52 protein-coding genes and 1 pseudogene (1 of these 53 only partly in view) are annotated in these 55169 nt (G+C 70.3%); 29 read left to right on the top strand and 24 right to left on the bottom strand.

What is annotated here, in order from left to right; all coding sequences use genetic code 11:
• The first annotated feature begins 197 nt into the window (after nucleotides 1-197).
• Nucleotides 198-1466: a GGDEF domain-containing protein gene (locus MMB17_RS20415; RefSeq protein ID WP_241100080.1), complete on the top strand. Its 1269-nt coding sequence runs from the start codon at nucleotides 198-200 to the stop codon at nucleotides 1464-1466.
• 523 nt (nucleotides 1467-1989) lie between these two features.
• Here MMB17_RS20415 and MMB17_RS20410 read toward each other — a convergent pair.
• Both MMB17_RS20410 and MMB17_RS20405 read right to left on the bottom strand, forming a co-directional pair.
• Nucleotides 1990-2700, bottom strand: a complete 711-nt coding sequence (locus MMB17_RS20410; RefSeq protein ID WP_241100079.1) for a YoaK family protein — start codon at nucleotides 2698-2700, stop codon at nucleotides 1990-1992.
• A 129-nt stretch (nucleotides 2701-2829) separates the two neighbouring features.
• A complete protein-coding gene (locus tag MMB17_RS20405) occupies nucleotides 2830-4149 on the bottom strand; it encodes an NtaA/DmoA family FMN-dependent monooxygenase (protein ID WP_241100078.1) in 1320 nt (439 codons plus the stop codon).
• A gap of 238 nt (nucleotides 4150-4387) precedes the next feature.
• Here MMB17_RS20405 and MMB17_RS20400 point away from each other — a divergent pair, with 238 nt between their 5' ends.
• Nucleotides 4388-4933: an MOSC domain-containing protein gene (locus tag MMB17_RS20400; RefSeq protein ID WP_238310851.1), complete on the top strand. Its 546-nt coding sequence runs from the start codon at nucleotides 4388-4390 to the stop codon at nucleotides 4931-4933.
• Between the two features lie 5 nt (nucleotides 4934-4938).
• Here MMB17_RS20400 and MMB17_RS20395 read toward each other — a convergent pair whose 3' ends face one another.
• The gene (locus MMB17_RS20395; protein ID WP_238310852.1) at nucleotides 4939-5232 is read right to left on the bottom strand and encodes a hypothetical protein; all 294 of its coding nucleotides are present in this window, start codon (nucleotides 5230-5232) and stop codon (nucleotides 4939-4941) included.
• 204 nt (nucleotides 5233-5436) lie between these two features.
• Between MMB17_RS20395 and nrdR the strand changes: the two genes are divergently transcribed.
• Genes nrdR through MMB17_RS20380 form a run of 3 tightly spaced genes read left to right on the top strand, consistent with a single transcriptional unit; the run spans nucleotide 5437 to nucleotide 7707 of the window.
• Nucleotides 5437-5961, top strand: a complete 525-nt coding sequence (gene nrdR / locus MMB17_RS20390) for a transcriptional regulator NrdR (protein WP_238310853.1) — start codon at nucleotides 5437-5439, stop codon at nucleotides 5959-5961.
• 35 nt (nucleotides 5962-5996) lie between these two features.
• Complete coding sequence (gene ribD, locus MMB17_RS20385) at nucleotides 5997-7073, top strand: bifunctional diaminohydroxyphosphoribosylaminopyrimidine deaminase/5-amino-6-(5-phosphoribosylamino)uracil reductase RibD (RefSeq protein WP_241102252.1); 1077 nt, start codon at nucleotides 5997-5999, stop codon at nucleotides 7071-7073.
• Nucleotides 7074-7077: 4 nt separating this feature from the next.
• Nucleotides 7078-7707 carry a riboflavin synthase gene (locus tag MMB17_RS20380; RefSeq protein ID WP_241100077.1) on the top strand — a complete coding sequence of 210 codons (630 nt, stop codon included), beginning with the start codon at nucleotides 7078-7080 and terminating at the stop codon, nucleotides 7705-7707.
• Nucleotides 7708-7727: 20 nt separating this feature from the next.
• On the opposite strand, the gene MMB17_RS20375 is transcribed toward MMB17_RS20380, so the two are convergent.
• Nucleotides 7728-8330, bottom strand: coding sequence for a glutathione S-transferase family protein (locus MMB17_RS20375; protein ID WP_241100076.1), 603 nt, complete (start codon nucleotides 8328-8330; stop codon nucleotides 7728-7730).
• Nucleotides 8331-8402: 72 nt separating this feature from the next.
• Here MMB17_RS20375 and MMB17_RS20370 point away from each other — a divergent pair, with 72 nt between their 5' ends.
• The 4 genes from MMB17_RS20370 (at nucleotide 8403) to thiL (ending at nucleotide 11215) form a co-directional block, all read left to right on the top strand.
• Nucleotides 8403-9164 carry a helix-turn-helix transcriptional regulator gene (locus MMB17_RS20370; RefSeq protein ID WP_241100075.1) on the top strand — a complete coding sequence of 254 codons (762 nt, stop codon included), beginning with the start codon at nucleotides 8403-8405 and terminating at the stop codon, nucleotides 9162-9164.
• Nucleotides 9165-9247: 83 nt separating this feature from the next.
• Nucleotides 9248-9745, top strand: coding sequence for a 6,7-dimethyl-8-ribityllumazine synthase (gene ribH / locus MMB17_RS20365; protein WP_238310857.1), 498 nt, complete (start codon nucleotides 9248-9250; stop codon nucleotides 9743-9745).
• A complete protein-coding gene (gene nusB / locus MMB17_RS20360) occupies nucleotides 9742-10221 on the top strand; it encodes a transcription antitermination factor NusB (RefSeq protein WP_238310858.1) in 480 nt (159 codons plus the stop codon). The genes ribH and nusB overlap by 4 nt, the downstream gene beginning before the upstream one ends.
• 4 nt (nucleotides 10222-10225) lie before the next feature.
• Nucleotides 10226-11215: a thiamine-phosphate kinase gene (gene thiL, locus MMB17_RS20355; protein WP_241100074.1), complete on the top strand. Its 990-nt coding sequence runs from the start codon at nucleotides 10226-10228 to the stop codon at nucleotides 11213-11215.
• On the opposite strand, the gene MMB17_RS20350 is transcribed toward thiL, so the two are convergent.
• The 3 genes from MMB17_RS20350 to MMB17_RS20340 are packed head-to-tail and all read right to left on the bottom strand — an operon-like array spanning nucleotide 11202 to nucleotide 13968.
• Entirely contained in the window at nucleotides 11202-11933 is a 732-nt protein-coding gene (locus tag MMB17_RS20350; protein WP_241100073.1) for an ABC transporter permease subunit, read from the bottom strand. The two genes, thiL and MMB17_RS20350, sit on opposite strands and share 14 nt — an antisense overlap.
• Nucleotides 11930-13066 carry an ABC transporter permease subunit gene (locus MMB17_RS20345; RefSeq protein ID WP_241100072.1) on the bottom strand — a complete coding sequence of 379 codons (1137 nt, stop codon included), beginning with the start codon at nucleotides 13064-13066 and terminating at the stop codon, nucleotides 11930-11932. Before MMB17_RS20345 ends, MMB17_RS20350 begins: the two co-directional genes overlap by 4 nt.
• Nucleotides 13063-13968, bottom strand: coding sequence for a glycine betaine ABC transporter substrate-binding protein (locus MMB17_RS20340; RefSeq protein ID WP_420847291.1), 906 nt, complete (start codon nucleotides 13966-13968; stop codon nucleotides 13063-13065). Before MMB17_RS20340 ends, MMB17_RS20345 begins: the two co-directional genes overlap by 4 nt.
• A 270-nt stretch (nucleotides 13969-14238) precedes the next feature.
• On the opposite strand from MMB17_RS20340, the gene MMB17_RS20335 reads away from it, so the two are divergent.
• Nucleotides 14239-14628, top strand: coding sequence for a response regulator (locus MMB17_RS20335; protein WP_238310863.1), 390 nt, complete (start codon nucleotides 14239-14241; stop codon nucleotides 14626-14628).
• 73 nt (nucleotides 14629-14701) lie between these two features.
• On the opposite strand, the gene MMB17_RS20330 is transcribed toward MMB17_RS20335, so the two are convergent.
• Complete coding sequence (locus tag MMB17_RS20330) at nucleotides 14702-15436, bottom strand: class I SAM-dependent methyltransferase (protein ID WP_238310924.1); 735 nt, start codon at nucleotides 15434-15436, stop codon at nucleotides 14702-14704.
• A 271-nt stretch (nucleotides 15437-15707) separates the two neighbouring features.
• Here MMB17_RS20330 and gloB point away from each other — a divergent pair, with 271 nt between their 5' ends.
• The 8 genes from gloB (at nucleotide 15708) to lpdA (ending at nucleotide 27086) form a co-directional block, all read left to right on the top strand.
• The gene (gene gloB / locus MMB17_RS20325; protein ID WP_241102250.1) at nucleotides 15708-16424 is read left to right on the top strand and encodes a hydroxyacylglutathione hydrolase; all 717 of its coding nucleotides are present in this window, start codon (nucleotides 15708-15710) and stop codon (nucleotides 16422-16424) included.
• Between the two features lie 350 nt (nucleotides 16425-16774).
• Nucleotides 16775-17338 carry a TetR family transcriptional regulator gene (locus MMB17_RS20320; RefSeq protein ID WP_241100071.1) on the top strand — a complete coding sequence of 188 codons (564 nt, stop codon included), beginning with the start codon at nucleotides 16775-16777 and terminating at the stop codon, nucleotides 17336-17338.
• Nucleotides 17339-17655: 317 nt separating this feature from the next.
• The gene (gene mdh / locus MMB17_RS20315) at nucleotides 17656-18618 is read left to right on the top strand and encodes a malate dehydrogenase (RefSeq protein ID WP_241100070.1); all 963 of its coding nucleotides are present in this window, start codon (nucleotides 17656-17658) and stop codon (nucleotides 18616-18618) included.
• 82 nt (nucleotides 18619-18700) lie between these two features.
• Nucleotides 18701-19897 (top strand): ADP-forming succinate--CoA ligase subunit beta, encoded by a 1197-nt coding sequence (gene sucC / locus MMB17_RS20310; protein ID WP_241100069.1) that lies wholly within the window; start codon nucleotides 18701-18703, stop codon nucleotides 19895-19897.
• Nucleotides 19898-19905: 8 nt separating this feature from the next.
• Nucleotides 19906-20790: a succinate--CoA ligase subunit alpha gene (sucD, locus tag MMB17_RS20305; protein ID WP_238310867.1), complete on the top strand. Its 885-nt coding sequence runs from the start codon at nucleotides 19906-19908 to the stop codon at nucleotides 20788-20790.
• Between the two features lie 222 nt (nucleotides 20791-21012).
• Entirely contained in the window at nucleotides 21013-23997 is a 2985-nt protein-coding gene (locus tag MMB17_RS20300; RefSeq protein WP_238310868.1) for a 2-oxoglutarate dehydrogenase E1 component, read from the top strand.
• Between the two features lie 251 nt (nucleotides 23998-24248).
• Nucleotides 24249-25568, top strand: a complete 1320-nt coding sequence (odhB, locus tag MMB17_RS20295) for a 2-oxoglutarate dehydrogenase complex dihydrolipoyllysine-residue succinyltransferase (RefSeq protein WP_241100068.1) — start codon at nucleotides 24249-24251, stop codon at nucleotides 25566-25568.
• A gap of 114 nt (nucleotides 25569-25682) precedes the next feature.
• Nucleotides 25683-27086, top strand: a complete 1404-nt coding sequence (gene lpdA / locus MMB17_RS20290) for a dihydrolipoyl dehydrogenase (RefSeq protein ID WP_238310870.1) — start codon at nucleotides 25683-25685, stop codon at nucleotides 27084-27086.
• Nucleotides 27087-27105: 19 nt separating this feature from the next.
• Here the strand turns inward: lpdA and MMB17_RS25450 are convergent.
• Nucleotides 27106-28006: pseudogene (locus tag MMB17_RS25450) on the bottom strand (3'-5' exonuclease).
• Between the two features lie 590 nt (nucleotides 28007-28596).
• Here MMB17_RS25450 and MMB17_RS20275 point away from each other — a divergent pair.
• A complete protein-coding gene (locus MMB17_RS20275) occupies nucleotides 28597-29118 on the top strand; it encodes a PAS domain-containing protein (RefSeq protein ID WP_238310872.1) in 522 nt (173 codons plus the stop codon).
• A 41-nt stretch (nucleotides 29119-29159) separates the two neighbouring features.
• On the opposite strand, the gene ligA is transcribed toward MMB17_RS20275, so the two are convergent.
• Complete coding sequence (gene ligA / locus MMB17_RS20270; RefSeq protein ID WP_241100066.1) at nucleotides 29160-31598, bottom strand: NAD-dependent DNA ligase LigA; 2439 nt, start codon at nucleotides 31596-31598, stop codon at nucleotides 29160-29162.
• A gap of 220 nt (nucleotides 31599-31818) precedes the next feature.
• Here ligA and MMB17_RS20265 point away from each other — a divergent pair, with 220 nt between their 5' ends.
• The 5 genes from MMB17_RS20265 to MMB17_RS20245 all read left to right on the top strand — a co-directional run bounded on the left by MMB17_RS20265 (nucleotide 31819) and on the right by MMB17_RS20245 (nucleotide 36422).
• Nucleotides 31819-32715, top strand: a complete 897-nt coding sequence (locus MMB17_RS20265) for a protein-methionine-sulfoxide reductase heme-binding subunit MsrQ (RefSeq protein WP_241100065.1) — start codon at nucleotides 31819-31821, stop codon at nucleotides 32713-32715.
• A 31-nt stretch (nucleotides 32716-32746) separates the two neighbouring features.
• Nucleotides 32747-33079 (top strand): hypothetical protein, encoded by a 333-nt coding sequence (locus MMB17_RS20260; RefSeq protein ID WP_420847290.1) that lies wholly within the window; start codon nucleotides 32747-32749, stop codon nucleotides 33077-33079.
• A 153-nt stretch (nucleotides 33080-33232) separates the two neighbouring features.
• A complete protein-coding gene (locus MMB17_RS20255) occupies nucleotides 33233-34246 on the top strand; it encodes an adenosine kinase (RefSeq protein ID WP_238310876.1) in 1014 nt (337 codons plus the stop codon).
• Nucleotides 34247-34302: 56 nt separating this feature from the next.
• A complete protein-coding gene (gene ychF / locus MMB17_RS20250) occupies nucleotides 34303-35400 on the top strand; it encodes a redox-regulated ATPase YchF (protein ID WP_241100064.1) in 1098 nt (365 codons plus the stop codon).
• A gap of 23 nt (nucleotides 35401-35423) precedes the next feature.
• Complete coding sequence (locus MMB17_RS20245; RefSeq protein WP_241100063.1) at nucleotides 35424-36422, top strand: MaoC family dehydratase; 999 nt, start codon at nucleotides 35424-35426, stop codon at nucleotides 36420-36422.
• Nucleotides 36423-36438: 16 nt separating this feature from the next.
• On the opposite strand, the gene MMB17_RS20240 is transcribed toward MMB17_RS20245, so the two are convergent.
• The 11 genes from MMB17_RS20240 to MMB17_RS20190 all read right to left on the bottom strand — a co-directional run bounded on the left by MMB17_RS20240 (nucleotide 36439) and on the right by MMB17_RS20190 (nucleotide 48070).
• The gene (locus MMB17_RS20240) at nucleotides 36439-36921 is read right to left on the bottom strand and encodes a hypothetical protein (protein ID WP_241100062.1); all 483 of its coding nucleotides are present in this window, start codon (nucleotides 36919-36921) and stop codon (nucleotides 36439-36441) included.
• A gap of 95 nt (nucleotides 36922-37016) precedes the next feature.
• On the bottom strand, nucleotides 37017-38087 hold the full coding sequence (locus tag MMB17_RS20235; RefSeq protein ID WP_241100061.1) for an ABC transporter permease: 1071 nt from the start codon (nucleotides 38085-38087) through the stop codon (nucleotides 37017-37019).
• Nucleotides 38084-39007 carry an ABC transporter permease gene (locus tag MMB17_RS20230; protein ID WP_241100060.1) on the bottom strand — a complete coding sequence of 308 codons (924 nt, stop codon included), beginning with the start codon at nucleotides 39005-39007 and terminating at the stop codon, nucleotides 38084-38086. Before MMB17_RS20230 ends, MMB17_RS20235 begins: the two co-directional genes overlap by 4 nt.
• The gene (locus MMB17_RS20225) at nucleotides 39004-40596 is read right to left on the bottom strand and encodes a peptide ABC transporter substrate-binding protein (RefSeq protein WP_241100059.1); all 1593 of its coding nucleotides are present in this window, start codon (nucleotides 40594-40596) and stop codon (nucleotides 39004-39006) included. The genes MMB17_RS20230 and MMB17_RS20225 overlap by 4 nt, the downstream gene beginning before the upstream one ends.
• Nucleotides 40596-41033, bottom strand: coding sequence for a GlcG/HbpS family heme-binding protein (locus tag MMB17_RS20220; protein WP_238310883.1), 438 nt, complete (start codon nucleotides 41031-41033; stop codon nucleotides 40596-40598). The genes MMB17_RS20225 and MMB17_RS20220 overlap by 1 nt, the downstream gene beginning before the upstream one ends.
• The gene (locus tag MMB17_RS20215; RefSeq protein WP_241100058.1) at nucleotides 41030-41521 is read right to left on the bottom strand and encodes an OsmC family protein; all 492 of its coding nucleotides are present in this window, start codon (nucleotides 41519-41521) and stop codon (nucleotides 41030-41032) included. Before MMB17_RS20215 ends, MMB17_RS20220 begins: the two co-directional genes overlap by 4 nt.
• An 85-nt stretch (nucleotides 41522-41606) precedes the next feature.
• Nucleotides 41607-43427 carry an ATP-binding protein gene (locus MMB17_RS20210; protein ID WP_241100057.1) on the bottom strand — a complete coding sequence of 607 codons (1821 nt, stop codon included), beginning with the start codon at nucleotides 43425-43427 and terminating at the stop codon, nucleotides 41607-41609.
• A 114-nt stretch (nucleotides 43428-43541) separates the two neighbouring features.
• Nucleotides 43542-44537, bottom strand: a complete 996-nt coding sequence (locus tag MMB17_RS20205) for an alpha/beta fold hydrolase (RefSeq protein ID WP_241100056.1) — start codon at nucleotides 44535-44537, stop codon at nucleotides 43542-43544.
• Nucleotides 44538-44634: 97 nt separating this feature from the next.
• Nucleotides 44635-45564: a DMT family transporter gene (locus MMB17_RS20200; protein WP_420847289.1), complete on the bottom strand. Its 930-nt coding sequence runs from the start codon at nucleotides 45562-45564 to the stop codon at nucleotides 44635-44637.
• 120 nt (nucleotides 45565-45684) lie between these two features.
• Nucleotides 45685-46386: a DUF1013 domain-containing protein gene (locus tag MMB17_RS20195; protein ID WP_238310888.1), complete on the bottom strand. Its 702-nt coding sequence runs from the start codon at nucleotides 46384-46386 to the stop codon at nucleotides 45685-45687.
• A gap of 202 nt (nucleotides 46387-46588) precedes the next feature.
• Nucleotides 46589-48070: an HWE histidine kinase domain-containing protein gene (locus MMB17_RS20190; protein ID WP_241100054.1), complete on the bottom strand. Its 1482-nt coding sequence runs from the start codon at nucleotides 48068-48070 to the stop codon at nucleotides 46589-46591.
• A 240-nt stretch (nucleotides 48071-48310) separates the two neighbouring features.
• Between MMB17_RS20190 and hflX the strand changes: the two genes are divergently transcribed.
• Nucleotides 48311-49711, top strand: coding sequence for a GTPase HflX (gene hflX, locus MMB17_RS20185; RefSeq protein WP_241100053.1), 1401 nt, complete (start codon nucleotides 48311-48313; stop codon nucleotides 49709-49711).
• A gap of 24 nt (nucleotides 49712-49735) precedes the next feature.
• On the opposite strand, the gene croR is transcribed toward hflX, so the two are convergent.
• Entirely contained in the window at nucleotides 49736-50209 is a 474-nt protein-coding gene (gene croR / locus MMB17_RS20180) for a 3-hydroxybutyryl-CoA dehydratase (protein ID WP_238310891.1), read from the bottom strand.
• 245 nt (nucleotides 50210-50454) lie between these two features.
• On the opposite strand from croR, the gene MMB17_RS20175 reads away from it, so the two are divergent.
• Nucleotides 50455-51063, top strand: a complete 609-nt coding sequence (locus MMB17_RS20175) for a cation efflux transmembrane domain-containing protein (protein ID WP_241100052.1) — start codon at nucleotides 50455-50457, stop codon at nucleotides 51061-51063.
• 19 nt (nucleotides 51064-51082) lie between these two features.
• Entirely contained in the window at nucleotides 51083-51934 is an 852-nt protein-coding gene (locus MMB17_RS20170; protein ID WP_241100051.1) for a metallophosphoesterase, read from the top strand.
• A 24-nt stretch (nucleotides 51935-51958) separates the two neighbouring features.
• Here the strand turns inward: MMB17_RS20170 and MMB17_RS20165 are convergent, their stop codons facing one another.
• Entirely contained in the window at nucleotides 51959-53068 is a 1110-nt protein-coding gene (locus MMB17_RS20165; RefSeq protein ID WP_241100050.1) for an acyltransferase family protein, read from the bottom strand.
• A gap of 270 nt (nucleotides 53069-53338) precedes the next feature.
• On the opposite strand from MMB17_RS20165, the gene MMB17_RS20160 reads away from it, so the two are divergent.
• The gene (locus MMB17_RS20160; RefSeq protein WP_238310895.1) at nucleotides 53339-53560 is read left to right on the top strand and encodes a hypothetical protein; all 222 of its coding nucleotides are present in this window, start codon (nucleotides 53339-53341) and stop codon (nucleotides 53558-53560) included.
• A 74-nt stretch (nucleotides 53561-53634) separates the two neighbouring features.
• Here MMB17_RS20160 and MMB17_RS20155 read toward each other — a convergent pair whose 3' ends face one another.
• Nucleotides 53635-54012 (bottom strand): 4a-hydroxytetrahydrobiopterin dehydratase, encoded by a 378-nt coding sequence (locus tag MMB17_RS20155; protein WP_238310896.1) that lies wholly within the window; start codon nucleotides 54010-54012, stop codon nucleotides 53635-53637.
• A gap of 198 nt (nucleotides 54013-54210) precedes the next feature.
• Here MMB17_RS20155 and MMB17_RS20150 point away from each other — a divergent pair, with 198 nt between their 5' ends.
• Nucleotides 54211-55169: the 5' portion of an ABC transporter substrate-binding protein gene (locus tag MMB17_RS20150; RefSeq protein WP_241100049.1), read on the top strand. The gene runs 28 nt beyond the window's last position; only the first 959 of its 987 coding nucleotides appear in the window; it begins with the start codon at nucleotides 54211-54213; the stop codon falls past the right edge of the window.

Below are 55169 nucleotides of genomic sequence, written 5' to 3'. Positions count from 1 at the left end.
CGCCGGGCTGTCGAGGCCTCAAAAACCGATTGATGTTAGGCACGTCGTCAGCGTGCTGGCAGCAGCGCTCAGGGGCCTGCCCTAATCGGCAAACTTCACGTTTGCGCGGTAACGATGCCCGGCTGCTGGACGTAGCTCGCCGGCCCGGTATTTGAGCCGGGCGCCTCAATCTGTGAGGCGGATGGAAAAGTGCCTTGGTGAACGCTGGGATCAAGAGCGCGACGTTCCTGCTCGCCTTCAACTTCTCAATCGGCCTGTCCTTTGCCGTTGCCTTTCTCGCCCTAACCCGGCGGTCCGAGCTTCGCCTTGGTCGCTGGTGCGCCGCGGGGTTTCTATCGGCGGCCTCGACCGTCACCATCGAGGCGCTGGCATCCGAAATCCCCTCCGTCCGCCTCACCTCGGCGGCCTCCTTCGGCTCGCTGATGCTCGCGCTTGCCCTCATCACCGCCGGTTTGGCTCAGCACTACCGGCCGCAATTCCCTTTGGTCTGGCTCTCCGCTCCGCCTATCGTCGCAACCGTCTTCAACGCCGTTGTCGTGTTCGAGCTTCCTCGAGGGAGTTGGGGCTGGGCCCTTGGATACCAGGGGCCGTTTGCGCTCATGCTCGTCATCGCCACCATCCTGGTGGCAATGACATCCCCGCGGCGGCCAATCGACTTGGCTCTTGCCACCGTACTTGGCCTTAGCGCCATCCAGTTCATGACGAAGGCTGTCCTGGCAGGCCTGGCGGGCGGCGGCCCCGGCGTGCGCGACTACATCATCAGCGCCTACGCCTTCTACTCGCAAACGGCAGGGGGCATCCTCTCGCTGCTACTTGGGCTGGTGCTGATCGGGCTGGTCGTGACCGAGGTCATGGCCGAGACCAAGTGCCGGCTACAGCGTGACAGCCTCTCCGGCATCCTGAACCGCGCTGCCTTCATTGAGCAAGCGCTAAGCGTCCTGCGAAAAGCGAGCGCTGTGCCGGCAGCGCTGATCCTGGCCGATCTCGACCACTTCAAGTCTATCAACGACCGCTTCGGACACGCAGCCGGGGACGAGGTGATCCGCACCTTTGGGTCCAACCTGCGCGCCTATTTCCAGGACGACGCGCTCTATGGTCGGCTTGGTGGGGAGGAGTTTTGTATCCTCGTGCCAGGGTGCAGCCCCGCAGCCGCACGTATTCATCTCGAGGCACTGCAGTGGTTGAGCCGAGAGAGCCGATACAACCTACTGCCGCCCGACGTGCCGGTGACGGCGAGCTTCGGCATTGCCCTTACTGATCGGGACGAGCCACTCGAAGAGGCCCTACAGCGAGCGGATATGGCACTCTATGAGGCAAAGACCGCGGGACGCGATGGCTACCGGTTTGCGGTGATGCGAGGATGCCAGGGCGCCAATGACGGAAATCCGTTCAGAGTTCGATCTGCGCACGGTGAGGCTACCCAGCCAGGAGTGAGCCCAGATACTCGCGAAAACCGGCTGGCGTGAACCGCACATCGCCGACGACGGGGCCGGCGGCCTCGGCGTAGAGGCGCACCAGCTTACGCACCTCGTCAGAGTTGGCAGTCTCGGTGCCGAGATCGCGCTGGAGGCTAAGTCGCCAGATGGTGGCAGTGTCGAGCTGCTCCCCGCGTCGGGCCGCGATCCACGCCAGCACCTGGTCCACTCGATAGATGCGGGGCCGACCCGGTGCGGGCCGGAACCAGGTTGTCGGAAATGATGCACGAGAGCGTGCTCGACGCCTATGGGAAGGTGATCCACACCTGAGCAGGCCGGAGGGGGCGCGAACCAAAACAGTTGTTGCGCGTTGGAATTGCACAACCTGAACGAGAAAAGGGCCGCCTGGAAGGCGGCCCGAAGTTCAGGGAGGAAACGCCCAAGAAGGGCAGGCGTGTGAGGCCATCACCGCGCCGTACCGCGACAACGGAGGCCGAACGGGCATTGTTCCGAGCCGGGACGGAACGAACGGGCTCGCCGTATGGCGGGCCCGTTTCACGTTTCGAGGGCCGGCTCAGAAGGGTTGCAGGCGCCGGGCCGTGCTGATGCCGGGGATCGCCAGGACCGCCAGGAGGCCGGCCGCACCGACGAGCAGGAAGCCGCCGAGCGCCCGGTAACCGAGCACGCCCGCGATCCCGCCGAGCAGGAAGGCCGCCACCGTGCCCGCATGCAGGCGCAGCCGGCCCTGGTCCGGGCGCGGCCTTCCGTCGAGCAGGCTGGTGAGACGGTGGCCGAGCCCGATGCCGAGATCGGTGACCATGCCGGTGACGTGGGTGGTGCGCACCCGGGCATCGGTGATCTGGGTCACGGTGGCGTTCTGCAGGCCGAGCAGGAAGCTCAGCCCCAGCGACAGGACCAGCCCGCGCGCAAGCGGCGCGAGCCAGGGGTCGAGGAGGCCGAGGCCGGCGAGCAGCACCGCTTCGGCTAGGACCCCGTAAGCGTAGATCCCGGGCAGGCGCCGACGGCGGCCCGCCTCGATCAGCAGGGTCGCGACGAGGGCGCCCCCCGCGAAGGCGGCGACCAGGGCCAGCGCCTGCAGGGCAAGAGCGCCCTCGGCGAGGCCGAGATGGTCGGCCAGCGCCGAGACATTGCCGGTCATATTCGAGGAGAACAGTCCGAAGGCGCAGAATCCCGCCGCGTTCAGCGCCCCGGCGATCGCCGCGAAGCTCCATCCCAGGCGCTCGTCGATCTGGCGGGTACGGGCCTCTCCTTCGCGGACGAGCATGGCGGACGACTTCCGGCGGCGATTGCGGTGCCGGCTCTTCTACCCCGCCACGCGTTGAAGTGCCGTTTCTCCGCTCGAAGCCGCCGCATGGCGGCCATGCCCCCGCCTGCGGGCCTTGGCAGGAAACACTCAGAATTCCTTCAGCGTGTCCCGCAACGTGGCCTTGGTATAGGCCTTGCGCGTCAGGCCGCGGCGCTGGAGCGCCGGCACCAGGCCGTCGCAGATGCTGTCGATATAGACCCGGGTCAGGCGGTGGAACGGCGTGGCGATGAGGAAGCCGTCGCCGCCCACGCTCGCCATGGCGTCCCCCATCATGTCGGCGACGTCGTCCGGGGTACCGACGAGGTCGAGGGCGCCGGTATGGCCGCTGTCGCGCACCAGCTCGCGCAGGGTCTTGGGGCTTGGCGGCTCGCCGGGCCGGGTCTGGCAGAACTTGTCCAATGCCCCCTGCTCGGCATTGGTGGTCAGGGGCGGCAGCGGCTTGTCGAGATCGAACTGCCCGAAATCGATATCGGTGAAGGAGGAGAACAGGGCGAGCGCCCGCTCCGTATAGCCCGGCGAAGCGAGCGCCCGCTCGTACATCTCCCGCGCCTGTTCCCGGGTCTCGCCGACGATGGGCGTGATCAACGAGAGCACCTTGATGTCGTCGGGGTTTCGGCCGGCCTTGTCGGCCCGGGCGCGCACGTCGTCGCGATAGGCCTTCATGCCGGCGATGCCGGTCACGCTGGCGATGATCGAATCCGCGTGCTGGGCGGCGAAGTCGCGGCCGCGGGGGGAGCCGCCGGCCTGGATGAAGGCCGGACGGCCCTGGGGCGGCGGCACGGTGGTGAGCGGCCCGCGGGAGGAATACCAGCGGCCCTCGAAATTCACCTCGTGCACCTTGCTCGCATCGGCATAGGTGTCGCTCGCATGGTCGCGCAGCACCGCGTCCGGCTCCCAGGAGCCGATCAGCTTCTCCACGAGCTCCACGTATTCGTCGGCCATGTCGTAGCGCAGCTGGCGCGGCGGCAGTTCCTTCAGACCCATGTTCTGGGCGGCGGCGCTCTCGGCGGTGGTGACGATGTTCCAGCCGAAGCGCCCGCGGGTCATATGATCGAGGGTCACGATCAGCCGGGCCAGCATGAACGGCTTGTAGACAAGGGTAGACAAGGTCGTGACGATGCCGAGATTCCGGGTCGCCGCGCCGATCACCGCAGCGAGCGGCACGGGATCCTGCTTGGGCACCATGATGCCGTGCTTGAGGTAGGTCTCCCGGCTGTTGCCGAAGGCGTGCGGAATCGAGAGCGTGTCCTCGATCAGCATGTAGTCGAAGCAGGCCCGCTCCATGGCGCGGGCGAGGTCGACATGCAGCTCGCCGGTCCAGGGTTCGGGATTCGAGCCCAGGGGGTCGTTCCAGGCATTCTGACCGAAATAGGTGAACCAGCCGAGGTGGAACCGCCCGTCCGTCATCCCGCGCTCCGTGTAAAAGCCCAGCTTTTCGGGTAGCCCTGATCCCGCGGCGGAGACAGAAGAAATTCCGGGCAGTCACGACGAAGAGCGGTCATGATCGCAAAGATCGACCACTTGCGATGACCTGACGGCATCGATCCGCCCGCACGGCAGAACTTCGCTGAATCTTGTTTGATCTTGCACGCCGCGAGCCGCCGCCTAACCTCGCCACGGTACAACGGGAGCGGGAGAGAACGGGATGGACAGGGCTTACGTCGCGGGCACCTTCGCGAGCGACACCCACAGCTTCAGCAAGGTCGCGCAGCCGAGCCTCACCCTGGTCGCGGGCCTCGGCATCGTCGGCGACGCGCATTATGGCGAGGCCGTGCAGCATGTCTGGGACGCGCAGCGCGACCCGACGCGGCCCAATCGCCGTCAGGTCCATCTCATTCATGCGGAGCTCCTCGACGAGGTCCGGGCCAATGGGTTCCCGGTGGCGCCGGGCGAACTGGGCGAGAACCTCTCCACGCGGGGCGTCGACCTGCTCGGCCTGCCCGAGGGCACCCACCTCCGGCTCGGCGCGGAGGTGATCGTCGAGATCACCGGCCTGCGCAGTTGCTGCGTGCAGATCGACGATTTCCGGAAGGGCCTGCTCGCCCATATCCTCGAGCGGCCGAAGGGCGGCAAGCTCCGCCGCAAGGGTGGCGTGATGGGCATCGTGCTGCGCGGCGGGACGGTGCGTCCCGACGACGCCATCACCGTCACCCTACCGCCGGAGCCACATCGGCCGCTGGAGGTCGTCTGACCCTCTCAGCGGTCGCAGCGATAGGGCCGCCCGTCCTCGGGGACATGCGTCACCCGGCCCCCCGAGGCGCGACACTGCGCGCCGAAGGCCGCCAGCGCCTGGCCCTCGGCCAGCGCCAAGCTGAGGGGCACCAGCGTCACGACCAGCAGGAACCAGGCGATCAGACCGATCAGCCAGAAGTTGGGGGCTTGCGGCTCATGCCGTTCCGCGCGCTCCCACCGGGGCGGCAAAGGCGCCATGAAACCGAGGATCGGGCCAAGGAAGGGGCCGAATTGGCCGAAGGCGTCGGCGGCTCGCATGATCGACCCTGAGTTGCCGCGGCGAGGGCGATGCACACCATTGATAGGCCGGTTCGGCCCGCTTGAAACGCCGTGCCGTCGAAAAGCCGGCGCGACCATGGGAAGCAGCCCCCACGGGGGCTTTCCCGTCCTGGCAATCGGCCCCCGGCTAGGGCAGATAGCGGCTCCGAGCATCTGCTCGTTCCGCGAATTTGGTGAGGCCCCATGCGCTGCCCCTATTGCGGCGGTCTCGACACCCAGGTGAAGGATTCGCGGCCGAGCGAGGACTCTTCCGCGATCCGCCGCCGCCGGGTCTGCCCGGATTGCGGCGGGCGCTTCACGACCTTCGAGCGGGTGCAGCTGCGGGAGCTGACCGTGCTGAAGCGCTCGGGCAAGCGCGTGCCCTTCGACCGGGACAAGCTGCAGCGCTCCATCGACGTCGCCCTGCGCAAGCGCTCGGTCGATCCCGAGCGGGTCGAGCGGCTCGTCAGCGGCATCGTGCGCCAGCTCGAGAGCGCGGGGGAGGGCGAGGTGGCGAGCGAGGCGATCGGCGAGGCCGTGATGGAAGGGCTGAAAGGCCTCGACGACGTGGCCTATGTCCGCTTCGCCTCCGTCTACAAGAACTTCCGCGAGCCGCAGGACTTCAAGGACCTCCTTGGCACGCTGGGCGGCGTGCCGCCCGAGGCTTTGGGGGAGGGGCCGGAGCAGGCCCCGGCCAAGGCGAAGGGCCGGCGGAGGCAGAAGGCGTGAGCGCGTCCTCGCAGCCGGCGGCCGATCTCCGCCACATGCGCCTCGCCCTGGCGCTGGGGCGGCGCCATCTCGGGCGCACCTGGCCGAATCCGAGCGTCGGCGCCGTGGTGGTCGCCGGCGACACCGTCGTGGGGCAGGCCGTCACCGCCCCGGGCGGGCGTCCGCACGGCGAGCCGGTGGCGCTGGCCATGGCCGGGGCGGCGGCCCGGGGCGCCACGCTCTACGTGACGCTCGAGCCCTGCTCGCATCATGGCCGGACGCCGCCTTGCGTCGAGGCGATCGCCGCCGCCGGGATCGCCCGGGTCGTGACCGGGATCGAGGATCCCGACCCCCGGGTCGCCGGGCGCGGCCATGCCTATCTGCGGGCGCAGGGCATCGCCGTCGAGACCGGGATCCTGGCGGAGGAGGCCGCGCGCGACCATATCGGCCACGTCACCCGCGTGACGCAGGGACGGCCGAGCCTGCATCTCAAGCTCGCCCGCACGCAGGACGGCTTCGCCGCCCCCGGCAATGGCGAGCGCCTGCGCATCACCGGACCGGTCGCCGACGGGGCGGTGCATCTGTGGCGGGCGCATGCGGACGCGATCATGATCGGGATCGGCACGGCGCGGGCGGACGATCCGGCACTCACCGTGCGCCTGCCGGGCCTCTCCGCCCGCTCTCCCATGCGCATCGTCCTCGATTCCACCCTGCGCCTGAACCCGTCGAGCCACCTCGTGCGCGGCGCTCACGACGTGCCGACCCTGGTGCTCACCACCCGCAAGGCGCCGGCTCATGCCAAGCGCATGCTCGCCTCCTTCGGGGTCGAGGTCGTCACGGTCGACGCCGACGGCTCGGGGCGGATCGACCTGGCCGCCGCCTTCCGGACCCTGGGCGAGCGCGGCCTCACCCGCCTCTGCAGCGAGGGCGGCCCGGCCCTCGCCGACGCGCTCTGCGCGGCCGGGCTCGTCGACCATTGCACCCTGATCACCGGACCGCGGGCGCTGGGCGGCGAGGGCGGGCTGCCGGCGCTCGGGCCGCATCTCGACCGGGCCCTGCGCGAGGGCGCATTCCGCGTGGTCGAAACGCGCGCTCTCGGCTCCGACCGCGCCGTCACCTACGAGAGGATCTAGAGCCATGTTCACGGGCCTCGTCAGCGATGTCGGCCGGGTGGTCGCCGTGGAAGGCGACGCGCAGCTGCGGCGCATCACCATCGAATCCGCCTACGATCCCGCCACCATCGCGCTCGGCGCTTCGATCGCCTGTTCCGGCCCCTGCCTGACGGCAGTCCATATCGAGACCCACGGCACGGGCTGTCGCTTCGCCGTGGACGCCGCCGCCGAGACCCTGGCCCGCACGACGGTGGGCGGCTGGAAGGAGGGGACACGGCTCAACCTGGAGCGATCGCTCAAGATCGGCGACGAGCTCGGCGGCCATCTCGTCACCGGCCATGTCGACGGCCTGGCCGAGATCGTCACCCGGGAGACCGTGACCGGCGACGACGCGCCCTGGGGCGCGAGCACGCGCTTCGTCCTCCGCGCCCCGGTGAACCTCGCCCGCTTCATCGCGGAGAAGGGTTCCGTCTGCCTCGACGGAACCTCCCTGACCGTGAATTCCGCCGAGGGCGACACCTTCTCGGTGCTGCTGATCCCGCACACCCTCGGCGTGACCACCTGGGGCGAGCGCGCGGCCGGCGACCGGGTGAACCTTGAGGTCGACCTGATCGCCCGCTACGCCGCCCGGCTCAGCGAAGCGCGGGCGGCGTAGCGTCCGGAGCGCGGTCGGCCTCAGGCCGCCAGGCGCGCAGCGTCGAAGTCCCGGGCGAAGACCGCCCCCGGCCGGGCCATGCAGCGGTCGACCCAGGCGTCGATCGCCGGCACCCCCGGCTTGCCGAACCAGGCATAGGGGGAGTGCAACAGCAGGTCCGCCGCGGTGAACCGATCGCCGAACAGGAAGGGCTTGTCGCAGAGGCCCTCGACGAGACGCGCCTTCAGGGCGGCGCCGTCCCGGAAATTCCGCTCGATGACGTCGTGCTTCAGACCGGCGGCCTCCAGGACCATCACCGGCTCGACCACGCCCGCATACCAGGCGAACCAGCCTAGATAGGCGCCCCGCCGCGGATCGCCGGGCGGGATGCTCAGGCCCGCCTCGGGGAACAGGTCGGCGAGATGGAGCATGATCGCGCTCGATTCCCGTACCGGCACCCCGTCATGGACGAGGAAGGGCACCTTGCCCTCCGGATGCAGATTGCGGGGATCGCGTTCGCCCGAGCCGTCCATGCGCGGGATCGTCACCGTCTCGATCCGCACCGCCTCGAGGGCGCCGAGCTCCTTGAGCAGGGCGAGGACGCGCGTCGAGCGGCTCTGGGGGGAATGATAGAGGGTCAGCATGGGTCGCTCCTGTCCAGGGGTGGACGGCCGTGGTATAGGCGCCCTCACCTGTCAGTTTCCGTCAGTTGAGCGATGGCGCGCACCGACCGGCTCTTCCGCCTGCTCCAGGCGTTGCGCGTGCTGCCCGCGCCGGTCACCGCCGCGCGGCTCGCGGAGGAGACGGGCGTATCCCTCCGCTCGGTCTACCGGGATATCGACAGTCTGCGCGCGGCCGGCGCCGCCATCGATGGCGAGCGCGGCTACGGCTACCGCCTCGTCGAGGACGGGGCGCTGCCGCCGCAGATGTTCGCGCGCATCGAGATCGAGGCGCTGGTGCTCGGCCTCTCCGAGGTGCGGCAGATGGGCGATCCGGCCCTCGCCGAGGCGGCCTCCGCCGTCCTCGCCAAGGTGGCGGCGACCCTGCCCGACGCGCATCAGCAGCACCTGCTCCACGCGGTCTCGCAGGTGCGCCGCTTCGAGGAGCGCTTCGCCCCCATCTCCGACATGGAGGCCCTGCGCGAGGCCTGCTGGCGCGAGGAGGCGGTGACGATCCGCTACGCCGACAAGGACGGGACGCTCACCGAGCGGCAGATCCAGCCGCTCGCCATCGTCTATCTCGACCGCACCCTGGTGGTTCTGGCCTGGTGCGGCCTGCGCGCGGACTTCCGGATGTTCCGCGCCGACCGCATCCGCGCCCTGAAGCCGGGCGGTCCCAGCTTCCGGCCGAAGCGTGTCGCGCTACTGCGCGCTTATCTTGCTCGGATGAAAGCCGAAAGGGTGGTGTCTGCCTGTCAAATTGCAGATCTCGCCGCCGGCCAGGCGAAAAGCTTGCCGGCCCGCACCGTTCCGGGCTAGGGCTCGCGGCCCCGAACGCCGCGAGACAAGCCGGCGGCGGCTCTTTTCAGGATTCGCCCGTCCGCTTCCCGGGTCCACGCATCATGGTCTCTCACAGCCGAGGCGCGGCCGCGCCGCTCCACACCCCCGGCGCCCGCATTCTCGTCATCGAGGCGCGCTTCTACGAGACGCTTGCCGACGAGCTGTTGAAAGGCGCGCTCGCCGCCATTGAGGCCGCCGAGGCGCAGGCCGAGATAGTCACCGTGCCCGGCGCGCTGGAGATCCCCGGCACGATCGCGATCCTGCTCGAAGCGGCCCGGCAGGCGGGCCGTCCCTACGACGCGGTGGTAGCGCTGGGCTGCGTCATCCGCGGCGAGACCGGCCATTACGACATCGTGGCCGGCGAGAGCGCCCGGGCTCTGATGGATCTGTCCGTCGCCCAGCGCCTGCCGCTCGGCAACGGCATCCTCACCGTCGAGAACGAGGCGCAGGCCTTCGCCCGCGCCCGTGTCTCCGAGATGAACAAGGGCGGGGGCGCCGCCGAAGCCGCCCTGACGGTGCTCGCGCTCAAACGGGCGACCCAGGTGGAGCACCCGCGATGAGCAAGATCTCCGAGCGGCGCGGCGCCCGCCTCGCCGTGGTGCAGGCGCTCTACGAGATGGAGATCTCGGGCAAGGGCGTGATCGATGCCCTGGCCGAGTTCGAGGCTCACTGGATCGGCCGGGAGGTCGACGGGATCGCCCATCCCCCCGCCGAGACCGCTTTCTTCCGCGACGTGCTGCGCGGCACGGTGGAGGAGCAGCGCGCCATCGATCCGCAGCTCGACCGGGCGCTCGCCAAGGGCTGGCCCCTGCGGCGTATCGAGTCCGTGCTGCGGGCGATCATGCGTGCGGGCGCCTACGAGCTGATGTTCAGGCGCGACGTGCCGGCACGGGCCGCGATCTCCGAATATGTCGACGTGGCCCACAGCTTCTACGAGGGCGACGAACCGGGTCTCGTCAACGGCGTCCTCGACCGCGTCGCCCGCGAGGTGCGCGCGGAGGAGCTCGCCCTGCCGGCGGACCGGCCGCGGAGCTGACGCGTTGGGCCGGCCGGGCGAGGATGCGCTGATCGCGCGCCACTTCGCCCCCCTGAGCGGGCCGGGCGCGGACGCCCTGCGCGACGACGCGGCCTGCCTGCGCCCGAGCCCCGGCCACGACCTCGTCGTCACCGTCGACGCGGTGGCCGCCGGCATCCATTACTTCCCCGAGGATCCCCCCGGCTCGATCGCGCGCAAGGCGCTCGGGGTGAATTGCTCGGACCTCGCCGCCAAGGGCGCAACGCCCCGCGGCTTCCTGCTGACGCTCGCCCTGCCCGACGACTGGACGGAGGCGTGGCTCTCCGCCTTCGCGGCGGGACTGGGCGAGGCCGCGCGCGACTTCGCCTGCCCCCTGCTCGGGGGCGACACCGTCCGCTCCGGCGGCCCGGTGCTCCTCTCGGTCACCGCCTTCGGCGAGGTGCCGGCCGGGCGCATGGTGCGCCGGCCCGGGGCGCGGCCCGGCGACCGGCTCTGCGTGAGCGGCAGCATCGGCGACGCGGCCCTCGGCCTGCGCCTGCGGCTCGATCCCGGGGGCCCGCTCGCCGCCGGCCTCGGGCCGGAGGAGCGCGCGCCTCTCCTCGACCGCTACCTGCATCCCCGGCCCCGCCTCGCCCTCGCTCCGGCTTTGCGCGCCCATGCCAGGGCCGCCATGGACGTGTCGGACGGACTCGCCGGCGACCTCGCCAAGATGCTGCGGCTCGAAGGGCTCACGGCCCGGATCGAGAAGGCCGCCATTCCCCTCTCCCAGGCCGCCGCGGCGGCGCTCAGGCTCGATCCGGAGCTGATCGAGACCGTGCTGACCGGCGGCGACGATTACGAGATCCTCTGCGCGGTGCCGCCGGGCCAGCTCGACGCTTTCCTGACAGAGGCCGCCGCGGCGGGCGTGCCGGCAACGGCGATCGGCACGGTCGTGGCCGGGGAGGGACCACCCGTCTTCGTCGATGCGGCCGGCGCCGAGCGGCGTTTCGCGGGGGGCTCCTTCAGCCATTTCTGATCCGGTCGAGCCCAGCCGCCACGGCGAGCAGAGCCGCGTCGCACAGGAAGGCCAGAGCAGCGCTGGCGCAGGCCCCCTGGAACAGGGGGGCGAGCCGCTGGTTCTGAAGGCCGGCGACGATGGGCGTGCCGAGCGTCGCCGCGCCCGCGAGCGCTCCGATCGCGGCAGTGGCGACGGACAGCACCAGCGCCGTGCGCAGAGCCGCGAGCAGCCCGGGCGCGGCCAGCGGCACCTCGACCTGCAGAAGGATCTGGAGCGGGTGCATCCCGAGCGCCTCGGCCGCCTCCTTCGCCGCCGGTGGCACCGCCTCGATCGCACCGATCGTGCTGCGCAAGGTCGGCATCGTCGCGTAGGCGACCAGGGCGAGCAGGGTCGGCGGGCCACCGAAGCCGAGCACGGGCAGGGCGAGCGCCACCACCACCACCGGCGGTAGCCCCTGCGCCAGCGCCGCAGCGGCATCGATGGCGCTCCGCCAGGAGGCCGCGAAGCGGCGGGTCGCAAGGAGCCCCAAGCCGACGCCCAGCAGGCCGACGAGGGCAAGCCCCATCCCGGCCAGGATCAAGTGGCTCGCCGACAATTCGCCCAGTCGGGCGAGGCTCAGGGGGCGGGATTGCGCGCCGAAGATCCATGCCGCGCTTGCCGGATGGCTCGCGGCGGCAAGGAGGAGGCCGGCCAAAAGCGGCGGCACGGCCGCGGGGCTGCTTCGAGGCGTATTCATGACGGCCAGCGGCGGCGCGCGGCCGCCTCCGCCAGGGCGAGGAGGCGGTCGCACAGGAGCGAGAGGGCGATGATCGGCAGCGCGCCGAGCAGGATCAGGTCGGGCGCGAACTGGGCCATGCCGTCGAAGACGAGACGGCCGAGGCCGCCGGCCCCGACCAGGGCGCCCAGCGTCGCCAATCCGAGCGCCTGGACGGCGGCGACGCGGCAGGCCCCGATCAGGATCGACGCCCCCAGCGGAAGCCGCAGGCCGGTGAGAACCTGTCGCCGGTCGAGCCCTAGGGCCTGGGCCGCGTCGAGCGCGTCGCGGTCGGGGGAGGCGAGGGCGGCCTCCCATCCTCGCCGCAGGGGGAGCAGCAGATAGGCGGCGATGCCCACCACCGCCGGTCCCGGTCCCAGCGCGGCGAGGCCCACGCTGCGCAGGGCAGGAACGGCGGCGAGCAGCGCCGACAGCAGGGCGACCAATCCGCCGAGCAGGGCCACCGCCGGCACCACCTGGAGGCCCGAGACCAGGAGATCGATGCCGCCCCGTCCCCGCCGCAAGGGCGCGAGTGACAGGACGAGGGTGACAGCGAGGAGGAAACCGGCACCGGCAAGCCCGAGATGCTGCACAGTCCCCTCCCGCATCTCTTCGAGGCGGGCGCGCGCCTCGACGACGAGCGAGAGACCATCGAGCATGCCCGCTCGCAGGAGGAGGGCCAAGCCCGCGACGAGAGCGGTCATTGCGAGCCAGCCCATCGCCGGGATCTTGAGGCGCCCGCTCGCCGGCGCCAGGCCACAGGCGAGGCCAACCATCGCCAGCCAGGCGCCCTCCGCGAGGCGGGCGCGGGAGGCGGGCGGATGGCCCTGGATCAGCCCGCTCGCCCCCTGCCCGAGGCCCGCCAGCAACAGGAGGAGGGCGGCGGAGAGGAGCGCGATCGCGACGAAGGACGCGATCCCTTCCCGCCGCACGCCGAGCAGCCCGAGCCCGGAGGCCGCGCAGACCGCGACCGGCCAAGTCCACACCCCGAGGGCCCCGGCGGCATAGATCGGCGCGCCGGTGACGAGACGGTTCTCGGCGAGATGCAGCAGCGGCAAGGCGAACAGACAGGCAAGGAGGCACGCCGCCGCGGCGAGGGCAAGGATGCGACTCAACCCAGCAATCCGCGACCGACGAGATGGCGCCGGGCAACCGTCGCCGCTCTCTCGCCCTCGACCGCCACGGCACGGTTGAGGCCGCGCAGGGTCTGCGCGTCGAGCGTGGCGAAGACAGTGGCGAGACGCGGCCGGATGCCGGGATGGTGGTCGAGGCGATCGGCCCGGATCACGGGGCAGGGCTCGTAGACGATCTGGGCCCGCTTCGGATCGGCCATGACCACGAGGTCGAGGGCATCGAGCGCCCCGTCCGTGCCGTAGACCATACCCGCATTGACCCCGCTGATGCCCTGTGCGGCCGCCCGCGCGGTCACGGCGGTGTCGCCCCCGGGCAAGCTGACGATCCGGCGCGCCGGCAGGGAAAAGCCGTAGGCGGTCTCGAAGGCGGGCAGCGCAGCGGGACTCTCGACGAACTCCGTCGAGGCGGCAAGCAGGATCGCGTCGCGTCGCACGGCGCCCGCGAAATCGGCCATGCTGGCGAGCCCCTCCGCCCGGGCAAGGGCGCCGCGCACGGCGATGGCCCAGCTGTTGTCGGCGGGCGCCGGATCGAGCCAGACGAGACCGCGCTCCGCATCGAGGCGGCAGGCCTTCTCATAGGCCTCCCTGCGCTCCTTCCAGGCGGGCTCGGATTCGGTGCCCGAGAAGAAGGCCGCGTTGCCGGTATATTCGGGATAGAGATCGACCTCGCCGGCAAGCAAGGCCGCGCGCACGATCAGCGTCGGCCCGAGGCCGAGCCGGGACGTCACCGTCAGCCCCATCGCCTTCAGCAACAGGACGATCATGCTGCCGATGAGCATGCCCTCCGTGTCGCTCTTCGAGGCGACGACAAGGGGCCGATCCGGATCGGCCCGGACGGGAGTCGCGGAGGCGGCCAGCGCTGCCGTGGCCAGGGAGAGTGCCACCCTGCGATTCAGCCTCACGCCCGTCGCTCCCCGCGGCAAATGTATCAGCCGATAACATTAACGCCGCAGAGCACACTCGGAGCCCCGTGTCGCGCTTGACACGCCCGGCGATACGGGCGACGGCTGCCCTGTTCCCGCTGTCGCAGACTGCCGCATCGGGGCAGGCCCGTCATCCGGATCCGGCACCGGGTACAAGCACCCCTCGACCAGAGACGGCTCCACAGACGACACATTCCGCGGGCGAGCGGATCGAAGGGAAGACGACGCGGCGTGAGTGCGGAATCCAACGAGGACCTTCTGAACGGCGCCCGGGTGCTGGTCGTCGAGGACGAAGCGGCGATCTCCATGCTGCTGGAAGACATGCTCCTCGATTTCGGCTGCGAGATCGTCGGCCCCGCGGCACGCCTCGCGACCGCCCTGGAGATGGCCAACAAGGAGAACTTCTCCGTCGCCATTCTCGACGTCAACGTGGCGGGCGAGCCGATTTATCCGGTGGCCGAGGCGATCGCCCAGCGCAACCTGCCCCTCGTGTTCTCGACGGGCTATGGTGGCGCGGGCATCCGCGAGCCCTTCCGCGACCGGCCGGTGGTGCAGAAGCCGTTCAGCCAGTCCGACCTCAAGCGCACCCTGATCGCGGCGATCGCCAGCGCCAGGAAGTAGCCCCCCCCTGCGGCGGTTCTCGCGGTTCGGGACCTGACCGCCCGAGAAGCTTCGTCTTTCAATCGTTTTCTCTTCACCCCGGCTGCCCGGCCGGCACCAGAACGCGGGCCGGGGCAAGGCTCTGCACCCGGCGCACGTGGCGCACGGCGATCGGGCGGTAGAGCTGTTTCGTCGCGTCGATGACGTGCAGGCCCGCGAACGGCATCGCCAGCCCGGTGCCCAGGGCCTCCCAGGCCCCGGCCGTGCGCAACCAGAGGCGGCTGCGCACCGGCGGCATGTAGAGGGTCTCGGCCCAGCCCTCCGGCGAGAACAGGGTCTCCCGCATCAGGCGCCCGAGCTGCGAGCGGCTATAAGGCTGGCCGTGGCCGAACGGCGTCGCGTCCCGCCGCGCCCATACTCCCGTACGGTTGGGCACGACGAGGATCATGCGGCCGCCGGGAGTGAGCACCCGCCAGACATCGGCCAGCAGCTCGCGCGGGCTCTCCACCCCCTCCAGGGCATGGACCAGGATCACCCGGTCCACCGCGGCTTCGGGCAAGGGCATCATGGTCGGATCGGCCAGCGCGGTACAGGAGCGGCCGCTGCCGGGCCAGTTCACCACGCCCTGTGTCGCCGGCATGAAGGCGAGCGTGCGCTCGGCGATGCAATGGACCGAGCCGAGATAGGGCGTGACGTAGCCGATCCCGAGCACCCGCAGCCCCGAGACCGAGCCGAGGAAGCCGTGGATCGCCCGGCTCACGAAGCGGTGGGTGACGAGCCCGAGGGGACTCGCGTAGAAGGCACGCAAGTCCGTGACGTCGAGACGCATCGGCTGGGGTTCCGGCACGGCCGGGTATCCTTCAGATTCCTCTCCGACTTCAATGGGGATCGCCCGCCCGCGGAGCAAGCGGTCAGGCTCATGCCCGGCGGGAACGGGAGGGATCCCCCCGATTCTTCGCGTTTTCCCTTGGAGGCGCCGCCGCCGGCATCGGCGGCGCGCCCCGCTTCAGAGGAGATGGCCGCCCGTGACGAACCCGACCTCCGCCAGCCCGCCGGAGATCCACACCTTCCTCTGCCGTAGCGACAATATCGGCGTGCTGATGCGCGACCCTGCCACCGGCGCCTGCGCGTCGATCGACGTCCCCGAGGCCGCTCCAGTCCTGGCCGCCCTCGAGGAGACCGGGTGGCGCCTCACCGATATCCTCGTTACCCATCGCCACGGCGACCATGTCGCCGGCATCGAGGAAGTGAAGCGGGCGACCGGCGCCCTGGTCACGGCCCCGGCCAAGGCGGGGAACGCCGTCCCCGCCGTCGACCGACCCGTGCGGGAGGGCGATCATGTCCGGGTAGGCGGCCTGGAGGCGGAGGTCTGGGAGACGCCCGGCCATTGCAGCGATCACGTCTCCTACCTGTTCCGGGAGGCGGAGCTGCTCTTTGCCGGGGATACGCTGTTCACGCTCGGCTGCGGCCGTGTGCTCGAGGACGATCCCGCGACCCTGTGGCGCTCTCTGCAGCGATTCCTGGCACTTCCCGATGCGACACAGGTCTTCAGCGGCCACGATTACGTCCTCGCCAATGCGCGCTTCGCGCTAGCCGCCGAACCGGACAATACCGCCCTCGCCGAGCGGCAGGAGGAGGCGGAACGGCTGCAGCAGCAGGGCGGCTTCCTCATCCCCTCGACGCTCAGGGCGGAGAAGGCGACGAACCCCTTCCTGCGGGCCGCGGAGCCTGCCCTCGCCCGCGCCGTCAATCTCGCGCCCGGGACCGACCCCGAAATTGTTTTCACGTCACTTCGCGATTGGAAGAATAGATTCTAATAGCGCGTGCACCATATTCGAAATACTGATCCCGCATCGGGCCGATCTTCCGGTGCTTATCACCGAGCGGATGGAACCGGGCCGGGATGTCTGTCGAAGGGCACGGCGCGCGGGGTGGGCTGACCTTCGGATAACGCTACGGGTTTTCCGTTGCCGCCCGCCCGCTCAAGTTGTGTCCGCGTCGGCCCCGCATGCATTCAAATGGTTTCCCGGTTCTTCTGAGCATCGATCCGGACAGCTCGCCGCAAGGATCCTCCACGCCCTCTCCCGGACGGCAACCGGGGGGCCGGCTTGGCGGCCAGGCCATCCGCGCGCGCGCCGTACCGGTCTCGACGGATGCGCGGCTTCTCATGATCGCCGCCGATCATCTCGCTCGCCTCGGGCCGAAACGGGTAACCGTGGTGGCCGTCGCGGCGGAAGCCGGCATGACGCATGCCAACGTCTACCGCTACTTTCCCTCCAAGGACGCCCTGCTCGACGCCGTCGCGGGCCGCTGGCTGCGTGAGCTCGAGGCCGAGCTCGCCGGCATCGCCGACGCCCCGGATCCGGCGGACGACAAGATCGAGCGGCTGATCGCCGCCCTGGCGGCGGGGCAGCGGGAGGCGCTGGCCCGCGAGCCGAATCTGTTCGCCGTTCACCTCGACTCCGTCGTCGCCTCGCGTCCCATCGCCCGGCGCCACCGTGTCCGCCTGCGCACCCTGGTCGAACGCATCGTGGAAGAGGGCATCGGCACCGGCGTGTTCTCGGCCCGGGACCGGGAGCGGGCCATCGCCTACATCTTCGACGCGAGCTACCGTTTCACCCATCCGCTCGCGATCCAGCACGATGCCGATGTGCCGCGCGACCTGCTCGACGCCCGCCTGAACGCGGTGATCGTGGCGATCCAGCGCACGCTGCGCAGCGGCATATTCTGAGTAAAGTGACAGTTTTTGAAAGCTGTCACCGCCGCTTAGCCGCCGAACCCCTTTTGTTGCGCCGCATCTAAACCCTTCCTACAGCAAGGCTTTCCCGGACCGTCCCCTCGAACGCCTCAAGCCTGCTCTGGCCCGATGCCTGCTTGGCTCGCCTTTGGTCGGGTTGATGAGGCCCGGCTTTTCCGTCAATCACCGCCCGGGATCAGAAAGACTCGTCCGAAGCGTCGAGACCCTCGCGAGACGGCCTCGTTCCGCTTCGGGCCTCCGATCGCTCTTGAAGAGACGGTCGCCCCGCAAGAATTGGAGAGACGACGTCCATGGCACGCAGCAAGATCGCGCTCATCGGTGCGGGTCAGATCGGCGGAACGCTCGCGCATCTCGTCGGCCTCAAGGAGCTCGGCGACGTGGTGCTGTTCGACATCGTCGACGGTGTGCCGCAGGGCAAGGCGCTCGACATCGCCGAATCCGCCCCCGTCGATGGCTTCGACGCCAAATATGCCGGCGCGAGCGACTATTCCGCGATTGCCGGCGCCGACGTGGTGATCGTCACCGCCGGCGTGCCCCGCAAGCCGGGCATGAGCCGCGACGACCTGATCGGCATCAACCTGAAGGTGATGGAGGCGGTCGGCGCAGGCATCAAGGAGCATGCCCCCGACGCCTTCGTGATCTGCATCACCAACCCGCTCGACGCGATGGTGTGGGCGCTGCAGAAGTTCTCGGGCCTGCCCACCAACAAGGTGGTCGGCATGGCCGGCGTGCTCGATTCCGCTCGATTCCGCCACTTCCTGGCGGAGGAGTTCGGCGTCTCGGTCGAGGACGTGACCGCCTTCGTGCTCGGCGGTCACGGCGACGACATGGTGCCGCTGACCCGCTACTCGACGGTGGCCGGCGTGCCGCTGACCGACCTGGTCAAGCTCGGCTGGACCACTCAGGAGAAGCTCGACGCCATGGTCGAGCGCACCCGGAAGGGCGGCGGCGAGATCGTCAACCTGCTCAAGACCGGCTCGGCCTTCTACGCGCCGGCAGCCTCCGCCATCGCCATGGCCGAGAGCTACCTCCGGGACAAGAAGCGCGTGCTGCCCTGCGCCGCCTATCTCGACGGCCAGTACGGCATCGACGGGCTCTATGTCGGCGTGCCGGTGGTGATCGGCGAGAACGGCGTCGAGCGGGTGCTCGAGGTGACCTTTGACGAGACCGAGAAGGCGATGTTCGCGAAGTCGGTCGACTCGGTGAAGGGCTTGATCGCGGCCTGCAAGGGCATCAACGAGAAGTTGGCGTAACGCCCGCCATTCAGGCGGGGTGCCGGCCGGGAGGAGGACCCGTCCGGCGCCCGATCCTTCGCTCGTCCCGACGAGGTTCTCGATGAACATCCACGAATACCAGGCCAAGGCCGTCTTGAAGGAGTTCGGCCTGCCCGTCTCCCGAGGCGTGGCGATCTTCAAGGCGGAAGAAGCGGCCGCGGCCGCCGACGAACTCGGCGGGCCGGTCTGGGTGGTGAAGAGCCAGATCCATGCGGGCGGGCGCGGCAAGGGCACGTTCAAGGGCGCGCCGGCCGGCGCGAAGGGCGGCGTACGCGTCACCAAGTCCAAGGACGAGGTGGTGCAGTTCGCCGGCGAGATGCTCGGTGCGACACTGGTGACCGTACAGACCGGCGAGGCCGGCAAGCAGGTCAACCGCCTCTACATCGAGGAAGGCGCGCAGATCGCCGCCGAGTTCTACCTGTCGATGCTGGTCGACCGCGCCACCAGCAAGGTCGCCTTCGTCGTCTCGACGGAAGGCGGCATGGACATCGAGCAGGTCGCCCACGACACGCCTGAAAAGATCGTGACCTTCTCGGTCGATCCGGCCACCGGGATCATGCCCCATCACGGCCGCGCCGTGGCCAAGGCCCTCGGCCTGTCCGGCGCCCAGGCCAAGGAAGCCGGCGACCTGACCGAGAAGCTCTACACGGCCTTCGTCGCCAAGGACATGAGCCTGCTCGAGATCAACCCGCTGGTCCTGACCGGCGACGGGCACCTCAAATGCCTCGACGCCAAGATCTCGTTCGATTCGAATGCCCTCTACCGGCACCCCGACATCGTGGCCCTGCGCGACGAGACGGAGGAGGACGCCAAGGAGATCGAGGCGTCGAAATACGACCTCGCCTATATCGCCCTCGACGGCACGATCGGCTGCATGGTCAACGGCGCGGGGCTGGCCATGGCCACCCTCGACATCATCAAGCTCTACGGGGAGGAGCCGGCGAACTTCCTCGATGTCGGCGGCGGCGCCTCGGAGGAGAAGGTCACGGCGGCCTTCAAGATCATCACCGCCGACCCGAACGTGAAGGGTATTCTCGTCAACATCTTCGGCGGGATCATGAAGTGCGACGTCATCGCCCGCGGCGTGCTCGCGGCGGTGAAGACGGTCGGTCTCGAAGTGCCGCTCGTGGTGCGCCTCGAAGGCACCAACGTCGAGGAGGGCAAGGAGATCATCCGGACCTCCGGCCTCAACGTGATCCCTGCGGACGATCTCGACGATGCGGCGCAGAAGATCGTCGCGGCGGTGAAGAAGGGCTGAGCTGACCGATGTCCATCCTGATCGACGCGAACACGAAGGTCATCTGCCAGGGCTTCACCGGCAAGAACGGCACCTTCCACTCCGAGCAGGCCATCGCCTACGGCACCAAGATGGTCGGCGGCACCAGCCCGGGTAAGGGCGGCTCGAAGCATCTCGGCCTGCCCGTCTTCGACACGGTGGCCGAGGCCCGCGACGCGACCGGCGCCGAGGCCTCCGTCGTCTATGTGCCGCCGCCCGGCGCCGCGGACGCGATCTGCGAGGCGATCCAGGCGGAGATCCCGCTGATCGTCTGCATCACCGAGGGCATCCCGGTGCTCGACATGGTGCGGGTGAAGCGGGCCCTCGAGGGCTCGAAGTCCCGCCTCATCGGCCCGAACTGCCCCGGCGTCGTCACCGCCGGCGAATCGAAGATCGGCATCATGCCGGCCAACATCTTCAAGCCCGGCTCGGTCGGCATCGTCTCGCGCTCCGGCACGCTGACCTACGAGGCCGTGTTCCAGACCACGGTCGAGGGCCTCGGCCAGACCACGGCCGTCGGCATCGGCGGCGACCCGGTCAAGGGCACCGAGTTCATCGACGTGCTGGAGCAGTTCCTCGCCGATCCGAAGACCGAGTCGATCGTGATGATCGGCGAGATCGGCGGCTCGGCCGAGGAAGAGGCGGCGCAATTCCTGGCCGACGAGGCCAAGCGCGGCCGCAAGAAGCCGATGGTCGGCTTCATCGCCGGCCGTACGGCGCCTCCCGGCCGCCGCATGGGCCATGCCGGCGCGATCATCTCCGGCGGCAAGGGCGGCGCCGAGGACAAGATCGCGGCGATGGAGCGGGCCGGCATCCGGGTCTCGCCCTCGCCCGCCCGGCTCGGCCGCACCCTCGTCGAGGTTCTGAAAGGGTGACGGTGAGGAACGAAGGGACCGGCCGCTGTGTTGCAGTGCACGCAGAGCCGGCTCCCCATAGGCAAAGGAAGGGGCGGGGTTTCCCGCCCCCACATGATGGGAAAGGCGCGCGAATGAGGCTCTGAGCCTCATTCGAAAACGAGGCGCGCCGGTACTCGAAGACGATGCGGCGATCGCGCTCGGGAGAGCCGGGCCGGCCAACGCGGATCAGGACAGGCAGCCATGGCACGCCAGGACGCGAACGAAGCCCTTCTCGAGACCTCCTTCCTCTACGGCGCCAACGCCGCCTGGATCGAGGAGCTTCAGGCGGCCTATGCGCGGGACCCGAATTCGGTCGATCCCGAATGGCAGCGCTTCTTCCGCAGCCTCAACGAGGACGACGCCCTCGTCGAGAAGAACGCCGCCGGCGCCTCCTGGACGAAGCCCAACTGGCCGGTGCCGCTGAACGGCGAGATCGTCTCGGCCCTCGACGGCAATTGGGGTGCCCTCGAGAAGACGCTCGGCGAGAAGATCCAGGCCAAGGCCGGCAAGCCGGTCGATTCCGGGAAGGGCGCGGCCATCGTGGCGGCGACCGGCGTCTCCGTCGAGCAGGCCACCAAGGATTCCGTGCGCGCGATCATGCTGATCCGCGCCTACCGCATGCGCGGCCATCTGCATGCCAAGCTCGATCCGCTCGGCCTCGCCCCCCGCGGCGACCACGAAGAACTGCATCCCCAGCATTACGGCTTCAAGGAATCCGACTGGGACCGCCCGATCTTCCTCGACAACGTGCTCGGGCTCGAGTTCTCGACGATCCGCGAGATCGTCTCGATCCTGGAGCGCACCTACTGCCAGACGCTCGGCGTCGAGTTCATGCACATCTCCGATCCGGAGGAGAAGGCGTGGATCCAGGAGCGCATCGAGGGCAAGGACAAGGAGATCTCCTTCACCCCCGAGGGCCGTCGCGCGATCCTGAACAAGCTGATCGAGGCCGAGGGCTTCGAGAAGTTTCTGGACACCAAATACACCGGCACGAAGCGCTTCGGCCTCGACGGCGGCGAGTCGATCGTCCCCGCCCTGGAGCAGATCATCAAGCGCGGCGGCGCGCTGGGCGTCGAGGAGATCGTGCTCGGCATGGCCCATCGCGGCCGGCTGAACGTGCTGGCCAACGTGATGGCCAAGCCCTTCCGAGCGATCTTCAACGAATTCAAGGGCGGTTCGTCCTCTCCGGCGGAGGTCGAGGGCTCCGGCGACGTGAAGTACCATCTCGGCGCCTCCTCGGACCGCGCCTTCGACGGCAACAACGTCCATCTCTCGCTCACCGCGAACCCGTCGCATCTCGAGATCGTCGATCCCGTGGTGCTGGGGAAAGTGCGCGCCAAGCAGGACCAGAAGGCCAAGCCCAATGTCGAGCGCCGCAAGGTGCTGCCGCTGCTGATCCACGGCGACGCGGCCTTCGCCGGCCAGGGCGTGGTGGCGGAGTGCTTCGGCCTGTCCGGCCTGAAGGGTCACCGCACCGGCGGCTCGATCCACTTCATCATCAACAACCAGATCGGCTTCACCACCGATCCGCGCTTCTCGCGGTCTTCGCCCTATCCCTCCGACGTGGCGAAGATGGTGGAAGCCCCGATCTTCCACTGCAACGGCGACGATCCGGAGGCGGTGACCTTCGCGGCCAAGATCGCGACGGAGTACCGGCAGCAATTCGGCAAGCCGGTCGTGATCGACATGCTCTGCTATCGCCGCTTCGGCCATAACGAGGGTGACGAGCCGGCCTTCACCCAGCCGAAGATGTACCAGCGGATCCGCAAGCATCCGACCGCTTTGGAGACCTACGGCAACAAACTCGTCGAGCGCGGCGACGTCACCCGGGAGCAGCTCGACGACCGCAAGGCCGAGTTCCGGGCCATGCTCGACAACGAGCTGGAGCTGGCCGGGAGCTACAAGGCCAACAAGGCGGACTGGCTCGACGGGCGCTGGTCCGGCTTCAAGGCGGTGCGCGAGGACGTGGATGATCCCCGCCGCGGCCGCACCGGCGTGCCCGCGGAGACCCTGCGCCAGATCGCCCAGCGCATCACCACGCCGCCGCCCGGCTTCCATCTGCACCGCACGATCCAGCGCTTCTTCGACAACCGCGCCAAGTCGGTCGAGACGGGGCAGGGGATCGACTGGGCGACGGCCGAGGCCCTGGCCTTCGGCTCCCTGCTGATCGAGGGCCACCGCGTCCGCCTGTCCGGCCAGGACGTGGAGCGCGGCACCTTCTCCCAGCGCCACGCGGTGGTGATCGACCAGGAGAACGAGCAGCGCTACACGCCGCTCAACTCCGTGCGCGAAGGCCAGGCGAGCCTCGAGGTCATCAACTCGATGCTCTCCGAGGAGGCGGTGCTCGGCTTCGAGTACGGCTATTCGCTGGCCGAGCCGAATTCCCTGGTGCTGTGGGAGGCGCAGTTCGGCGACTTCGCCAACGGCGCGCAGGTCGTGATCGACCAGTTCATCTCCTCGGGCGAGCGCAAGTGGCTGCGCATGTCCGGCCTCGTGCTTCTGCTGCCCCATGGCTACGAGGGCCAGGGGCCGGAGCATTCCTCGGCCCGCCTGGAGCGCTATCTGCAGATGTGCGCCGAGGACAACATGCAGGTCGCCAACTGCACGACGCCCTCGAACTACTTCCACATCCTGCGCCGCCAGTTGAACCGCGACTTCCGCAAGCCGCTGGTGCTGATGACGCCGAAGTCGCTGCTGCGCCACAAGCGGGCGGTCTCCTCCCTCGACATGCTGGCCGAGGGCTCGACCTTCCATCGCATCCTGTGGGACGACGCCGAGCACGATGAGAGCGGCGTCAAGCTGGTGCGCGACGACAAGATCCGCCGCGTCGTGCTCTGCACGGGCAAGGTCTATTACGATCTCTACGAGGAGCGTGAGAAGCGGGGCGTCAACGACGTCTATCTGATGCGCGTCGAGCAGCTCTATCCGTTCCCGCTCAAGGCGCTCGCCAACGAGATGACGCGCTTCCGCAATGCGGAGGTGGTGTGGTGCCAGGAGGAGCCGAAGAACATGGGCTCCTGGGCCTTCGTCGAGCCCTATCTCGAATGGGTGCTCGGCCAGGCCGGCTCCGCGGTGAAGCGTCCGCGCTATGTCGGCCGTCCCGCCTCGGCCTCCACCGCAGCCGGCCTGATGTCGAAGCACCTCGCCCAGCTCCAGGCCTTCCTCAACGAGGCTCTGGCGGTCTGAGGCCGGCGATGCCGTCTTTCCTGCTCCGTTTGGAGCCGCCCCGCCCGAGCTTTCCCTTCGATGCGACGGCGGCCGAGACGGCGCTCTTCGCGGCCACGGCGCCTGGGTGCCGCAGACCCCGTCATCCGGGCGCAGGCCGGTTTCGCCGACAGGGGGCGCCGGTGCCCTTCCTGATCCTGCGCCCGCAATGATTCCGCGCTCACGCGACTCACGCATCTGAAGAGGAGGTCCCCGCCCGGGGACGAACGATCATGGCAACCGACATCCTCGTCCCGACGCTCGGCGAATCCGTGAGCGAGGCCACGATCGGCCGCTGGTTCAAGCAGCCGGGCGACACGGTCGCCGCCGACGAGCCCTTGGTGGAGCTCGAGACCGACAAGGTCACCCTGGAGGTGAACGCGCCCGCCGCCGGCGAGCTCGGCGAGATTCTGGTCAAGGACGGCGAGACCGTGGAACCCGGCGCCGTGCTCGGCTCGATCATCGAGGGCGGCAAGGGGGCGGCCAAGGAAACCGCCAAACCGGCCAAGGGCGGCGAGAAGGCCGACAGCCGCAGCGAAGCGCCGAAGACGGCCTCCGCCGACAAGAAGAAGACCGAGGAGAGCGCCCCGCAAGAATCCTCGGCCTCCTACGGCGGCCATTCCGATGCCCCGCCGACCGGCGGACGCTCCGCCGAAGAGAGCGGCCCGGCCGTGGCCAAGCTCGCCCGGGAATCCGGCATCGACCCGGCGAGCCTCAACGGCAGCGGCAAGGACGGACGGGTGACCAAGGGCGACATGCTCGCCGCCATCGGCAAGGCCGGCGACAAGGCGCCGGCCCAGGAGAGCAAGGCCCCCCCCGCCCCGCCGCGGGCCCCCTCCGCCCCGGACGATGCCGCGCGCGAGGAGCGCGTGCGCATGACCAAGCTGCGTCAGACCATCGCCCGGCGCCTCAAGAGCGCCCAGGACACGGCAGCGATGCTGACGACGTTCAACGACGTCGACATGTCGGCGGTGATGGCCCTGCGCTCCCAGTACAAGGACATCTTCGAGAAGAAGCACGGCACGAAGCTCGGCTTCATGGGCTTCTTCACGAAGGCGGTGATCGGAGCGCTGAAGGACGTGCCGGCGGTGAACGCCGAGATCGACGGGCAGGACCTCGTCTACAAGAACTATTACCACATCGGCATCGCCGTCGGCACCGACAAGGGCCTCGTCGTGCCGGTGGTGCGGGACGCCGACGATCTCTCGATCGCCGGCATCGAGAAGACGATCGCCGGCTTCGGCAAGAAGGCCCGCGAGGGCAAGCTCTCCATCGAGGAGATGCAGGGCGGCACCTTCACGATCACCAATGGCGGCATCTACGGCTCGCTGATGTCGACGCCGATCCTCAACGCCCCGCAATCGGGCATCCTCGGCATGCACCGCATCGAGGAGCGCCCGGTGGTCCGCGCCGGCAAGATCGAGGCGCGACCGATGATGTATCTGGCGCTTTCCTACGATCACCGCATCGTCGACGGGAAGGAGGCCGTGACCTTCCTCGTTCGCGTCAAGGAGGCGCTGGAGGATCCGGCGCGTCTGGTGCTCGACCTCTAAGGCGCGGTCGCTGCCGTCCGCCGGCCGTGCTGCCGCACGGCCGGACGCTTCCGCTTGCTTATCTTATCCGATGGCGGGACTTCGACCCGCCCCACTTGCTGCGAGTCGACTTCCATGAGCGCTTACGATCTCGTCGTCATCGGCACAGGCCCCGGGGGCTATGTCTGCGCCATCCGGGCGGCCCAGCTCGGGCTGAAGACCGCCGTGGTCGAGAAGCGGGCGACCCATGGCGGCACCTGCCTCAATGTCGGCTGCATCCCTTCGAAGGCCCTGCTCCATGCCTCCGAGGCCTTCGAGGAGGCGAACAAGCATTTCGCCGATCTCGGCATCGACGTCGGCCCAGTGAAGCTCGACCTGAAGAAGATGCAGGCCTTCAAGGCCGAGGGCGTCGCCGGCAACACCAAGGGCGTCGAGTTCCTGCTCAAGAAGAACAAGGTCGACAGCTATCACGGCAAGGGCCGCATCGCCGGCGCGGGCCGGGTCGAGGTGATCTCGGAGGATGGCGGCAACCAGATGCTGGAGGCCAAGAACATCGTCATCGCCACCGGCTCCGACGTGACCCGGCTGCCGGGCGTCACGATCGACGAGAAGGTGGTCGTCTCCTCGACGGGGGCCCTCGAACTCAGTGAGGTGCCGAAGAAGCTCCTCGTCATCGGCGCCGGCGTGATCGGCCTGGAGCTCGGCTCCGTCTGGCGCCGGCTCGGCGCCGAGGTGACGGTGGTCGAGTATCTCGACCGGGTGCTGCCGGGCATGGACGGCGAAGTCGGCAAGCAGTTCCAGCGGATCCTGGCCAAGCAGGGCATGGCCTTCAAACTCTCGACCAAGGTGACCGGCGTCGAGACGACCGAGAAAGGCGCCCGCGTCACCGTGGAACCGGCCCAGGGCGGCGAGGCCGAGACGCTCGAGGCGGACGTGGTCCTCGTCTCGATCGGCCGCGTACCCTACACCGAGGGCCTCGGGCTGGAGAATGTCGGCGTGCAGGTCGACAACAAGGGCCGCATCCAGACCGACGAGCACTACGCCACCAACATCACCGGCATCTACGCGATCGGCGACGTGATCGCCGGGCCGATGCTCGCCCATAAGGCGGAGGACGAGGGCGTGGCGGTCGCCGAGATCCTGGCGGGGCAGTCGGGCCACGTGAATTACGGGGTGATCCCGAACGTGGTCTACACCTTCCCCGAGGTCGCCTCGGTCGGGCGCACCGAGGAGGAGCTGAAGAAGGACGGGATCACCTACAAGGCCGGCAAGTTCCCCTTCACCGCCAACGGCCGGGCCAAGGCCAACGGCACCACGGACGGCTTCGTGAAGATCCTGGCGGATGCGGAGAGCGACCGCGTCCTCGGCGTGCACATCGTCGGCGCCGATGCGGGCAACCTCATCGCCGAGGTCGCGGTGGCGATGGAATTCGCCGCCTCCGCTGAGGACATCGCCCGCACCTGCCACGCCCATCCGACCCTGACCGAGGCGGTGAAGGAAGCCGCCCTCGCCGTCGACAAGCGGGCGATCCACGTCTGAGGCGGTGCGCGCGGCGGCCCTAGGCCGCCGCCACCCGCCGCGCCCGCACGGGGCCGACCTCGGCCCCGTCGAGGCGCCGACGCAGGCGCTCGACATCGGCGAAATTGCCGGAGAGCAGATCGGTCACGTCGCCCTCGACCACGGCGTCGACATGGCGGCAGCGGCGGCGGTTGCGCCCGGCCTGGCAGGAGCAGCGCAGATAGGGGCCGAGGGTATGCTCCTCCAGCACCACCTCGTAGCGGTTGCCCGTGCTGCCACGCATCGTGAAGCGGAGGGCATCGTCGGGCGCGGCCTTGCGCTCGCGCGTCGCCAGCAGCGCGCGGGAGGCGGTCGAGGCGGCGGCCTCCGGGTTGGGGTGGTAGCCCGGCGCCTGGGTGACGATGGGCAGCGCCAGCCTCTTGGCCAAGGCCCGCAGGTCGCCGAGGCCCGTCTCGCGCAGGGCGGCAAGGGCGATCTCGGCGCAGGCATAGGCATCTTCCCCGGCATCGTGGTGCTCGAAGCGGATGCCGAGGCGGGCGGCGACCTTGGAGAGGCCGCATCCCGGCCGGATCGGGAAACACCCGCCGGGCCACCTGCAGGGTGCAGAGCGAGGCGAAGGCCGGCACCGGCTGTCCCCAGGCGGCGAGGGAGGCGCGCAGCACGCCCATGTCGAAGGGCGCGTTATGGGCCAGCAGGAGCCGTCCGCGCAGGTCGTCGAGAAAAGGGGCGATCGCCTCCGGAAAGGCCGGGGCGTCGCGCACATCGGCCGGCAGGATGCCGTGGATGCGGATGTTGCCCGGCGCGAAGCGCAGCTCCGGCGGCCGGATCAGGCGCGTTTCCCGCCGCACCACCCGGCCGTGCTCGATCCAGGCAAGGCCAACCGCGCAGGCGCTGTCGCGCCGCTCGTTGGCGGTCTCGAAGTCGATCGCGACGGCGCTCATGGCGCGAAAATAGGGGAGGGGCCGGCTGCGCCGCAAGACGCGAGGGCCTGCCGCGGCTCGGTCGGTCCGAGAGCGCCCGCCCCGCCGCGAACGATTCCATCATACATCAATGGTCACTGAGAAATGATATTCGAACTCGGCACGATTCTCTGGCAAATCACGCTATTGTTGCGACGCGAAGAGCGGTTGAGCAGCCGCAAAACAATGATGTAAATTAAGAAACAATCCAGTCTTCGGGCGAAGACAGCAGATGGCCTCAGGCTGATCTGGCATCAATTCGATTTGATGGCCATTTCCGCTTGATCACTGTCGCGCAACGTGCATTCTAGCTCCGTCCGCAACAAGGCCGTGCGGGAGAGCCCAGTTCGGCATCTGCCGTTCATGGCGTCGAGGCAGCGACCGCCCCCGGGAGCCGCTTCGGCACAATCTCGCAACGGTTGGACGATCTGGAGTTCGGGCGTCGCACACGCCCACCGGCAAGCCGGTCGGCCCTTCGGGGCAGGGCGGTTCGCTGGAAACCCACGACAGAGGGGGGCACTCGGAATGCTTTGACGGGCATTGACCGATGCCCGCCGTCGTGGGGAGCAGCGATGGACCTCGAAGGCCTCGATTACGATTTCGACGCACCGGATTCGGATTGGAACTACGAGCCCTCTCGGGCCGAATTGTTCCGGCAGATTCCTGCCGCCCTCTACACCACCGACGCCGAGGGCTGGCTGACCTTCTACAACGATGCCGCTGCCGCCCTGTGGGGCTACCGGCCCGTTCTGGGCAAGGCCCGCTGGTGTGGCGCCTGGAAGCTCTACGACACCGAGGGCGCTCCCCTGCCGCATGACCGCTGCCCGATGGCCCTCGCCCTTCGGGAGGAGCGGCCGGTGCGCGGCGTTCAGGCGATCCTGGAGCGGCCGGACGGAAGCCGGGCCGTCTTCATGCCCTATCCGACCCCCTTGCGCGACCGCGACGGCACGCTGATCGCCGGCTCCAACATCCTCCTGGAAATCTCCCGGCCGGCCGCCCTGATCGAGCGGGGAAAGGCCGGCTGGCACCGGGGAACGGTGCGTGACACCGGGGCGATCGTGCAGGCGGCCCGGCTCGCCCGCCTGGCCTGCTGAACCACGGCACCGGGGCCGGATCCCACCTCCGGCCCCGCGCCTCAGGCGCCCTCGATCATCGCCAGCCAAGCCTCCTCGCTGACCACGCGGACGCCGTGCTTCTCGGCGTCCTTCAGCTTGGACCCGGCGCCGGGTCCCGCCACCACGAGATCGGTCTTGGCCGAGACCGAGCCCGAGACCTTGGCGCCGAGCCGCTCGGCCGTCGCCTTGGCCTCGTTGCGGGTCATGCGCTCCAGGCTGCCCGTGAAGACCACGGTCTTGCCGGCGAAGGCGGCCGCCGTGCCGGCGCTCTCCATCGGCTGCGTCGCGACCTCGGCGAGCAGGGCGCGTACGGCCGCGTCGTTGTGCGGCTCGGAGAAGAAGGCGATCAGCGAATCGGTCGCCACCGGCCCGATCTCGCCATCATCGGCGAGCCAGTGGTAGGCCTCCCCGGGCTGCTGGCCGGCCGCCCGAAGGAGGGCCGCCTCCGCCGTCTCCCGGTCGCCGTAATGGGCGAGCACGGCCTCCGCCTGCGACGGGGTGAGGCGGCCGAACAGGCGCGCGCCCGGAGACAGGCCCCCGAGCGCCTCGCCGGCATTCGGCTCGGCGGCGAGCAGCTTGTCGCGGGTGCCGGGGCCGATCCGCGGGATCGCCGAGAGCGCCAGCCAGTCCTCCCCGGCCCGCGCCCGTCCTGCCGCCGCGACCGCCTCCATCAGCGCGGTCATGTCGGGAAAGCGCTTGGCCAGGGCCTTCGCGGTCGATTCGCCGATCTGGGGAATGCCCAGGGCGAACAGGAAGCGGTTGAGGGGGATCGTGCGGCGCGCATCCAGGGAGGCGAGCAGGTTCTTGATCGCCTTGTCTTCCTCCTCGCCCTTCTTCTTGGTGGGCTTCTTCGGCGGCGGCTCTCCCTCCGCACGGCGCTGCGCGGACAGAGCCTCGCGCCGTGCGACGATCGCCGCCTTCAGGGGCTCGAAGGTGAGGCGGAACAGATCGGCCGGCTGCTTCACGAGGCCGGCCTCGAACAGCACCTCGATATAGGTCTGGCCGAAGCCCTCTAGGTCGAACCCGTTGCGCGAGACGAAGTGCTTCAGGCGCTCCACCCCCTGGGCCGGGCAGATCAGGCCGCCGGTGCAGCGGCGCACCGCGTCGAGCTTCTTGGTGCGGGGATTGAACTCCCGGACCGCCTTGCTGCCGCAGGCCGGGCAGGTCTCGGGGAAGACGAAGGGCACGGCCTCGGGCGGCCGCCTGTCGAGCAGCACGTCCATCACCTTCGGGATGACGTCGCCCGCGCGCACCACGATCACCGTGTCGCCGACGCGGATGTCACGCCCCTCGCGGATCGGCTCGCCGTCGCCGCCCACCCCCTGCACGTAGCCCTCGTTGTGCAGCGTCGCGTTCGACACGACGACGCCACCCACGGTCACGGGCCGGAGCCGCGCGAGCGGATTGAGCGAGCCGGTGCGGCCGACCTGGATGTCGATCGCCTCCAGCACCGTCGTGGCTTCCTGGGCGGGGAATTTGTGGGCGAGCGCCCAGCGCGGAGCCCGGCTGACGAAGCCGAGCCGCTTCTGGAAGGCGAGGTCGTCGACCTTGTAGACGACGCCGTCGATGTCGTAGCCGAGGCTGGCCCGCTGTGCCTCGATCTGGCGGTAATGGGCGAGCATCGCCTCGGCATCCGCGCAGAGCACGGTCAGCGGGTTCACCGGCAGGCCGAAGGCCCGGAACCGCTCCAGCACGCCGGATTGCGTCTCGGCCACCGGTTCCGAGACCTCCCCCCAGGCATAGGCGAAGAAGCGCAGCGGCCGCGACGCCGTGATCGCCGGATCCTTCTGGCGCAGCGAGCCGGCCGCGGCGTTGCGCGGATTGGCGAAGGTCGGCAGCCCGTCGGCTTCCTGGCGCTCGTTGATGCGCGCGAAATCGGCATGCGAGAGATAGACCTCGCCGCGCACCTCCAGCACTTCCGGCCAGCCCTCGCCGGAGAGCGTTTCCGGGATATCCTCCACGGTGCGCGCATTGGCGGTGACGTTCTCGCCGACCTCGCCGTCGCCTCGGGTCGCCGCGGTGACGAGGCGGCCGCCCTCGTAGCGCAGCGAGAGGGACAGACCGTCGATCTTCGGCTCTGCAGTGAAAGCGGCGGGGGCGTCCGCGGGCAGGTTGAGGAAGCGCCGCACCCGGGCGACGAATTCCTCCACCTCCTCGTCGGCGAAGGCATTGCCGAGGGAGAGCATCGGCACGGCGTGCCGTACCTTCTCGAACCGTCCCGAGGGCTTGGCGCCGACCCCGGCGCTCGCCTCGGTCGTGCCGGTCAGTTCGGGGAAGCCGGCCTCGATCGCCTCGAGCGCCCGGCGCAGGGCGTCGTATTCCGCGTCCGTCAGCTCGGGCGCGTCCTCGTTGTAATAGAGGTGGTTGGCGCGTTCGATCCGTTCGGAGAGCGCGGCATGGCGGACGCGGGCCTCCTCTTCGGTCAGGCTTGCGACGGCGCTGTCGTTCTGTGCGGGCATGGGCGCGATGTAGAGCAGATTCGCGGGCGCTGCGTTAACGACGTCCCCCGGCTGCCGCGCTGGCCCCAAACTTTTCGGGAGGGGGCCCGTAACTCGGAAAGCCGGTGGACGAAGACCCGTTCGGGGCCTTGGCCCTGCGACGCCGCCGCCGCCCGACACCGCCTCATCCTCGCCGAAGGCCGCGCCTACATCCTTCTCCGACGCCACCAGCGGATCCCGCATGCCTGCGCAACACGTCCTCGCTCTTCCCTGGCTCGACCGCGCCGGGCGGCTCTCGCCCCTGAAGCTCGTCACCTTCCTCCTGCTGCTCGCCCCGGGCCTCTACCTCGCCGGGGCCTTCTACGCGGACGCGCTCGGGGCGAAGCCGCTCACCGCGCTGATCCACGAGACCGGCAAATGGGCGGTGCGCCTACTGCTGATCACGCTCGCGGTCTCGCCGCTGCGCCGGATCGGCGATTGGCCGCGCCTGATCCTGGTGCGGCGCATGCTCGGGCTCTCGGTTCTCGCCTATGCCCTGATCCACCTCACGCTCTACGCCGCCGATCAGAACTTCGCCCTCGGCACGGTTGCGGCGGAGATCGCCCTGCGCGTCTACCTGACGATCGGCTTCCTCGCCCTCGTCGGGTTGATTGTGCTGGGCGTGACCTCGACGGACGGCATGATCCGGCGCTTGGGCCGGCGCTGGAACAGTCTGCACCGGCTCGTCTACGCCATCGCCGTCCTCGGGCTCGTGCATCACTTCCTGCAGGCCAAGCTCGACGTGACCGATCCCGTCTTCGCCACCGGCGTCTTCGCCCTGCTGATGGGCTACCGGCTGCTCCAGCGCCTGGGCTGGACGACGGGTGGCCCTGCCCTGTTCGGGCTCGCGGCGGCGGCGGGCCTCCTCACCGCGGGCCTCGAGGCGGCCTGGTACGCCCTCAAGAGCGGCGTGCCGGCAAGCCTCGTCCTCGAAGCCAACTGGGACTTCTCCTACAAGGTCAGCCCAGCTTGGTGGGTGTTCGGCTTCGGCCTCGCGGCGAGCCTGCTCACGGCCTGGCGCGGACGGAAGGTGCCGGCGCACCGAAATCGGGCGCAGCCCGCACCGAACCTGAATCCCGCCACAAGTCCCGGCTCTTGAGACCGGACGGAACGAGCGGGAAGGGACAGCGATGCGGGGACGGACGAGAGGCGCGGCGACGGTCGCGGCGATCCTGGCGCTGATGGTGGCGGAGAGCGGCGCCCACGCCGCCTGTACGCCGCCGGCCCCGCCCCCGGTCGAGGGCAGACCCGCCAAGCCCGCTCTTCCGCAGAAACCCGGCTGCCTCTCCGCGAAGGACGGGTGCCCCGGCTGGGAGGCCTACAGCTACAACGACGCGATCAAGGCCTACAACGTCCAGATCGAGGCCTTCCGTCCCCTCGCGCAGGCCTATGTCGAGAAGCTCAATGCCTATGTGAAGGCGAGCGCCGACTACGCCCGCTGCGAGATCGGAACGCTGCAATAGCGCGGCGCCGCCGCGCCTGCGCATCGACGAATTCCCGGTCCGGGCGGAAGACCGCTTCGCGCACCGCGAAAATCCCACCGGGCCGCTTCGCTTGACGCTTCCGGGAGGCGATGCCACAGGGCCGGGGTCTTCCACCCCGAACAGGATGGCCCGATGCCCGATTCCCTCGACCTCCTCGTGCTCGGCAACGCCATCGTCGACCTGATCGCGCGCACCGACGAAGACTTCCTCGCGAAGCAGGGCGTGCACAAGGGCGCGATGCAGCTGATCGACGAGGCACGGGCCGAGGCCCTGTTCGAAGTCATGGGTCCCGCAACCATCGTGTCGGGCGGCTCGGGGGCCAACACCGCGGTCGGCGCGGCGCTTCTCGGAGCGAAGACCGGCTTTATCGGGAAGGTCCGCGACGACGAGCTCGGCGGCCTCTTCGCCCACGACCTCAAGGCCACCGGCGTCCGCTTCGCGGTCGCGCACGCCGCCGACGGGCCAGCCACCGCCCGCTGCTTCATCCTGGTGACGCCGGACGGCGAGCGCACCATGAACACCTATCTCGGCGCCTGCCAGAAGCTCTCGCCGGAGGACGTAGACGAGGCCACCGTGCGCAGCGCCCGGGTGACCTATCTCGAAGGCTACCTGTGGGATCCGCCGGCGGCCAAGGACGCCTTCCGCAAGGCGGTGCAGATCGCCCACGGCGCCGGCAACGCCGTGGCGCTCACCCTCTCCGACGCCTTCTGCGTCGACCGTTACCGGGACGAGTTCCTCGGCCTGATCCGGGACGGCAGCATCGACATCCTGTTCGCCAATATGAGCGAATTGAAGAGCCTGTACCGCACCGAGGATGCCGAGGCCGCCGTCGCGGCGCTGCGCGAGGAGCGCGACGCCAACGGCCGGCACCTGCTCGGCCTCGTCACCCGTTCGGAGGAGGGCGCCCTCGTCGTCAAGGGCGGCGAGGTCCGCGCGGTCGAGGCTTCTCCCGTCCACGAGCTCGTCGACACGACGGGGGCGGGCGATCTGTTCGCGGCGGGCTTCCTGGCCGGCCATGCCCGGGGGCTCGACTACGTGACCAGCGCCCGGCTCGGCACCCTGGCCGCGGCCGAGGTGATCCAGCATATCGGCGCGCGCCCGCAGCACGACCTCGTGGCGCTCGCCAAGGAACGCAACCTGCTCTGACCCGCCCGCCCGGACGACCCGGGCGGCGACAGCTCTCACGGATTTCGGATACCACCATGGGCTTCAAGTGCGGCATCGTCGGCCTGCCGAATGTCGGCAAGTCGACGCTCTTCAACGCGCTGACGCAGACGGCCGCGGCGCAGGCCGCCAATTACCCGTTCTGCACGATCGAGCCGAACGTGGGCGAGGTCGCGGTGCCCGACCCGCGCCTCGACGAGCTCGCGCGGATCGCCGGCTCGAAGGAGATCATCCCGACGCGGCTCACCTTCGTCGACATTGCCGGCCTCGTGCGCGGCGCCTCGAAAGGGGAGGGGCTCGGCAACCAGTTCCTCGCCAATATCCGCGAGGTCGACGCCATCGCCCATGTGGTGCGCTGCTTCACGGACGGCGATGTCACCCATGTCGAGGGCAAGGTCGACCCGATCGCCGATATCGAGACGATCGAGACCGAGCTGATGCTCGCCGATCTGGAGAGCCTCGAGAAGCGGGTCGTGGCCCTGGAGAAGAAGGCCAAGGGCTCCGACAAGGAGGCCAAGGAATTCCTCGACCTCGTCAACCGCGCCCTGCCCCTGCTGCGCGACGGCAAGCCGGCGCGCCTCGTGGAGCGCAAGGCCGAGGAAGAGTTCCTGTTCCGCCAGCTCGGCCTGATGACGGCCAAACCCGTGCTCTATGTCTGCAACGTGGACGAGGGCGACGCCGACAAGGGCAACGCCCAGTCGGAGGCGGTCTTCGCCCGGGCCAAGGCCGAGGGCGCGGTGGCGGTGGTGGTCTCGGCCAAGATCGAGAGCGAGATCGCGGTGATGCCTAAGGCCGACCAGGGCGAGTTCCTGGAGGCGGTGGGCCTGACCGAGCCCGGCCTCAACCGGGTGATCCGGGCGGGCTACGACCTGCTCGGCCTCGTCACCTACTTCACCGTGGGGCCGAAGGAGGCCCGCGCCTGGACCATCGTCAAGGGCACCCGCGCCCCCGGCGCGGCCGGCGTGATCCATTCGGATTTCGAGAAGGGCTTCATCCGCGCCGAGACCATCGCCTTCAAGGACTACACGACGCTGAACGGCGAGGCCGGGGCCCGCGACGCCGGCAAGCTGCGGCTCGAGGGCAAGGATTACGTCGTGCAGGACGGCGACGTGCTGCATTTCCGCTTCGCCAACTGACGGCAAGCACAAGGGAAACCGGAATGGGCGCCGAGACGATCACCTTCGAGGATTTCGTCCGCGGGCAGGTGATCGAGGGAGCGCCCCTCACGGTCTCCCGCGAGGCGATGATCGCCTTCGCGCAGGCGTTCGACCCGCAGCCCTTCCATCTCGACGAGGCGGCGGCCCGGAAGACCTTCGTCGGCACCCTGATCGCCTCCGGCTGGCAGACCGCGAGCCTCGGCATGCGCCTCCTGCAGCGGGACGCCTTCCGCGGCGCCACCTCCATGGGCTCGCCGGGCGTCTCGGAGCTGCGCTGGCTCAAGCCCGTGCTGCCGGACGATTCCCTGCGGGCGCGGATCGTCGTCGAGGACACGCGCACCTCCGGCTCGCGACCGGATCGCGGCTTCGTCCGCTTCGCGATGACCCTGCTCAACGGCCGGGACGAGGCCGTGATGAGTCAGACCTTCACGGTGATCTTCCCCCGGCGGGGCGCCGCGCCGCTGCCGCCCCTGGCTCCCCTTCTCGAAACCGGCACCGCGCCCCCGGCCGAGCCGGAGGACGCGGTGCCGGTGCCCTTCCTCGGGGAAGCGGAACTCGGCGTGGCCCGCGACCTCGGCGCCCATCGCTTCGAGCCGGACGCGATCGTCGCCTTCGCCCGCGCCTACGATCCGCAGGCCTTCCACCTCGATCCGGAAGCCGCCGCGCAGACGCATTTCGGCGGCCTCTGCGCCTCGGGCTGGCACACGGCCGCCGTCTGGATGAAGCGGCTTCTCACGACCTGGCGGCGGGACATGGCGCTCACCGCGCAGGCCGGACCGGTGCCCCAGCTCGGCCCCTCGCCGGGCTTCAAAGACCTGCGCTGGCTCAAGCCCGTCTATGCGGGCGACACGATCCGCTATTCCAGCCGGCTCGTGGACAAGCGCGCCTCGGCCTCCCGCCCCGGCTGGGGCCTCGCCACCCACCACAACACCGCGTGCAACCAGCACGGCGAGCCGGTCTTCGCCTTCACCGGCTCGGTGTTCTGGCAATGGGCGCCCTGACGGGGCGGGGACGGGCTCAGACCTTCAGGCGCTTGTTGCACTCCGAGAAGTAACCACCGCCCTTCTGGATCCAGTTCATGCCGCCATTGGCGGTGCCGCCGGAGGCCTTGTTGGCCTTGTACTGGTCCAGGCAGGTCTGCTGCCGGGCCTTGCCAGGAGCGTCCTTGGCGTATTTCGGGTCCACCGCCTTGGGAAATAGGGCGGCCCCGCTGGCGGCGGGTGGCGTCGCGGCCGCGGTAGGGGCCGCAGGTTTGGCGGCCGGAGCGGGCGCGGTCGGCGCGGGCGTCGTCGGCGCCGGGGCGGTGGTGGCCGGCGCGGCCGCGGCCGTGTCGCCGCATTGCGCCTTGCGGAAGTCGTTCCAACTCTGGCCGTTCAGGGTGCCGGCCTGCTTGGCCGCCTGATACTTGGTGGAACACTCCTTCGTGCTGAGCGCGAAGGCGGCGCCGGGCAGGCTCGCGCAGAGCGAGGCGAGCGATGCGGCGAGGATGAGACGTTTCATGAGTCGAGTCCCACGGCGCGGCGGAAGAGCCGCGACACGAAGGCTATGTCCCTGAAGCTGAACGCGGAAAAACAATTCGGGATAGGCCCGGGATCTCACGGGGAGTTGATGCCGGCCGGCATCGGACCTGCGCGCCGATGCCGGCCGGGCAAAGCCGCCTCCAAGGCCTCGCCCAGGGCGTTGAGGGCGAGCAGCGTCACCACGAGGAAGCCGGCCGGGGCGGCGAGCATCCAGGGCGCGGCCTCGATGGACCGGGCGCCCTCGGCGATCAGCACGCCCCAGGAGGTTGCCGGCTCCTGCACCCCCAGCCCGAGGAAGGACAGGAAGCTCTCGAGCAGGATCACCCGCGGCACGGTGAGGGCCGCGGCCGCCAGAATGGGGCCCAGCGCGTTCGGCACCACGTGGCGGGCCAGGATGGCCGGCGCCGACAGGCCGAGCGCCCGGGCCGCCCGCACGTAGTCGCGATTCTTGAGGGAGAGGGTCTGGCCGCGCACGATGCGCGCCATGTCGAGCCATTCCACCGCCGCCACCGCCGCGAGCACGAGCCAGAGCCCGGCCCGGAAGAACACGAGCAGCAGGATCACGAAGAACACGAAGGGCAGGGAATAGAGGGCGTCGACGACGCGCATCATCGCCGCGTCCACCCCGCCGCCGGCCATGCCGGAGACCGCGCCGTAGGCGACGCCGATCAGCAGGGAGGCCGCGGCGGCCACGAGGCCGATCAGGAGGGAGATCCGCCCCGCCACCAGGCAGCGGGTCAGGAGATCGCGCCCCACCGTGTCGGTGCCGAGGGGGAAGGAGAGCCGCGCGATCCCGGCCTCGACCACGCGGGGCGTGCCGTCCGCGCGGCGCTCCACCACTTCCGGCGGCCCGAACAGGGCGGAGCGGGACAGATAGACGAGGCTGCGCGCATCCACGGGCTTGTCCGCGGCGATGGTCAGGCGGACCCGGCCACCGGCCACGGACACGTCGTCCAGGGGCAAGCGCATGCGGAAGGCGAGGCGGTCGATGGCCGGGCGGATCTCCTCCCGTGTCGGATGCGACGCGAGGCCGGGGCCGATGCGCACGAGGTCCGGGTAGATCCGCTCCGGCGCGTGCCCGGTGAGGAAGGGGCCGAACAGGCAGGCAAGCGCGATCGCGATCAGGACGGCGAGGGCGGCTCTCACGGCACGCGCCTCTGGCGGGGATCGAGCCAGGCGGCGAGGAGATCGGTGACGATGTTGAGGAGGATGACGAGGCCCGCCACCAGCACCACCGTGCCCATCACCAGGGTGTAGTCGCGGTTCAGGGCCCCGTCGACGAAGTAGCGGCCGATTCCTGGCAGGCCGAAGATGGTCTCGACCACCACGGAACCGGTGAGCAGGGCTGCCGCCAGCGGTCCCAGCAGGGCCAGGACCGGCAGCAGGGCCGCCCGCAGGGCGTGGCGCAGCACCCGCAGGGGCGGCAGGCCCATGGCACGCTGGGTGCGCACATGCGGCTCGGCCAGGGCCTCGACGAGGGCGCCGCGGGTCAGCCGGGCGAAGACCGCCGCCTGGGGCAGGGCGAGCGTCAGCACCGGCAGGACGAGGTTCTCCGGCGCCCCGCCCTCCCAGCCGCCCACGGGGAGCCAGCGCAGGGTGAGGCCGAACAGGATCTGGAGGAGGGGCGCCACGACGAAGCTCGGGGCCGCCAGTCCGAGCGCCACCAGGAGGCCGACGCCCCGGTCGGCGAACCGGCCGCGCCGCAGGGCCGCGAGGCTGCCGAGGGCGATCCCCAGAGACAGAGACAGCGCCAGGGCCAGGGCGCCGAGCGTCATCGAGACGGGCAGGCCGCGGGCGAAGAGATCGGCCACGGTCAGGTCGCGGAAGGAGAAGGAGGGGCCGAAATCCCCCCGCGCCAGGGCGGCGAGGTAGCGGAAGAACTGCTCGGGTAGGGGGGCGTCGAGACCGTAGACGCGCCGCAGATTCTCCATCGCTGCCTGGGGCAGGGGCCGCTCCAGGTCGAAGGGGCCGCCGGGGGCGAGGCGGATCATGAAGAAGGCGGCCGCGACGACGATCAGGAAGGTCGGGACGCCTTGCGCGAGGCGGCGCAGCAGGAAGCCGGTCACGGGGTCAGCGACAGGTAGCGGGTGGGTGCGGCGTTGCGCAGGTTCTGATGGAAGCCGTGCAGGCGGGCCGGGATCAGCGCCTTCGAGCGGTAATGCAGGAGCGGGATCCAGGGCAGCTCGGCAAGGGCGATCCGCTCCGCAGCGAAAAGCAGGTCCGCGCGCCGGCCCACGTCGCGCTCGGCAGCCCCCTCCGCCAGCAGCCGGTCGTAATCGGCATTCGACCAGCGGCCGGGATTGAGCCCGTCATTGCCGGTGCGCAGCAGGAACAGGAAGTTCTGCGGATCGGAATAGTCGGCGTACCAGGAGATCCGGGCGAGATCGAAATCGCCGCCGTCGCGCAGATAGGCGAAATGGGTCTTCGCATCGGTAGCGGTGAAGCGCGTCCGGATCCCCAGGCCCCGCCAGAAATCGGCCAGCGCCACCGCGGTGTTGCGGTTGTTGTCCGTGACGTTGAACCGGTACTCGAGGTCGAGGGGGTTTCTCTCCCCGAAGCCGGCTTCCGCGAGGAGGCGGCGCGCCTCCTCCTCCCGGTCGATGGGTAGCGTCTCCCGCCCGGGCAGTTCCGGGGGCGTGCGGTAATGGTCGAGGCCGGGCGGGCAGAGGGAATAGGCCGGGTCCATGGTCTCGCCCCAGACCGCCTCTGCCAGGAACTCGCGGTCGATGACGAGGGAGAGGGCCCGGCGCACCCTGGGGTCGTCGAAGGGCTTCTTGCGCGTGTTGACGGCGATGGAGAGCACGCCGAGGGCCGGCCCGAGCTTCACCGCGTCGCCGAAGCGGCGCTTGAGCGAGGCCATCTGGTCGCCGGGCAGATCGGACAGGGAATCGATCTCGCCGGCGGCGTAGCGGCGCACCGCCGCACCGAGATCCGGCGTCGGGATGAAGGCGACCTCGCGGATCGCCAGCGCCCCCGCATCCCGGTGATGGGGATTCGCCACCAGGGTGATCCGGTCGTTGGGCACCATGTCCCGCAGCGCGTAGGGGCCGTTCGAGACGAGGTTGCCCGGCCGGGTGAAGGCGTCGCCGTAGCGGGCGAGGGAGGGGCGATGCACCGGCAGGGTGGTCTGGTGGGTGAGGAGCTCGAGCAGGTAGGGCACCGGCTCGCCGAGCCGCACCACGACGGTGGCGGGATCGGGGGCGGCGACGCCGAGGGCTTCAACGGGCTTCTCGCCGCGATTCACCGCGGGGGCCTCGAGGAGGGGATAGAGCACTTCGGCGTATTTCGCCCCCGTGGCGGGAGCGAGGATGCGGCGCAGGGCGAAGACGAAATCCTCGGCGACCACGGGATCGCCGTTCGACCAGCGCCCGTCCGCGCGCAGGCGGAAGGTGTAGGTGAGCCGGTCCTCGGACACCGTCCAGCGTTCGGCGGCGCCGGGCACGATTCGGCCGAGATTGTCGTAGGTCAGCAGGCCCTCGTAGAGGTCGCGCAGGAGATGCGCCTCCGCCACCGTCGAGGACTTGTGCGGGTCGAGCGTCTCGGGATCCGCGTCGTTGCCGCGCCGGTAGAGGGTGGTCGAGGCGGCGCCGGCGGCTCGGGGCAGGGCGGGCCAGCAGGCCGCCCCGGCGAGCAGGCGGCGCCGGTCGAGCCCCATCAGGCGCCGGTATCGCCGGAGAAGCCCGCCGCGGCGATGCCAGCCAGCGCGCAGATCTCGTCGTTGTCGGAGGTGTCGCCGGACACGCCCACCGCCCCGAGGAGTCGGCCCTGCCCGTCGCGGATCAGCACGCCGCCGGGCACGGGCACGATGCCGTCCGGCCCGACGATCTCGCCGAGCGCGGTGAGGAAATAGGCCTGCTCCTCGGCCCGCTTGTGCAGCGCCCGGGAGCCGAGGCCGAGGGCGAGGGCGCCATTGGCCTTGCCCCGGGCGATCTCGGTGCGGCGCAGGGAGGTGCCGTCCTCCGCGGCCAGGCATTTGAGGGCGCCGCGGGCATCGTAGACCACGACCGCGAGCGGCTTGAGGTCGCGCGCGCGGGCCGTGCGCAGGGCCTCCGCGACCAGGGTCTGCGCGGCGGCGAGGGTCAGCTCGGTCATCGGTTGTCGTCCTCGGGCGGAAGGGCTTCGGGGGCGGGCGCCACCATCACCTCGGTCTTCACCGAATTGGCGATGAAGCAGACCGCATGCGCCTCGTGATGCAGGTGGTCGAGGGTCTTCGCGTCCGGCGGGGCGCCTGTCCAGGCGATCGCGGGATAGAGCACCACCCGCGTCACCGCCTGCCGGCCCGGCGCGATCTCCGCCATCGTGCCCACGGCATGGTCGCGATAGGCCGTGACCATGTAGCCGGCGAGGCGCGCGACATGGAGGAAGCTCAGCATGTGGCAGCTCGACAGGGCCGCCACCAGCATCTCCTCCGGATCGACCGCCTTCGGATCCGCCCATTTTCCGACCACGTGCGGGGAGGCGGAGCCGGGCACGCTCACGCCGCCATCGAAGCCGAGGCTGTGGCCGCGGCCGTAGCGGCCGGCCAAGAAATCCTCGCCCTGGGCGAGCGCCCAGGCGATGTCGGCTGTGTAGGTCGCCATCTTCCCCGTTCCGGTTCCAGGCGAAGGTACCGGCCCGCCGCAGCGGCAGCAATCGCAAGCGGCGGGTCGTCGCGCCGCGGCTGCGCTACGACGTCACCACCGGCTGAGGCGCCGGGACCTCGGCGGCGGGCAGCCAGATCTCAACGAGGGTGCCGTGGCCGGGACGGCTGGTGAGGCCGAGCAGGCCGCCGGATTGCCGGGCGAAGCGGTCGACCATGGCGAGGCCGAGGCCCGAGCCCATTCCCGACGGCTTCGTGGTGAAGAAGGGCTCGGTCGCCCGCGCCACCGCCTCCGCATCCATGCCGCGCCCGGTATCCTCCACGCCGACGACGACGTAGCGGCCGGGCCGGATCGCGGCGAGGGCGCCCGGCTTCACGGTCTCGGCCCGGGCGGCGATGTGGACCCGTCCCCCGTTCGGCATGGCGTCGCGGGCATTGACCACGAGATTGAGGAGCGCCGTCTCCAGGGCATTGGCGTCGGCGAGGGCCGGGGGCAGGGAGCGCGGGCAGTCGAGGGTGATGCGCACGCCGCTGCCCGCGGCCTGGCCCAGCAGCTCCAGCACGCCGAAGACGAGGCGCGAGACCATGACCGGACCCGCCTCCATCGCCTGGGGATGGGCGAAGCCGAGCAGGCGCCGGGTCAGGGCGACGCCCCGCTCCGCCCCCTGCGTCGCGGCCAGCACGTAGCCGTCGAGCCGGCCCGGCTCCTTCGCCCTTCCGTCGTCGAGCCAACGCCGGGCATTCTCGAGATTCACCAGGACGACGTTGAGCACGGTGTTGAAGTCGTGGGCGATGCCGCCGGTGAGCTGCCCGAGGGCCTCCATTTTCTGGGCCTGGCGCAGGGCGGCCTCGGCCTTGGCCCGCTCCTCGGCCTCCGCCAGGAGCAGCCGCTGCGCCTCGGCCTCGGCTCGGGTCTTGGCCATCGCCAGGCGGGCCAGAGCGAAGAGCGCCAGGCTGGTCAGGGCCGCGATGACGGCGTTCACCGCCACGCCGCGGCGCCAATGCGCGAGCAGGACCTCCACCGCCAGACCGACCTCGACATAGGCCGGGTAGCCCTCGACCCGCCGCAGCCCGGCGATGCGCCGGATTCCGTCGGCGTCCGACACCGTGTCGGCCGTGCCGTCGATGAGGGGCAGGGGACGCTCGAAGGAGGCGGCCAGCCCGTTCACGGCCGGCGCCGCCGCGTAGCTCGGCTCGGGCGGGGCCGGCGCGGGCGGGATCTGGGCGAGCACCCGTCCGTCGGCGCGGATCAGGGCCACGCGGTCGCTCTTCGAGAGCGCCGCGGTGCGGTAGAAGTCCTGGTAAACGCTCTGCGACAGCACCACCCCGAGGCCGCCCTGCAGACGGCCGGACGCGTCGTGCAGGCCCCGCGCCGCGACCAGAATGACCGCACCGGTGATACGGCTGCGGAACGGCCGACTGACCACGAGCCCCTGCTTGCCCGACAGCAGCGTCTCGCCGCCCGCGCTCTGCGCCTCGACCATCCGGATGTAATCGCGGTCGCCGACATAGGTGCGGGCGGTGGGCATGAAGCGGCTGTGGGCCGCCGTGTTCCAGGACGGATCGTAATAGACCAGCGCATCCGTGCTGCGGACCTCGCCGTCGAGCTGACTCAGCAGCCGGTGAAGCGGCGCTTCCTCCAGGGGCCTGGGCGCGTCCCTGAGATAGTCTTCGACACGGTTGAAGGTGAGGTTGTAGGTATCGAAGGTCGTCGTCGCATGCTGCGCCAGCAGGTCGGCGAGTCGGCCGGCCCGGTCTGCCGCGCTCTGCAGAAGAAGCGTGCGGGATTGCAGCGTGACGACGGCCAGCACCAGGGCCGGCCCGAGAAACGCGAGGATCGCCAGCAGTTGCAGGTGTCCGACGGCGTCGAGCCAGCGCCGAATACGCTCACTGGCGCGTTCGAACATCAAGTGATCCCGTCTCCCGCGGAATTGTTCGGCGGACCTTGCGCCGGGACATGTCCGGGGATCAAGTCATCTCGGTACACAACCTGACATAGAACTTCAGGACGGCCGCACCTTTTACGAGAAGGCGTCGTAGGCGCGCACCACCGCGCCGAGCGCCTCGAAATGCGGCAGGGCGCCGGTCGGCAGCCGCTCCAGCGTCCAGTTCGGCCGGCCCGCCACGGCGCTGATCCGACGGTAATCGACGAAGTCGCCCCGAGCCCCGCGCAGCATCCAGACCGGCAGTTTCAGGCTCTCGTAGAGACGGGTGGTGTCGTCGGGAAAGAGATAGCCCGACAGGAAGGAGAACGGCGCGTGCTCGGCGCCCGGCTGATGGGCGGTGAGCTGGTCGTAGGCGAACAGCCCCTCGTCGATATCCCGCGAGCCCCAGGTCTTCTCCAGGAAGAAGCGCATGCTCGGCGGACTCACGAGGGCGTCGAAGAGCGGCCGTCCCCAGAGCGGGAAGGCGGCGAGCTCCCGGGCGATGCGGCTGCCGCGATCCGCGTCGGGCGGTCCCTCTCCGGACAGGCGCTCGTCGAAGCCCACGGGGCTGATCAGGCCCAGCGTCGCGAACAGGCCCGGGCTCTCCAGGGCGGCCCGGGCGAGATAGGCGCAGGAAAGGGATAGGGCGATCGCGTCGAGGGGGATGCCGCCGTGGCGGCCGGAGATCTCGGTGGCGGCGATCCGGATCGCATCCACCATCAGCCGGGGCGTGTAGATCCGGTTCGCGCGCTCGGAGAAGCCGAAGCCCGGCAGGTCGAGGGCGTAGACCGGACGCTCCCGGCTGTAATGCTCGTAGAGCGGCCGGACCTCGTAGGCGCTCGCCGCCGCGTTGACCGAATGGATCAGGAGGAGCGGGCGGCCGGGCTGCGTGTCCGCGGCATAGAGCCCGAGGCGGCCGACCCGGCTGTGCAAGCGGGTGAGCCGGCCGGACAGGGCCGGATGCAGCGGCCGGGGCCGGTTTTTCGCGAGATGGCTCCAGGCGATCCAGGCCCCCGCCGCCGCGAGCGGCAGCAGGCCGAGGGCGCCTGCCACGGGCCACGGCCGCAGGCGACCGCCTCCCCCCTCCCGCATCGCCCCGATCTCTTGCCGCGCGCCCTGTCCCATATCCGCCTCTGCCGGAACCGACCGCGGACAACGCCCCGGAGGCCCGGATGTGCCCGGCCCGCGGTCAGGCCTTCCTGCGGCCGGTGCGCTCCGCGATGAGGATGCCGCCGAGCACGAGGGCGAGCGCCAGGGCCTCGCCCGGTCCGAAGGGCTCGCGGGCGACGAGCACGGCGAGCAGGGCACCGAAGACGGGGACGAGGTTCACGAACAGGCCGGCGCGGTTCGGCCCGATCAGCTCGACGCCGCGCATGAAGAACAGCTGGGCGACGAGGGTCGGCCCGACCGCCACGAAGGCGACGATGGCCCAGCCCCAGGGCGTCGGCCAGATCAGGCGGCCGAGCGCCCATTCGGCGGCGAGGGGTGGCAGGGAGGTCAGGAAGGCCGCCGCCGCCATGGCGGTGAAGAAAGCGACGCCGTCGACCTTCGGCCGGGCCGCGAGCGCCACGGTGTAGCCGGCATAGAACAGGCAGGCCACGAGCATGATCAGGTCACCCTGGTTGAAGGACAGGGTCCTGAGCACGTTCCAATCCCCGTGGGTGGCGGCGACGGCCGCCCCGGCCAGCGTCACGCAGACGCCGAGCGACTGGCCGAGGCCGACCGGCACCCCGCGCGCGAGGAAATTCATGACGAGGACGAGGACCGGGATGGCCCCCTGGAACAGCGCCACGTTGACGGCGCTGGTGTAGTTGCCGGCGAGATAGAACAGGCTCGCGAAGGCGGTATAGCCGACCGCGCCCATGGCGAGGACGTACCGCCAGCGCCGGGCCAGGGCCTGCCGTTCCGAGACCGCCCGCCGCCCCGCGAACAGCGCGAGCACCGCGAAGCCGATCGCCCAGCGCAGGGTCGTCAGCACCTGGGGTGAGACCTGCCCGACCGCCCAGCGGCCGGCCACGGCGTTGCAGCCCCAGAGGAAGGCGGTGAAGGTGAGCAGGAGATAGGCGCGCAGGCGCGCGCGCTCGGCCGCAGCGGGGGCTTCCACGTCTGGCTGATCCATTGATCCGCCGAGCGGCCGGAACACCGGCCGGCCCGGCGCGACATCCATGCCGGCATCTTCGCCGGCACCCGCAGCGGGAGCCCCCGCCTCGCTCCCCGTCGGAACCGAGGGCTTAAGAAATCAGTCCTCGTCGTCCTCGTCGACGCGCTGCATGCCCTTGAGCTTGGCGAAGACCGCATCGGCGTTGAGATCGTCCTCGCTCTCCTCGCCCTGCTCGGTCTCGGCTGCGGGCGCCGTGGAGACCTCGGTGGGCAGGAGCGTGGCACCGCCCTCGCCGGGCTTGACCGCGGGCCGGTCCTTGGCGGCCCGCTGGACCTCGAAATCGAGGTCGATCTGCGAGCACAGGCCGAGGGTCACCGGATCCATCGGCTGCAGGGAGCCGGAATTCCAGTGGGTGCGGTCGCGGATCTGCTGGATCGTCGCCTTGGTGGTGCCGACGAGCCGGATGATCTGTGCGTCCTTGAGCTCGGGGTGGTTGCGCAGCAGCCAGAGGATGGCGTTCGGCCGGTCCTGGCGGCGGGACAGGGGGGTGTAGCGCGGCCCCTTGGTGGTGCGCTTCACCTCCGGCAGCTTCACCTTGGAGACGGCGATCTTGAGCCGGTAATGCGGCGACTTCTGCGCCTTCTCGATCTCCTCGCGGGTCAGCTGACCGGTGGTGACCGGATCGAGTCCCTTGATGCCGGCCGCGACCTCGCCGTCGGCGATGCCCTTCACCTCGAGGGGGTGCAGCTTGCAGAAATCGGCGATCTGCTCGAAGGCGAGGGAGGTGTTCTCGACCAGCCACACGGCCGTCGCCTTCGGCATCAGGGGACCCTGGGACATGGCGCGGACTCCGAATCTCTCTCGCGTGGCGGAAACGCCTTGCCGGGGCGAAGGGGCGCCGTCTCCGGCCTCGGCCGGACCCAAGCGAACCGTCTCACGCTGAATGGGGAAGACAACGCTATACAGGCTGTGAGGGCTGCGACGCAATTGGTTCCGCAGCCGGGCCGACGAAGGTGTTTGCGCCCCGCAGCTCCGGGGGCGCTCAGCCGTGATCGGCCTCGCCGCGCTTGAGCCGGGGCATCGGCGCGTCGACGGTGAGCACCAGGCCTTGCCTCCGGTAATCGAGACGGGCGCTGCCTTCGAGCTCGGCCGCCAGGACCCGCTCGATCAGCCGGCTGCCGAAGCCGCGGCGGCTCGGGGGCGTCACCGGCGGACCGCCGATCTCCTCCCAGCGCACCAGGAGCCGTGGCTCGGCGACGCCGTCCACCTCCCAGTTCAAAATCACCCGGCCCTCCTCGTTGGAGAGGGCGCCGTATTTCACCGCGTTGGTGGCGAGCTCGTGCAGGGCCATCACGAAAGCGAGCGCCAGCCGCGGCGGCAGCCGCACGTCCGGGCCGCCGGTCTTGAAGCGGCGGCCGGAGGGCACCCGGAACGGTTGCAGGGCGCCGTCCACGATCTCGGCGAGGGTCGCCCCCTCCCAGCTCTCCCGGGTCAGGACGTCGTGTACCGAGGCGAGGGAATGCAGGCGAGCGTCCAGGGTCTTGCGGGCCTCCTCCAGCGAGGCCGCGTTCTGCAGCGTCTGGTGGGCGATGGACTGCATCGTCGCCATCGAGTTCTTGACCCGGTGGTTCAGCTCGGCCGCGAGCAGGGCGCGATGCTCCTCGCCACGCTTGCGCTCCGTCACGTCGAGGGAGACGCCGGCCATGCTCAGGGGCTCGCCATCCGCCCGGTAGGCGGTCTGACCCCGCATCTGCAGCCAGCGGACCTCGCCCGCGGGCGTGCGGACGCGGTACTCGATGTCGTAATCGGCCTTGCGGGCGATCGAGCGGTGCATCGCCGCCTGCATCCGCTCCCGGTCCTCGGGAACGACCGCGGCGACGAGATCGTCGTAAGTGAAGGGATCGGTGGCGTGGCGGCCGAAGCTCTCGCGGCAGAGGTCGGAGGTGACGAGCCGCCGGTCCGCGAGGTCGAGGGTCCAGGTGCCGAAGCGCCCCGCCTCCAGGATGAAGCGCAGCCGGCCCTCGCTGCGGGTCAGCTCGCCCGTGCGCCGCTCGACCTCCTGCTCCAGGGCGTCGCGGTCGTTCTGCAGGCGCACCAGGCGGTCGCGCTCCAGGGTGACGTCGAACTGCGAGGCGAAGAAGTAGGTCAGCACCCCGTCCTCGTCGAAGACCGGCGAGATCAGGAGCCGGTTCCAGAAGACCTCACCGCTCTTCTTGTGGTTGAGGAGGTCGATCTCGATCGGCACCCGCCGCTCGACCGCGTCGCGGATCCGGGCAACGTCCCGCGGGTCGGTCTCCGGTCCCTGCAGGAAGCGGCAGTTGCGCCCGAGGATCTCCGCGCGCGTGTAGCCGGTCAGCTTGGTGAAGGCGTCGTTGACGAAGACGATCGGGTTGTCGGGCCGGCTCGGATCGGTGACGAGCATCGGCATGCGCGTCGCCCGCACGGCAGCGGCGAAGGGATCGGAGCTCGAGGACTGGCGATGCAGCTCGGCTTCGATGCGGTCGGTCTCGCGGCGGTCGTTCACGCTTCCCGCCGCCTCCCTCGCGGCCTTCCCGGCCCTCCCGGGCCTCGAAGCGCGACATAGCCAATCCCGCCGCCGCTGCCCAGGGCGGCGAATGGCAGCGGTCCCTCCCGCCCCCCTCAGGGTCCGGGGCGCGCCCGGCATCGACTCGGCGATCCGGCGATGGCATGGCGGGTTTTCAACGCATGAGGCTGCGGAACCGCGCCCCGGGCCCCATATGCCGAAGGGTGTCACGAGGACGTCATGACGGAACCATTGCTCCCCGGCGAGGCGCGGCTGCAGGCGCAGGCCGCACCGGAAGGCGAGATCGCCGCCTCGACCCGGACCCTCGTCGTCGGCCCCTATCTCAGCCGCGCGGCGCAGCGGGCCGCCGCGGACGGCACCGAGCCCACGCGCTCCAGCGAGGCGCGGCTCGACGAGGCGGTGGGGCTTGCCGCGGCGATCGATCTCGACGTGGTCCAGGCCAGCGCCGTCCAGCTGCCGCGTATCCGGCCCTCGACCTATCTCGGCAAGGGCCGCGTCGAGGAGCTCGCCGGCCTTATCAAGGCGGAGGAGATCGGCCTCGTCGTGATGGATTGCGCCCTCTCGCCGGTCCAGCAGCGCAACCTGGAGAAGGCCTGGGGCGCCAAGGTCATCGACCGCACCGGCCTGATCCTGGAGATCTTCGGGCGCCGCGCTTCGACCCGTGAGGGCACGCTTCAGGTCGAGCACGCCCATCTCGCCTACCAGAAGTCGCGGCTCGTGCGCTCTTGGACCCACCTGGAGCGCCAGCGCGGCGGCTTCGGCTTCCTCGGCGGCCCCGGCGAGACCCAGATCGAGGCCGACCGCCGCATGATCCAGGAGCGCATGACCCGGATCGAGCGCGACCTCGACGCGGTCACCCGCACCCGCGGCCTGCACCGGCAGAGCCGGGCGCGGGTGCCCTATCCGATCGTGGCGCTGGTCGGCTACACGAACGCGGGCAAGTCGACGCTGTTCAACGCGCTCACCAAGGCGCAGGTGAAGGCGCAGGACATGCTCTTCGCCACCCTCGACCCGACGGCCCGGGCAACGAAGCTTCCGCATGGCGAGACGGTGATCCTGTCCGACACCGTCGGCTTCATCTCCGACCTGCCGACCTCGCTGATCGCCGCCTTCCGGGCGACGCTGGAGGACGTGATCGAGGCCGACATCCTGCTCCATGTCCGCGACGTGAGCCACGTCGACTCGGAGGCCCAGGCCGAGGACGTGGAGGGCGTGCTGCGCGAACTCGGCATCGCCGCCAATGCCGACCGGATCATCGAGGTCTGGAACAAGGCCGACCTGCTCGACGCGCAGGAGCGCACCCGGCTCCTCAATCTCACCGGCCAGGCCCGGGACGGCCAGCCCGGCCCGGTCCTCGTCTCGGCGCTGACGGGGGAGGGGCTCGACGCGCTCTCCGCCCGGATCGAGGGGCGGATCGCGCAGGCGCGCTCGACCTTCGCCCTCACCCTGCCGCCGGAGGATGGGGCGGCGCTCAACTGGCTCTACGAGAACGCCGAGGTGCTCGACCGGCGGGCGGAGGAGAGCGGGCGGATCCACCTCGCCATCCGCATCGCCCCGGAGAAGGAGCCCCGCTTCCTCAACCGCTTCGAGGCGGCCCGGCGCATCGGCGGCCGGGCCTGATCCGAAGGGGCGTCCGGGGCCGCGTCAGGCGCGGCCGCCGCCCATGCGCATGGCGAGCGGATCGGCCTCTTCCTTCTTGGGCACCTTCACCAGGGCCTCGCCGTCGAGCACGACCTCGTCGCCCACCGAGCAGGTGCAGGTGAGGCGGGCGCGGCGGCGCTCGGGGATCAGCTCGGCGACCTCGACCTTCACCTCGACGGTGTCGCCGATGCGCACGGGCGCGCGGAAGTTCAGGGTCTGCGAGATGTAGACGGCGCCCGGGCCGGGCAGGCGGGTGCCGAGCACCGCCGAGATCAGGCCCGCCGTGTAGAGGCCGTGGGCGATGCGGGTGCCGAAGGGGGTGCGGGCCGCGAAATGCTCGGAGAGGTGGATCGGGTTGCGGTCGCCGGTGATCTCGGCGAAGCCCACCACGTCGGAGGAGGAGATCTCTTTCTTCAGGATCTCCGTCAGCCCGACTTCCAGATCCTCGAAATACAGAACGCGCAGCTCGGGCAGCATCTCTCGCCTCCCCCTCGATTCTTCTCGCTCGCGGCCGCACGGGGGCGCGCGGCGAAGCTTTCGCCTTGCACAGGCGCGCGCGCAAATCCAGCCCGTGTGTCCGCGTATACGATATACAGGGCGCCCGATGCGGACCGGGTGCGGGCGAGGGGCCGGATCCCGCCTTCGCCGCGCCGATCCCCGACCTCGACAGCACGCACGGCACACGCCATCAGCATCCGGCCCGCCCTCCGGAGATCGTGCCCGTGTCCAGACGCCCGATTCCGCCGAGCCTGCGCCCGGTCGTCGCCCGGGTGGCCGGCCTGAACCTCGCCGCCTTCTGCGTCGAGATCGGGGTCGCGCTCGCCATCGGCTCGATCGCGCTCTTGGCCGACAGCCTCGACTTCCTGGAGGACGCGGCGATTAACCTGCTGATCTTCGCGGGCCTGGGCTGGAGCGCACGCAACCGAGCCCGCCTCGGCACGGCGCTGGCCGGGGTGCTGCTGGTGCCGGGCCTCGCCACGGCCTGGGCCGCCTGGGAAAAGTTCTCGGATTTCACCGCCCCGGCCGCAGTGCCGCTCACCCTGACCGGCCTCGGGGCGCTCGCGGTCAACCTCACCTGCGCCCTGATGCTCGCCCGCCACCGGGAGGGCGCCGGCAGCCTGACCCGCGCCGCCTGGCTCTCCGCCCGCAACGACGTCGCGGCCAATCTCGCCATCGTCGCCGCCGGGCTGATCACCGCCGCGACCCTGTCGCCCTGGCCGGACCTCGTGGCGGGCCTCGGCATCGCCCTCCTCAACGCCGATTCCGCCGCCGACATCCTCAAGGCCGCCCGGGCCGAACGGCGGGCCGCGGCGGACGACCTGCGCGCCTGACGACGAGAGACCCGATTCCGTGCTTCGCCTCTTCCCCCTCTCCGACCTGCATCTGGAACGCCGCCGGCTCGACCTGATCCCGCGCCCCGACGCGGAGGCCTTCGACGTGCTGGTCTGCGCCGGCGACCTCTGGGAGGGGCATCCGGAACAGGGGCTCGCGGCGGTGCTCGACCTCGCCGCGGGCCGGCCGGTGGTGCTGGTGCCGGGCAACCACGAGCGCTACGCGCCGACCGGCGATCCCCGCACCGCCCCCGAACTGATGGCGGCCCTCGAGGCGGAGGTCGCCCGGCTGAGGGGGGAGGGCGCAGCCCTGCACCTGCTCCAGTCGGGCGCGCGGGTGGAGATCGCGGGGGTGCGCTTCCTCGGCGCGACTCTCTGGAGCGACTGGTCGCTCGCCGGCCGCTGGCTCACCGAGGCCACGCCGGACCGCCCGGCCGACCCGGTCGCCTTTGCGGCGGCGCGGATGACCGATCCGGTCACCGGCTCGCGGGAATACCGGGGCTCGATCCGCAACGGGGACGGCACGCCCTGGTCGCCGCAGGATGCGATGCGGGCGCACGAGGCCGACAAGGCGGCGCTGCTCGCCGCATTGGACGCGCCCTTCGCCGGCCCCACCGTGGTCGTCACCCATCATCCCGCGAGCCCCCTGGCGGCGGACGCGTTCCGGGACGCGCCCGGAGTGCCCTGGTGGGTTCCGGCCTTCTATGCCACGACGCTCCTCGACGATCTCCCCGACGCGAAGCGGCCCGACCTCTGGATCTCCGGCCATTTCCATGCCGGCCACGACCTCGCCATCGGCCGCTGCCGCTGGGTCGCCAACCCGGTCGAGGGAAAGACCTTCTCCGCCGAGCGGATCCTCACCCTCGGCTGAGCCCGGCGAGGGTCCCGGCCGCGATCAGGAGCGCCCGGCCTGCGCGACCGGGGCGAGGGCAGCCGAGGGCCCGCGGGCCCGGAAGACGGTATAGGCCCGGCGGATCGCCCGCTGCGCCGGCCGCTCCACGCCGAAGCAGACTGCGGCGGCGAGCGCCGTGGCGAGGGCGAAGGCGGCCAGGATCGCGAGGTTCGGATCGAGCCCGCGGGCGACCAGGGCGCCGATCAGCGCGTAGCCGATCACCTGATGCAGCAGGTAGAGGGCGTAGGAGATCGTCCCGAAGAACACGAGCACGCGCCAGCGCAGCACGCGGAGCAGGCCCTCCGCGGCGAGCAGGACGAGGCCGAGATAGAGCACGCTCTTGACCGCGTTCATCGGCTGGAAGCCGCTCAGCGGCCAGAGATAGACGCTGCCGGAAGCCGCCGCGGCGGCGAGGGTGATCCAGACGAAGGGCGTGCGCTCGCCGCGGTGGATCTTGTAGCCCATCACCCCGAGGGCGAAGAGATGGGCGAAGGTGGCGTTGAGCAGGATGCCGCCGCAGCCCGCCGCCGTGCGGCAGGCATAGATGTTCTCGTCCATCACGAAGACGTTGTAGAGCGCGGTGACGACCATCCAGGCGAAGACGACGCCGGTGAGCGCGCGCGGCCCCAGGGTGAAATAGGCCGTGGCCAGGAAGGCGTAGAACAGGAGCTCCCGCGTCAGCGTCCAGTAGGACGGGTCGACGAAGGGCAGGTCGGTGAGCCCGTTCAGCATGGTCAGCGTCGCGGCGAAGCCGGGGACCGTCAGGTGGAACGGGTTGAAGCCCGTGACCAGGATCGCGCCCGTGGTGATCAGGGCGCAGATCCAGAAGGTCGGGTAGAGGCGGGCGAAGCGGCCCACGGCGAAGTCGAGCCCGTTCCGCGAGCGCTCCAGGGTCATCGCGATCACGAAGCCGCTGATCACGAAGAACAGGGCGATGCCGAGATGCCCCGAGGACAGGCGGAACAGCGGCGGATGGCCGTGCCAGCCGACCTCGTTGTCGAAGCCGGCGGTGTAGTGGAGCACGAGCACCAGGAGCGCGGCCACGCCGCGCAGGGCGTCGAGCTCCAGGAGCCGGCCCGTCCGCCCGCCCGTCTCCGCACCGCCCGACGTCATGTCCGCCCCCGATCGTGCCCCTGACCGAAGGTGGCGCCCGCCGAGAACCGGGCGGCTCGTCTACGTCATCTACGCAGATCCTGCGCACATCTTCGCCAAGACTTGACTAGCACGCGGGCGACCGCGACCGCGAACGGAAGCTTGCGGGATCGTTAACCGGGCCCTTTTCGACCTGCCCGATCGCGGGACGAGTCCACGGCCGGAAACCCCGGCGGGGCCCCGCGCGTAGAAGCCTCCATCGGAGTCACAGGCCGGGAGCCCGGAACCCCCATGAACGCCTTCATCGCCGTGGTCCTCGTCTGCGCCAACGGCATCCCGCAGGGGGAATGCACCGACGACCGGGCGAGCGAGGTCCGCAAGGTGCGGGTCGCCAACGAGCTCGGCTGCACCAGCGGCTGGCAGGAGATCATTGCCCGCACCGACCTGCGCGACGAGGTCGGCAAGACGAGCTACCTCAAAACCGAGTGCCGGCGGGTGAAGGAGCCGCAGTGAGCGCCCTGGAGTGCTCTCCGCCGACCGGACACCGGCTCGGCGTGAGCGCACACGTCACGGCAAAGGCTTCAGGCTCACTTCTCGTACTTGATATAGGCGAAGCGCGGATCGTCCGGCGTGCCCTGCAGAGGACCGTCCTCCCGGCCCGGCTGCCACATCACCACCTCCTCGATCTTCTTGGCCAGGGCGAAATCCGATTCGGTGATGCCCTTGGCGGCGTGGTTGACGAGCCGGACCTCGACCCAGGCATAGGAGGCGGTGATGTCGGGATGGTGGAAGGCCGCCTCGGCGAGGTGGCCCACCGTGTTGATGATCATCAGGGTGCCCTTCCAGCCCGCCGTCTTGTAGGTGCGGCGGATCCAGCCGTCCTCCAGCCGCCAGGTCGGCAGTTCGCTCTTCAGCCGCGCCTCCACGGTCGCGTCGTCGATGACGGTCTTGCGTGCCTCGCTCATCGCATCCTCCTTCAGGTCTCGTTTCGAGGGCGAGCTAACGCGGGCGGACCGGCCCGCAAGGCCGCCGTGCCGCAGGGGAGGGCAGCTTGCCCCGGTGGACGCCGGGGAACCGCGTCTTATAAGAAGCTCTTGAAGGGTGGTGCCGGTTCGCGCGAGCGAGGACAAGGCCGCCGACAAGGCACAGGGGAGGTTCCGGCCATGCTGTCACGGCGCGGTCTCATCGCGACGGCGGCGTTGCTGTCCCTGCCGGGCCTGCGCCCCGCCCGCGCGGCCTCCGACACGATCCGGCTCGGCGTCCTGCCCTTCGGCACGGCCTCCTGGGAAGCGGCCGTGATCAAGGCGCGCAAGCTCGACGAGGCCAACGGCTTCACCCTCGAGATCGTCAAGCTCGCCGGGAACGACGCCGCCCGCATCGCCTTCCAGGGCAAGCAGCTCGACACCATCGTCGGCGACCTGATCTGGGCCGCGCGCCTGCGGAGCGAGGGGAGGGGGGTGCGCTTCGTGCCCTATTCCACCACCGAGGGCGCGCTGATGGTGCCCGCCGACAGCCCGATCAAGTCCCTCAAGGATCTCGCGGGCCGGAAGCTCGGCGTGGCTGGGGGCGCCCTCGACAAGAACTGGATCCTCCTGAAGGCCCAGGGCAAGGAGACCGGCGACATCGACATCGAGACCGCCGCGCAGCTCGCCTTCGGCGCGCCCCCGCTCCTCACCCAGAAGCTCGAGACCGGCGAGCTCGATGCCGCCCTGCTCTACTGGCAATACTGTGCCCGTCTCGAGGCCAAGGGCTTCCGCCGCCTCGTCAGCGCCGACGACATCATGCGCGCCTTCGGGGCGCAGGGGCCGGTGGCGCTGATCGGCTACCTGTTCGCGCAGGAGGCGGTGGCCGAGCGCCGGGAGGCGGTGCAGGGCTTCGCCCGGGCCTCCATGGCCGCCAAGGAGTTGCTCGCCAACGAGCCGGAGGCCTGGGAGATCGTGCGCCCGCTGATGGTTGCCGAGGACACGGCGACCTTCGCGTCCCTGAAGCGCAATTTCCTCGACGGCATCCCGCGCCGGCCGGTTCCCGCCGAGCGGGCCGACGGCGAGCGCATCTTCGCGACGCTGGCGCGCCTCGGAGGCGACGCCCTCACGGGTGGCGCCAAGTCCTTGCCGGACCATCT

The organism is Methylobacterium organophilum, from assembly GCF_022533465.1.
Lineage (GTDB): Bacteria > Pseudomonadota > Alphaproteobacteria > Rhizobiales > Beijerinckiaceae > Methylobacterium > Methylobacterium organophilum.
Note: the sequence above shows the minus strand (reverse complement) of the source record. Positions and strands in the feature narration are given on the sequence as shown.

Excerpts from the sequence above, each read along its gene's own strand:
- MMB17_RS20410 (WP_241100079.1), bottom strand. The coding sequence starts at position 2,700 with ATGCTCGTCCGCGAAGGAGAGGCCCGTACCCGCCAGATCGACGAGCGC.
- MMB17_RS20405 (WP_241100078.1), bottom strand. The coding sequence starts at position 4,149 with ATGACGGACGGGCGGTTCCACCTCGGCTGGTTCACCTATTTCGGTCAG.
- MMB17_RS20400 (WP_238310851.1), top strand. The coding sequence starts at position 4,388 with ATGGACAGGGCTTACGTCGCGGGCACCTTCGCGAGCGACACCCACAGC.
- MMB17_RS20395 (WP_238310852.1), bottom strand. The coding sequence starts at position 5,232 with ATGCGAGCCGCCGACGCCTTCGGCCAATTCGGCCCCTTCCTTGGCCCG.
- nrdR (WP_238310853.1), top strand. The coding sequence starts at position 5,437 with ATGCGCTGCCCCTATTGCGGCGGTCTCGACACCCAGGTGAAGGATTCG.
- ribD (WP_241102252.1), top strand. The coding sequence starts at position 5,997 with ATGCGCCTCGCCCTGGCGCTGGGGCGGCGCCATCTCGGGCGCACCTGG.
- MMB17_RS20380 (WP_241100077.1), top strand. The coding sequence starts at position 7,078 with ATGTTCACGGGCCTCGTCAGCGATGTCGGCCGGGTGGTCGCCGTGGAA.
- MMB17_RS20375 (WP_241100076.1), bottom strand. The coding sequence starts at position 8,330 with ATGCTGACCCTCTATCATTCCCCCCAGAGCCGCTCGACGCGCGTCCTC.
- MMB17_RS20370 (WP_241100075.1), top strand. The coding sequence starts at position 8,403 with ATGGCGCGCACCGACCGGCTCTTCCGCCTGCTCCAGGCGTTGCGCGTG.
- ribH (WP_238310857.1), top strand. The coding sequence starts at position 9,248 with ATGGTCTCTCACAGCCGAGGCGCGGCCGCGCCGCTCCACACCCCCGGC.
- nusB (WP_238310858.1), top strand. The coding sequence starts at position 9,742 with ATGAGCAAGATCTCCGAGCGGCGCGGCGCCCGCCTCGCCGTGGTGCAG.
- MMB17_RS20350 (WP_241100073.1), bottom strand. The coding sequence starts at position 11,933 with ATGAATACGCCTCGAAGCAGCCCCGCGGCCGTGCCGCCGCTTTTGGCC.
- MMB17_RS20330 (WP_238310924.1), bottom strand. The coding sequence starts at position 15,436 with ATGCGTCTCGACGTCACGGACTTGCGTGCCTTCTACGCGAGTCCCCTC.
- gloB (WP_241102250.1), top strand. The coding sequence starts at position 15,708 with ATGCGCGACCCTGCCACCGGCGCCTGCGCGTCGATCGACGTCCCCGAG.
- MMB17_RS20320 (WP_241100071.1), top strand. The coding sequence starts at position 16,775 with ATGATCGCCGCCGATCATCTCGCTCGCCTCGGGCCGAAACGGGTAACC.
- mdh (WP_241100070.1), top strand. The coding sequence starts at position 17,656 with ATGGCACGCAGCAAGATCGCGCTCATCGGTGCGGGTCAGATCGGCGGA.
- sucC (WP_241100069.1), top strand. The coding sequence starts at position 18,701 with ATGAACATCCACGAATACCAGGCCAAGGCCGTCTTGAAGGAGTTCGGC.
- sucD (WP_238310867.1), top strand. The coding sequence starts at position 19,906 with ATGTCCATCCTGATCGACGCGAACACGAAGGTCATCTGCCAGGGCTTC.
- MMB17_RS20300 (WP_238310868.1), top strand. The coding sequence starts at position 21,013 with ATGGCACGCCAGGACGCGAACGAAGCCCTTCTCGAGACCTCCTTCCTC.
- odhB (WP_241100068.1), top strand. The coding sequence starts at position 24,249 with ATGGCAACCGACATCCTCGTCCCGACGCTCGGCGAATCCGTGAGCGAG.
- lpdA (WP_238310870.1), top strand. The coding sequence starts at position 25,683 with ATGAGCGCTTACGATCTCGTCGTCATCGGCACAGGCCCCGGGGGCTAT.
- MMB17_RS20275 (WP_238310872.1), top strand. The coding sequence starts at position 28,597 with ATGGACCTCGAAGGCCTCGATTACGATTTCGACGCACCGGATTCGGAT.
- ligA (WP_241100066.1), bottom strand. The coding sequence starts at position 31,598 with ATGCCCGCACAGAACGACAGCGCCGTCGCAAGCCTGACCGAAGAGGAG.
- MMB17_RS20265 (WP_241100065.1), top strand. The coding sequence starts at position 31,819 with ATGCCTGCGCAACACGTCCTCGCTCTTCCCTGGCTCGACCGCGCCGGG.
- MMB17_RS20260 (WP_420847290.1), top strand. The coding sequence starts at position 32,747 with ATGCGGGGACGGACGAGAGGCGCGGCGACGGTCGCGGCGATCCTGGCG.
- MMB17_RS20255 (WP_238310876.1), top strand. The coding sequence starts at position 33,233 with ATGCCCGATTCCCTCGACCTCCTCGTGCTCGGCAACGCCATCGTCGAC.
- ychF (WP_241100064.1), top strand. The coding sequence starts at position 34,303 with ATGGGCTTCAAGTGCGGCATCGTCGGCCTGCCGAATGTCGGCAAGTCG.
- MMB17_RS20245 (WP_241100063.1), top strand. The coding sequence starts at position 35,424 with ATGGGCGCCGAGACGATCACCTTCGAGGATTTCGTCCGCGGGCAGGTG.
- MMB17_RS20240 (WP_241100062.1), bottom strand. The coding sequence starts at position 36,921 with ATGAAACGTCTCATCCTCGCCGCATCGCTCGCCTCGCTCTGCGCGAGC.
- MMB17_RS20225 (WP_241100059.1), bottom strand. The coding sequence starts at position 40,596 with ATGGGGCTCGACCGGCGCCGCCTGCTCGCCGGGGCGGCCTGCTGGCCC.
- MMB17_RS20220 (WP_238310883.1), bottom strand. The coding sequence starts at position 41,033 with ATGACCGAGCTGACCCTCGCCGCCGCGCAGACCCTGGTCGCGGAGGCC.
- MMB17_RS20215 (WP_241100058.1), bottom strand. The coding sequence starts at position 41,521 with ATGGCGACCTACACAGCCGACATCGCCTGGGCGCTCGCCCAGGGCGAG.
- MMB17_RS20210 (WP_241100057.1), bottom strand. The coding sequence starts at position 43,427 with ATGTTCGAACGCGCCAGTGAGCGTATTCGGCGCTGGCTCGACGCCGTC.
- MMB17_RS20205 (WP_241100056.1), bottom strand. The coding sequence starts at position 44,537 with ATGCGGGAGGGGGGAGGCGGTCGCCTGCGGCCGTGGCCCGTGGCAGGC.
- MMB17_RS20200 (WP_420847289.1), bottom strand. The coding sequence starts at position 45,564 with ATGGATCAGCCAGACGTGGAAGCCCCCGCTGCGGCCGAGCGCGCGCGC.
- MMB17_RS20195 (WP_238310888.1), bottom strand. The coding sequence starts at position 46,386 with ATGTCCCAGGGTCCCCTGATGCCGAAGGCGACGGCCGTGTGGCTGGTC.
- hflX (WP_241100053.1), top strand. The coding sequence starts at position 48,311 with ATGACGGAACCATTGCTCCCCGGCGAGGCGCGGCTGCAGGCGCAGGCC.
- croR (WP_238310891.1), bottom strand. The coding sequence starts at position 50,209 with ATGCTGCCCGAGCTGCGCGTTCTGTATTTCGAGGATCTGGAAGTCGGG.
- MMB17_RS20165 (WP_241100050.1), bottom strand. The coding sequence starts at position 53,068 with ATGACGTCGGGCGGTGCGGAGACGGGCGGGCGGACGGGCCGGCTCCTG.
- MMB17_RS20160 (WP_238310895.1), top strand. The coding sequence starts at position 53,339 with ATGAACGCCTTCATCGCCGTGGTCCTCGTCTGCGCCAACGGCATCCCG.
- MMB17_RS20155 (WP_238310896.1), bottom strand. The coding sequence starts at position 54,012 with ATGAGCGAGGCACGCAAGACCGTCATCGACGACGCGACCGTGGAGGCG.